The 57,671-nt window shown below is 70.3% G+C and carries 40 protein-coding genes, 1 pseudogene and 1 riboswitch (2 of these 42 cut by a window edge); of the genes and pseudogenes, 23 read left to right on the forward strand and 18 right to left on the reverse strand.

The window, feature by feature from the left end; genetic code table 11:
- The 6 genes from glgB to MMA15_RS20715 all read right to left on the reverse strand — a co-directional run.
- Positions 1–1,822 carry the 5' portion of a 1,4-alpha-glucan branching protein GlgB gene (gene glgB / locus MMA15_RS20690; RefSeq protein ID WP_372498363.1) on the reverse strand. It extends 947 nt beyond the left edge of the window, so the window shows 1,822 of its 2,769 coding nt (coding positions 1–1,822); its start codon is at positions 1,820–1,822; the stop codon falls past the left edge of the window.
- A 270-nt stretch (positions 1,823–2,092) separates the two neighbouring features.
- The gene (locus MMA15_RS20695; protein ID WP_241061632.1) at positions 2,093–3,739 is read right to left on the reverse strand and encodes a maltokinase N-terminal cap-like domain-containing protein; all 1,647 of its coding nucleotides are present in this window, start codon (positions 3,737–3,739) and stop codon (positions 2,093–2,095) included.
- A 182-nt stretch (positions 3,740–3,921) separates the two neighbouring features.
- Entirely contained in the window at positions 3,922–5,652 is a 1,731-nt protein-coding gene (gene treS / locus MMA15_RS20700) for a maltose alpha-D-glucosyltransferase (protein WP_241061633.1), read from the reverse strand.
- Positions 5,649–7,772 carry an alpha-1,4-glucan--maltose-1-phosphate maltosyltransferase gene (locus MMA15_RS20705; RefSeq protein ID WP_241061634.1) on the reverse strand — a complete coding sequence of 708 codons (2,124 nt, stop codon included), beginning with the start codon at positions 7,770–7,772 and terminating at the stop codon, positions 5,649–5,651. Before MMA15_RS20705 ends, treS begins: the two co-directional genes overlap by 4 nt.
- 635 nt (positions 7,773–8,407) lie before the next feature.
- Positions 8,408–9,667, reverse strand: a complete 1,260-nt coding sequence (locus MMA15_RS20710; RefSeq protein ID WP_241061635.1) for a cytochrome P450 family protein — start codon at positions 9,665–9,667, stop codon at positions 8,408–8,410.
- On the reverse strand, positions 9,664–10,974 hold the full coding sequence (locus tag MMA15_RS20715) for a cytochrome P450 (RefSeq protein WP_372498278.1): 1,311 nt from the start codon (positions 10,972–10,974) through the stop codon (positions 9,664–9,666). The genes MMA15_RS20710 and MMA15_RS20715 overlap by 4 nt, the downstream gene beginning before the upstream one ends.
- A gap of 601 nt (positions 10,975–11,575) precedes the next feature.
- Here MMA15_RS20715 and glgP point away from each other — a divergent pair.
- Positions 11,576–14,209 carry an alpha-glucan family phosphorylase gene (gene glgP, locus MMA15_RS20720; RefSeq protein WP_241061636.1) on the forward strand — a complete coding sequence of 878 codons (2,634 nt, stop codon included), beginning with the start codon at positions 11,576–11,578 and terminating at the stop codon, positions 14,207–14,209.
- A 203-nt stretch (positions 14,210–14,412) separates the two neighbouring features.
- On the opposite strand, the gene MMA15_RS20725 is transcribed toward glgP, so the two are convergent.
- The 3 genes from MMA15_RS20725 to MMA15_RS20735 all read right to left on the reverse strand — a co-directional run bounded on the left by MMA15_RS20725 (position 14,413) and on the right by MMA15_RS20735 (position 20,314).
- Entirely contained in the window at positions 14,413–16,026 is a 1,614-nt protein-coding gene (locus MMA15_RS20725; protein WP_241061637.1) for a M4 family metallopeptidase, read from the reverse strand.
- 281 nt (positions 16,027–16,307) lie between these two features.
- Positions 16,308–18,161: an ABC transporter ATP-binding protein gene (locus tag MMA15_RS20730; protein WP_241063330.1), complete on the reverse strand. Its 1,854-nt coding sequence runs from the start codon at positions 18,159–18,161 to the stop codon at positions 16,308–16,310.
- Between the two features lie 131 nt (positions 18,162–18,292).
- Positions 18,293–20,314: an ABC transporter ATP-binding protein gene (locus MMA15_RS20735; protein WP_241063331.1), complete on the reverse strand. Its 2,022-nt coding sequence runs from the start codon at positions 20,312–20,314 to the stop codon at positions 18,293–18,295.
- 359 nt (positions 20,315–20,673) lie between these two features.
- Here MMA15_RS20735 and MMA15_RS20740 point away from each other — a divergent pair, with 359 nt between their 5' ends.
- The 7 genes and pseudogenes from MMA15_RS20740 to manD all read left to right on the forward strand — a co-directional run bounded on the left by MMA15_RS20740 (position 20,674) and on the right by manD (position 29,660).
- On the forward strand, positions 20,674–21,915 hold the full coding sequence (locus tag MMA15_RS20740) for a L,D-transpeptidase (protein ID WP_241061638.1): 1,242 nt from the start codon (positions 20,674–20,676) through the stop codon (positions 21,913–21,915).
- A gap of 257 nt (positions 21,916–22,172) precedes the next feature.
- Entirely contained in the window at positions 22,173–23,447 is a 1,275-nt protein-coding gene (locus MMA15_RS20745; RefSeq protein WP_372498364.1) for a L,D-transpeptidase, read from the forward strand.
- 242 nt (positions 23,448–23,689) lie between these two features.
- On the forward strand, positions 23,690–24,457 hold the full coding sequence (locus MMA15_RS20750; RefSeq protein ID WP_241061639.1) for an enoyl-CoA hydratase/isomerase family protein: 768 nt from the start codon (positions 23,690–23,692) through the stop codon (positions 24,455–24,457).
- A 347-nt stretch (positions 24,458–24,804) separates the two neighbouring features.
- Positions 24,805–25,258: pseudogene (locus MMA15_RS20755) on the forward strand (ATP-binding protein).
- Positions 25,259–25,427: 169 nt separating this feature from the next.
- Entirely contained in the window at positions 25,428–26,117 is a 690-nt protein-coding gene (locus MMA15_RS20760) for a hypothetical protein (protein ID WP_241061640.1), read from the forward strand.
- A gap of 145 nt (positions 26,118–26,262) precedes the next feature.
- Positions 26,263–28,221, forward strand: coding sequence for a cellulase family glycosylhydrolase (locus MMA15_RS20765; protein WP_241061641.1), 1,959 nt, complete (start codon positions 26,263–26,265; stop codon positions 28,219–28,221).
- A 197-nt stretch (positions 28,222–28,418) separates the two neighbouring features.
- A complete protein-coding gene (gene manD, locus MMA15_RS20770) occupies positions 28,419–29,660 on the forward strand; it encodes a D-mannonate dehydratase ManD (protein WP_241061642.1) in 1,242 nt (413 codons plus the stop codon).
- A 112-nt stretch (positions 29,661–29,772) separates the two neighbouring features.
- Here manD and MMA15_RS20775 read toward each other — a convergent pair whose 3' ends face one another.
- From MMA15_RS20775 to gcvT, 6 genes are all read right to left on the reverse strand, one after another.
- Positions 29,773–31,146, reverse strand: a complete 1,374-nt coding sequence (locus tag MMA15_RS20775) for an ABC transporter substrate-binding protein (protein WP_372498279.1) — start codon at positions 31,144–31,146, stop codon at positions 29,773–29,775.
- A gap of 500 nt (positions 31,147–31,646) precedes the next feature.
- Positions 31,647–32,312: a class I SAM-dependent methyltransferase gene (locus MMA15_RS20780; RefSeq protein WP_241061643.1), complete on the reverse strand. Its 666-nt coding sequence runs from the start codon at positions 32,310–32,312 to the stop codon at positions 31,647–31,649.
- A 496-nt stretch (positions 32,313–32,808) separates the two neighbouring features.
- On the reverse strand, positions 32,809–34,206 hold the full coding sequence (locus MMA15_RS20785; RefSeq protein WP_241061644.1) for an L-serine ammonia-lyase: 1,398 nt from the start codon (positions 34,204–34,206) through the stop codon (positions 32,809–32,811).
- 76 nt (positions 34,207–34,282) lie between these two features.
- Complete coding sequence (glyA, locus tag MMA15_RS20790) at positions 34,283–35,557, reverse strand: serine hydroxymethyltransferase (protein ID WP_241061645.1); 1,275 nt, start codon at positions 35,555–35,557, stop codon at positions 34,283–34,285.
- 137 nt (positions 35,558–35,694) lie between these two features.
- The gene (gcvH, locus tag MMA15_RS20795) at positions 35,695–36,075 is read right to left on the reverse strand and encodes a glycine cleavage system protein GcvH (protein WP_241061646.1); all 381 of its coding nucleotides are present in this window, start codon (positions 36,073–36,075) and stop codon (positions 35,695–35,697) included.
- A gap of 199 nt (positions 36,076–36,274) precedes the next feature.
- Complete coding sequence (gcvT, locus tag MMA15_RS20800; protein ID WP_241061647.1) at positions 36,275–37,459, reverse strand: glycine cleavage system aminomethyltransferase GcvT; 1,185 nt, start codon at positions 37,457–37,459, stop codon at positions 36,275–36,277.
- Between the two features lie 144 nt (positions 37,460–37,603).
- Positions 37,604–37,714: riboswitch (glycine riboswitch) on the reverse strand.
- Between the two features lie 554 nt (positions 37,715–38,268).
- On the opposite strand from gcvT, the gene MMA15_RS20805 reads away from it, so the two are divergent.
- The 8 genes from MMA15_RS20805 (at position 38,269) to MMA15_RS20840 (ending at position 47,707) form a co-directional block, all read left to right on the forward strand.
- Positions 38,269–38,841, forward strand: coding sequence for an AAA family ATPase (locus tag MMA15_RS20805; RefSeq protein ID WP_241063334.1), 573 nt, complete (start codon positions 38,269–38,271; stop codon positions 38,839–38,841).
- A 252-nt stretch (positions 38,842–39,093) separates the two neighbouring features.
- Positions 39,094–39,864 (forward strand): enhanced serine sensitivity protein SseB, encoded by a 771-nt coding sequence (locus MMA15_RS20810; protein WP_241061648.1) that lies wholly within the window; start codon positions 39,094–39,096, stop codon positions 39,862–39,864.
- A gap of 349 nt (positions 39,865–40,213) precedes the next feature.
- Complete coding sequence (locus MMA15_RS20815; RefSeq protein WP_241061649.1) at positions 40,214–40,972, forward strand: enhanced serine sensitivity protein SseB C-terminal domain-containing protein; 759 nt, start codon at positions 40,214–40,216, stop codon at positions 40,970–40,972.
- A gap of 529 nt (positions 40,973–41,501) precedes the next feature.
- A complete protein-coding gene (locus MMA15_RS20820; protein WP_241061650.1) occupies positions 41,502–42,503 on the forward strand; it encodes an ABC transporter permease in 1,002 nt (333 codons plus the stop codon).
- A gap of 94 nt (positions 42,504–42,597) precedes the next feature.
- Entirely contained in the window at positions 42,598–44,367 is a 1,770-nt protein-coding gene (locus MMA15_RS20825; protein WP_241061651.1) for an ABC transporter substrate-binding protein, read from the forward strand.
- A 123-nt stretch (positions 44,368–44,490) separates the two neighbouring features.
- Entirely contained in the window at positions 44,491–45,489 is a 999-nt protein-coding gene (locus MMA15_RS20830; RefSeq protein WP_241061652.1) for an ABC transporter permease, read from the forward strand.
- On the forward strand, positions 45,486–46,586 hold the full coding sequence (locus tag MMA15_RS20835; RefSeq protein WP_241061653.1) for an ABC transporter ATP-binding protein: 1,101 nt from the start codon (positions 45,486–45,488) through the stop codon (positions 46,584–46,586). The genes MMA15_RS20830 and MMA15_RS20835 overlap by 4 nt, the downstream gene beginning before the upstream one ends.
- A 14-nt stretch (positions 46,587–46,600) precedes the next feature.
- Positions 46,601–47,707 (forward strand): ABC transporter ATP-binding protein, encoded by a 1,107-nt coding sequence (locus MMA15_RS20840; protein ID WP_241061654.1) that lies wholly within the window; start codon positions 46,601–46,603, stop codon positions 47,705–47,707.
- A 177-nt stretch (positions 47,708–47,884) separates the two neighbouring features.
- Here MMA15_RS20840 and MMA15_RS20845 read toward each other — a convergent pair whose 3' ends face one another.
- Positions 47,885–48,643: a transglycosylase SLT domain-containing protein gene (locus tag MMA15_RS20845; protein ID WP_241061655.1), complete on the reverse strand. Its 759-nt coding sequence runs from the start codon at positions 48,641–48,643 to the stop codon at positions 47,885–47,887.
- Between the two features lie 423 nt (positions 48,644–49,066).
- On the opposite strand from MMA15_RS20845, the gene MMA15_RS20850 reads away from it, so the two are divergent.
- On the forward strand, positions 49,067–49,741 hold the full coding sequence (locus MMA15_RS20850) for a trimeric intracellular cation channel family protein (RefSeq protein ID WP_241061656.1): 675 nt from the start codon (positions 49,067–49,069) through the stop codon (positions 49,739–49,741).
- 194 nt (positions 49,742–49,935) lie between these two features.
- Positions 49,936–50,811: a thioesterase family protein gene (locus MMA15_RS20855; protein ID WP_241061657.1), complete on the forward strand. Its 876-nt coding sequence runs from the start codon at positions 49,936–49,938 to the stop codon at positions 50,809–50,811.
- A 46-nt stretch (positions 50,812–50,857) separates the two neighbouring features.
- Here the strand turns inward: MMA15_RS20855 and MMA15_RS20860 are convergent, their stop codons facing one another.
- On the reverse strand, positions 50,858–52,468 hold the full coding sequence (locus MMA15_RS20860) for an acyltransferase family protein (RefSeq protein ID WP_241061658.1): 1,611 nt from the start codon (positions 52,466–52,468) through the stop codon (positions 50,858–50,860).
- A gap of 489 nt (positions 52,469–52,957) precedes the next feature.
- On the opposite strand from MMA15_RS20860, the gene MMA15_RS20865 reads away from it, so the two are divergent.
- Positions 52,958–53,473, forward strand: coding sequence for a Dps family protein (locus MMA15_RS20865; protein WP_241061659.1), 516 nt, complete (start codon positions 52,958–52,960; stop codon positions 53,471–53,473).
- Between the two features lie 232 nt (positions 53,474–53,705).
- On the opposite strand, the gene MMA15_RS20870 is transcribed toward MMA15_RS20865, so the two are convergent.
- Positions 53,706–54,545 carry a prepilin peptidase gene (locus tag MMA15_RS20870; RefSeq protein ID WP_241061660.1) on the reverse strand — a complete coding sequence of 280 codons (840 nt, stop codon included), beginning with the start codon at positions 54,543–54,545 and terminating at the stop codon, positions 53,706–53,708.
- A 127-nt stretch (positions 54,546–54,672) separates the two neighbouring features.
- Here MMA15_RS20870 and MMA15_RS20875 point away from each other — a divergent pair, with 127 nt between their 5' ends.
- The 4 genes from MMA15_RS20875 to MMA15_RS20890 form a co-directional block, all read left to right on the forward strand.
- Positions 54,673–55,413: a Clp protease N-terminal domain-containing protein gene (locus MMA15_RS20875; RefSeq protein WP_241061661.1), complete on the forward strand. Its 741-nt coding sequence runs from the start codon at positions 54,673–54,675 to the stop codon at positions 55,411–55,413.
- A gap of 730 nt (positions 55,414–56,143) precedes the next feature.
- Entirely contained in the window at positions 56,144–56,305 is a 162-nt protein-coding gene (locus MMA15_RS20880; RefSeq protein WP_241061662.1) for a hypothetical protein, read from the forward strand.
- Between the two features lie 279 nt (positions 56,306–56,584).
- Positions 56,585–57,064 (forward strand): hypothetical protein, encoded by a 480-nt coding sequence (locus tag MMA15_RS20885; protein ID WP_241061663.1) that lies wholly within the window; start codon positions 56,585–56,587, stop codon positions 57,062–57,064.
- Positions 57,065–57,342: 278 nt separating this feature from the next.
- A protein-coding gene (locus MMA15_RS20890; RefSeq protein WP_241061664.1) for a cysteine desulfurase family protein crosses the window boundary here: on the forward strand, positions 57,343–57,671 show its 5' portion. Its footprint extends 850 nt past the window's final position; 329 of the gene's 1,179 nt are visible here — the first part of the coding sequence; it begins with the start codon at positions 57,343–57,345; its stop codon lies off the right edge, out of view.

Below are 57,671 nucleotides of genomic sequence, written 5' to 3' on the forward strand. Positions count from 1 at the left end.
CGTCCGGATTCTCGCGCCCGCCGGAGGAGTTGGGCGTCCACTCGCCGGGGCCGCGCGAGTAGTCGAGATAGAGCATCGAGGCGACGGCGTCGACGCGGAGGCCGTCGATATGGAACTCCTCGCACCAGTAGACGGCGTTGGCCACCAGGAAGTTACGCACCTGGGGCCGCCCGAAGTCGAACTCCAGCGTCCCCCAGTCGGGATGCTCGGCACGCGAAGGATCGGGATGCTCGTAGAGGGAGGAGCCGTCGAAGCGCGCCAGCGCCCACTCGTCCTTCGGGAAGTGCGCCGGCACCCAGTCCATCAGCACGCCGATGCCCGCCCGATGCAGCGAATCCACCAGGTACTTGAAGTCGTCCGGGCCGCCGAGCCGCGAAGTCGGCGCGTAGAAGCCGGTGATCTGGTAGCCCCACGAGCCGCCGAAGGGATGCTCGGCGCACGGCATCAGCTCGACGTGGGTGAAGCCCGTCTCCCTTACGTACTGCGGCAGTTGGTCGGCGAGTTCGCGATACGTCAGTCCCGGGCGCCACGAGGGCAGATGCACCTCGTAGACGGAGAGAGGCGAGGCGAGCGGGTCGCCCGAGGCGCGGCGGTCGAGCCAGTCGCCGTCGCCCCAGCGGTAGCCGGAGGTGTGCACGACGGAGGCGTTCCCCGGCGGGGCCTCGGCGGACCGCGCCATGGGGTCGGCGTGCAGCGCTCGCGTTCCGTCGTGCCGTACGACCTCGAAGTTGTAGAGCGCCCCGTCCGCGACCTGCGGCAGGAACAGCTCCCACACCCCCGAGGCGCCGAGTGAACGCATCGGGCAGCCGGTGCCGTCCCAGCGGTTGAAGTCACCGGCGACGCGCACACCACGCGCGTTCGGAGCCCACACGGTGAAGCGGGTGCCGGTGACGCCGCGGTGGGTCATCGTCCGTGCGCCGAGCGCCCGCCAGAGCACCTCGTGTCTGCCCTCGCCGAACAGCCGCAGGTCCAACTCGCCCAGCGCGGGCGGCAGTCCGTAGGCGTCGGCGACTCGGACGGCCTCGTCGTCCGGCTGCTCGCCGTAGCGGACCAGCAGCTCGTACCGGGGAACAAGGGCGTCGGCGCCTTCCAGCCCGGTGGTTTCCAGCGCGCTGTCCGGTGCGCTGTCCCGTCCGTTGTCCGGTGCGCTTTCCGCTTCGGAGGGCGGGCCCGGGGTTGAGGCGACCACTCCCGCGAAGAAGCCGTCGCCCTCGTCGAGCAGTTCGAGCACGCGCTCGCCCTCTCCGCCGTGGCCGGCGGCCCCTTGTACGTGCGTGGGTTCGGGGGCGTCGCCGTGCGGGAGGACTACGGCCACCGAGCGTGCCGAGGGCCGCAGCACGCGGACGGCGATGTCTCCGTCTTCCGTGACGTGCGGGCCGAGGTGGGCGTGCGGATCGTCGTGGGTGCCCGCGAGCAGCCGTTCGCGGTCCTCGCCGGGCAGCGCGGGCGCGGCTTCGGCACGTGGCATCTCCCGTACGGGGCGCGGTTCTTCGGGCGCGGAGCCGGCATCGGCCGACCGCGGCGGCGCCGGTGCCGGGTCTCGCACGGACACGGGCTGGGGCTCGGGCTCGGGCTCGGGCGCGGCCTTCGGCCGGGAGCGGGAGGTATCCGGGCGCTCGCTGCGCTCCGGCGACGGCGGGGGCACGGCCGCGCCGCCCGCCCTCGTCGGCGCCGTCGCGCGCAGGGGCGTCGTGGCACGCGCCGTCGCCGCCCGCACGGCGGCCCGCTGCTGAGCCGCCGCCGGGCCCGGCAACCGCGTGCGCTGCCTGTGCGATCTGCCCTGCCCGTTCGGCCCGTTGAGCCAATTCGGCACGTTCGGCATGTTCGGCCCGCTCTGCCCGGTCGCTCCGTTCGATCCGGCGGCGGCGGACCCGCCGGGCGGATGTGCGGCCGGACCGGTCAGCGCGGCGAGCGTACGGCCCCAACGCACGTCTCCGGCCGGGCCGTTGCCACGGGCGGGCAGAAAGGTGGCGGGAACGTGCGGCTGTGCGTCTCCGTCGGGCTCGGGCGACTGGGGAACGGTCACGATCAGAACCTCCTGATTGCGTCGGCGGCTTGCGGACAGGGCCCGTTCGGACGAGCGGTCCACCGCCTACGGGTGTGGCGGAGCAGCCGCGAGGCGGCGGATCGCGGACATCGGGACGTGCAGCCAGGTGGGCCGGTGCCGGGCTTCGTAGAGGACCTCGTAGACCGTCTTGTCGGTCTCGTACGCGCGCAGCAGAGTGGCCTCGTCACGGGGGTCGCTGCCGGAGGCTTCGGCGTAACCGGCGCAGAACGCGGCCCTGTTGGCGGCGGCCCACCGCCGTGCGAACTCTTCACCGGAGCCGGTTTCGGACCCTGCGCGAGAGCCGGAGCCGGTGCCGGATCGTGCATCCGGCTCGGCCCAGGGCCGCTGGCATGCCGCGTAGTCGAAGGAGCGCAGCATCCCGGCGATGTCGCGTACGACCGGCTGCGGCACGCGCCGCTCCGCGAGAGGCCGCGCGGGCTCCCCCTCGAAGTCGATGAGCGACCAGTGGCCTTCGGGGCCCGACAGCACCTGTCCCAGGTGCAGATCGCCGTGTACGCGCTGCGCGTGGCAGGTGTGCCCATAGCGCCCCAGGGCGGCGAGCGCGCGGAAGGCGTCACGCAGTCCCGGCCGGTACGGGCGCAGTTCGGGCACCGCACGGCCTGCCGCGTCCAGCCGTTCCGTCATCGCCGCCGCAGTGCTCTCCAGGGCGTCGCGCGCCAGTACGCAGGTGGGCAGCGCCCGGGCGAGGCCGGTGTGCACCTCCGCGGTGGCACGGCCCAGGCCGCGGGCCTCGGCGGTGAAGTCACGCCGCTCGGCGAGGGCGTTGAGGGCGAGCTGCCAGCCGTCGCGGCAGCCCGGCAGATAGGGCTGTAGCACCCCGAGCGTCATCGCCCCGGCTGGAGGGCGAGCCGTGTCCGCCGTGCCCACCGCGACCGCCGCGCCCTTCACGTCTTGCGTGTCCGCCGTGCCCACCGGGACCGCCGCGCCCGTCGCGGACACCGACACCGCTTCGGGCCCCGCTGCCACTTCGGACCGGTCACCGGCCGGTGCCGGCACCTCGGCCTCGAACCATGCCGTCGGCGCCGGGACCCGCCGCGAGCCGTGCCGTGCCAGCGCCAGCGGCAGCTCCAGATCCGGATTCACGCCCGGCTCGACGCGGCGGAAGAGCTTGAGGATGTACCGATCGCCGTACACCACCGAGGAGTTGGACTGCTCCGCTGCCAGCGGGCGTGGCGCGAGACCTCTCGGCGCCGTGGCGTCGGGCCCGAGCCGGAAGCGCAGCGGCCCGAGGCTTCCCGGGGTCGTGATCCGCTCCAGCAGATGTGCGGCGAGAAGCGGATCGTGCAGCGCCTCATGGACCACGCGGCCGTGCAGCGGCCCGCCCGAGAGCCGACCGATGAGTGAGCCGTCGTCGACGGGAGGCAACGGCGATGCCGCGTCCCGCACGCCCAGCAGCAGTTGATAGCAGTCGGCGGACTCCGCGTCACTGCCGGACTGCCGTGCCCGCACCAGCAGATGGATCAGCCCGGGAGCATCTCCCGTACCGTCGCACGGCAGCAAACCGGTGGCGGCGACGAGGGCGAAACCGCTGATCGGGCGGCCCTTGCCCGCGAACCAGCGCTGCCGGGGCAGCCATTCGGCGAGCGGCCGGGAGAGCGGGCCGAGCAGTTCGCCGGCGGAGAGGACGGTGTCCGTCCGAAGGGCTGTGCGGGACAAGGAACTTTCCGACATGACGTCTGGCGTCCTTTCCCCGGGTACACGAAAAGCACGCAGATTGTGTCTAAATGTGGTGTTCTGTGTCCGCTTGTGAGTGCCGTGTCGGAGATCTTCACCCGGCGGCCTACGGCTGAGGCCCGGAGCCGGTCGGCGGCTCCGGGCCTCAGCGCTGTCTCCGGGCGGGTTCCCGGCGGGTGTTACAGATGCGCGTCCCGTTCGGCCGGCCCGCGCAGCCGGAACCAGTAGAAGCCGTGGCCGCCCAGCGTCAGCAGATACGGCAGTTCGCCGATCGGCGGGAAGGCGACGCCGCCGATCAGCTCGACCGGGACCCGCCCGTTGAAGAACTGGAGGTCCAGTTCGGTCGGCTGCGCGAAGCGCGAGAAGTTGTTCACGCACATCACCAGGTCGTCGCCCCCGTCGGGCAGCCGCACCTCGCGCAGGAAGGCGAGCACGGCCGGGTTGGACGAGGGGAGTTCGGTGTACGTGCCGAGCCCGAACGCCGGGTTCTGCTTGCGGATCTCCACCATCCGCCGCGTCCAGTGCAGCAGCGAACTCGGCGAACTCATCGCCGCCTCCACGTTGGTGACCTGGTAGCCGTAGACCGGGTCCATGATCGCGGGTAGGCAGAGGCGGCCCGGATCGCACGAGGAGAAGCCCGCGTTGCGGTCCGGGGTCCACTGCATCGGCGTGCGCACCGCGTCCCGGTCGCCGAGCCAGATGTTGTCGCCCATGCCGATCTCGTCGCCGTAGTAGAGGATCGGGGAGCCGGGCAGCGACAGCAGCAGGGCGGTGAACAGTTCGATCTGGTCGCGGTCGTTGTCGAGGAGCGTCGCGAGGCGGCGGCGGATGCCGATGTTGGCGCGCATGCGCGGGTCCTTGGCGTACTCCGCGTACATGTAGTCGCGTTCCTCGTCGGTGACCATCTCCAGGGTCAGCTCGTCGTGGTTGCGCAGGAAGATGCCCCACTGGCAGCCGGAGGGGATCTCAGGCGTCTTCGCGAGGATCTCCGAGACGGGATCGCGCGATTCGCGGCGCACGGCCATGAAGATGCGCGGCATGACCGGGAAGTGGAAGGCCATGTGGCACTCGTCGCCGCCCTTGTCGTAGTCGCCGAAGTAGTCGACCACGTCCTCCGGCCACTGGTTGGCCTCGGCGAGCAGCACGGTGTCGGGGTAGTGGGCGTCGATCTCGGCGCGTACGCGCTTGAGGAAGTCGTGCGAGCGGGGCAGGTTCTCGCAGTTGGTGCCCTCCTCGGCGTAGAGGTACGGGACGGCGTCGAGCCGGAAGCCGTCGACCCCGAGGTCCAGCCAGAAGCGCAGGGCGGAGATCATCTCCTCCTGCACCGCCGGGTTCTCGTAGTTGAGGTCCGGCTGGTGGGAGAAGAAGCGGTGGAAGAAGTACTGCTTGCGCACCGGGTCGAACGTCCAGTTGGACGTCTCGGTGTCGACGAAGATGATGCGGGCGTCGGGGTAGCGGGTGTCCTTGTCGTCCCAGACGTAGTAGTCGCCGTAGGGCCCGTCGGGATTGTGCCTCGACTCCTGGAACCACGGGTGCTGGTCGCTGGTGTGGTTCATGACCATGTCGATGATGACGCGCATGCCGCGCTGGTGCGCCGCGTCGGTGAACTCCACGAAGTCCGCCAGGTCCCCGAACTCCGGCAGTACGGAGGTGTAGTCGGAGACGTCGTAACCGCCGTCCCGCAGCGGCGACTTGAAGAACGGCGGCAGCCACAGGCAGTCGACGCCCAGCCACTGGAGATAGTCGAGCTTCGAGGTGAGCCCCTTCAGGTCGCCGATGCCGTCGCCGTTGCTGTCGTGGAAGGAGCGGACCAGCACCTCGTAGAAGACGGCCCGCTTGAACCACTCCGGGTCGCGGTCCTTCGCGGGCGTGTCCTCGAACGTGTCCTGTACGGGGGTGTTGACGGTCATGGGTGAGTGCCCTTCGGGTCGTCGGGGGCCGCGTTGTCGGCGTGGTCGGTGTAGCCGGCGTGGTGGGCGTCGTGGGGGCGCAGCGTGAGGACGTGCGCGGCGGCGGGGGAGTCGCCGCCCGCGGACAGGCGCACGTAGTTGCTCCTGCTCCAGTCGTAGGTCCGTCCGGTCAGCTCGTCGTGCACCGGGAAGGACTCCCGCCCCTCGGCCTGTGCCGGGCTGAGGCCGAAGCGGCGCAGGTCGTGCTCGGAGAGGTGCACCGTCGCCTCGTGCGTACGGTTCGGGTCGAGGCTGACGACGACGATCACGGTGTCCTGGTCAGGGCCGTGCGCTTCCGGGGTCTGGTCGCCGCCTTGCCCCGGATGGTGTTTGGAGAAGGCGATGACCTGGTCGTTGTCGCAGTGGTGGAAGGTGAGCGAGCGCAGCGAACGCAGCGCGGGATGTGCGCGGCGAAGCCTGTTGAGCTGCCCGATCAGGGGTGCGATGGTCCGCCCGGACTCCTCGGCTGCGGCCCAGTCGCGGGGGCGTAGCTGGTACTTCTCCGAGTCCAGGTACTCCTCGCTGCCGGGCCGCACCGCCTTGGCCTCGCACAGTTCGTAGCCCGCGTAGACGCCCCAGGAAGGGGAGAGCGTCGCGGCGAGCACGGCTCGCGTCTCGAAGACGGGGCGTCCGCCCTGCTGGAGGCTCGCGTGCAGGATGTCCGGGGTGTTGACGAAGAAGTTGGGCCGCATATAGGAGGCGGCCTCGCCGGAGAGTTCCGTCAGATACTCCGTCAGCTCCTGCTTGGAGTTGCGCCACGTGAAGTACGTATAGGACTGCTGGAAGCCGACCTTGGCGAGGGTGTGCATCATCGCGGGGCGGGTGAACGCCTCGGCGAGGAAGACGACATCGGGATCGGAGCGGTTGATGTCCCCGATGACCTTCTCCCAGAAGACCACCGGCTTGGTGTGCGGGTTGTCGACGCGGAAGATGCGTACGCCCCTCGCCATCCACAGCCGCAGCAGCCGCAGGGTCTCCCGTACGAGCGACGAGTAGGCCGACGGATCGGTGTCGAAGTCGAGGGGGACGATGTCCTGGTACTTCTTCGGCGGGTTCTCGGCGTGCGCGATAGTGCCGTCCGGACGGTGCCGGAACCACTCCGGGCGCTCCTTGATCCAGGGGTGGTCGGGCGAGCACTGGAGCGCGAAGTCGAGTGCGACCTCCATGCCCAGGCCGCGGGCGCGTTCGACGAAGTACTCGAAGTCCTCCACGGTCCCCAGGTCGGGGTGCACCGCCTCGTGGCCGCCGGCGGCCGATCCGACGGCCCACGGCGAGCCCACGTCGTGCGGGCCCGCGGAGAGCGCGTTGTTGGGGCCCTTGCGGAAGGCGTCCCCGATGGGATGCACCGGCGGCAGATAGACCACGTCGAAGCCCATGGCGGCGACGGCGTCCAGCCGGGCGGCGGCCGTGCGGAAGGTGCCGGAGACCGGGGGCTCGCCCTCCTTCTCCGGGAGCACCGCGCCCTCGGAACGCGGGAAGAGTTCGTACCAGGACCCGAACTGCGCGCGTTCACGCTCCACTTGGAGGGGCAGCGGGCGGGTCGCGGTGACCAGTTCACGCAGCGGATAGCGGTCCAGTACGGCGGTCACCTGCGGCGTCAGCGCGGCCGCGAGCCGTGCGGCGACGCCGCGGCTGCGGCTGCGCAGCGCGTCGGCCACCGCGAGCACGGCGTCCTTGCCCTCGCTTCTGGGCACGTCGGCGGCGGCGCGTTCGTGCAGCACCGCGCCTTCCTCCAGCACCGCTTCGGTGTCGATGCCGGCGGGGACCTTCAGCTTCGCCTGACGGCGCCAGGTGGCGATGGGGTCGCTCCACGCTTCGATCGCATAGGTCCATCTCCCTTCGCTGTCAGGGGTGATGTCGGCGGCCCAGCGGTCGGTGCCGGGGGCGACCTCGCGCATGGGGGTCCACGGGCCGCGGCGGCCGGTGGCGTCACGCAGTACGACGTTGGCGCCGAGGGCCTCGTGGCCCTCGCGGAAGACGGTGGCCGAGACCTCGAACGTCTCGCCCGGTACGGCCTTGGCGGGGTGGCGCCCGCAGTCGACGAGGGGACGTACGTCCAGGACGGGGATGCGACCGATCATTGCTTCACCTTGGTGCGGAGTGGAACAGGCGGACGGTTTGTGATCTTCCGCCTGTTCTATCTGCTTCGCCTGGAGTGCCGGTGCCGCGCGCATGGCCGCGACGCGCGTTCACTCGCCCGGCGGGGTAGGGGCCCTGGCGGGTGTATGCGCTGGATTTCCGGGGGTTGGGGGCCGTATCGGGGGGTCGGCGGGGGCTCGTACGGGGCCCGGACGGTCGGATGGGAGGCCGGGTGCGGAGGTCGCCCGCGAGTCCGGCTGTGAGTCCGTCTGCGAGTTCGTCCGTGAGTTCGCCCGCGAGTTCGTCTGTAAGGGGAGGCCTGCGGGTCCGGGGCGGGCGCCAAGAGCCGTAGCCCGGCGCCGAGTTGGGCTCCGCGGAGCCGCCTCCGTGACCGCTCCCAGCGGTCCCGCCGGTCCCGTGGGCGGCCGGGCATCCGTGAACGCCCGGCCGCGTACGGAGAGGCGGGCCGGGTCCCCCCGGTGGCCCGGGGCGAGCCGGGGCGCAACGAGCCGTGCCGAACGGGGCGGCGCCGAACCGGAGCCGGTCCATGACGGGATGACGGCTCGGGCCATGACGAGCGGGTCGGGGACGCCCCGTCGACTCCGCGGGCGTCCTCGTCCCCGTACCCGCTACCGCTTCAAGCGTCGTTCAGCAGCACCGGGAAGGACCGCAGGTCGTTCTGGGTCAGCACCGGCTGGTTGACGATCTCCTCGACCGGGACCGCGAAGCGGATGCCTGGGAAACGGCCGAAGAGTGCCGGAAGCGCGATGCCCGCCTCAAGTCTGGAAAGGGCCGCGCCCGGACAGATGTGCGGGCCGTGACCGAAGGTCATATGGCGACTGGCCGTGGGCCGTGTGATGTCGAACCGGTCGGCGTCCGGGCCGTGTTGCTCACGGTCCCAGCCGATCGCGCGATAGGAGATGACGACGCCCTCGCCCTCCTTCACGACCGTGCCGTCCACCTCGATGTCCTCCGTGGCGAAGCGCATCAGCAGATGTGTGGTGGGTGTGTCCCAGCGCAGGGTCTCCTCGACCACCGCGTCCCAGCCGACCTTGCCCTTGAGCACCATCTCCAGTTGGTCGGTGTGGGTGAGAAGCGCCCGTACGGCGTTGAGGATCAGGCCGATCGTCGTCTCGTGCCCGGCGGCGACCATCGCCTTGAGGTTGCCGACGACCTCCTCCTCGGTGAGCGGTTCGCCGCCCTGGTCCGCGAGGATCAGCGCGCTGGTCAGGTCGTCGCGCGGCTCGGCGGTACGTGCCCTGACCATGTCCGTGAAGATGACGTCGAGTTCGTCGATCACGGCGAGACGCTCGGCCTGCGGCGTCAGCATCGAGAAGAACGCCTTGTAGAGGGTGTGCAGCCGCGGATGGAGCGCCGGATCGACGCCCATCAGCTCGCTGATCACGGACATCGGAAGCGGCAGTGCGAAGACCGCCTTGAGGTCGACCTCGCCCCGCGCGCCCTGCTCCTCCAGATCGTCCAGCAGACGGTGGGTGATGGACTCGACGACCGGGCGCAGATTCTCCAGCCTGCGCGGCGTGATGGCCTGCGCGGTCTTGGTACGGAGCCTGCGGTGCTCGGCCCCGTCCACCGTGAACATCGAACGCCCGGCGTCGATCATGCCGATCAGCGGCCACTCCCGCGTGACCTGCCCCTCGCGCCACAGCGTCCACCGTTCGATGTCCTTCACCAGCCGCTGGTCCGTCAGCAGCCGCCTCGCCGCGGCGTGCCGGGTCACCGACCAGGCGGGCACGCCCATCAGTTCGACGCGGGCGAGGGTGCCCGTATCGCGTAGCCTGCGGGTCTCACCGTCGAGGTCGCGCACCATCGGGTCGATGACTATCGGGCACTCGGCCTGCCCGGCGTCGGAGGAAGAGGTGGAGGCGGGGAGGCTCATGACCTGCCTTCGGTCGGGGGAGTGGGGGCGAAGTGGACGGGCAGCGCGGTCATTCCGCGGAGGAAGGCCGAGGGGCGGCGTGCGAGGGCGCCTGCCGGCACGGCCAGATCGATCTCGGGCAGCCGGTCGAGGAGCACCTCGATGCCGACGCGGGCGATCGTCTCCGCTATCTCCTGCGCCTGGAACGGGCACTGGAACTCGCCGTGGCTGAAGGCGAAATGGGCGCTGTTCCCGCCGCGCAGGCCCGTGTCGGCGCCTTCGGCGGTGACGTGCACCTTGGGGTCGGCGTTGGCTCCGGCGAGACCGAGCAGCAGCATGTCGCCCTCGCGTATGCGCTGCCCGCCGAGCCAGGTGTCCGCGGCGGCCCAGCGGCCCGCGAGGATCTGCGTGGGGGTGTCCTCCCACAGCACCTCGTTCATCGCCTCGGGGATGCTGCGCCGGTTCCCGGTGAGGGAGGCCGCGAAGCGGTCGTCGGTGAGCATCAGGCGTACGGAGTTGCCGATCCAGTCGGCGGTGGGCAGATGGCCCGCGGCCGTGATGGCCATCAGGTCGAGCGCGTACTCCTCGTCCGTGAAGTGCTCGGGGTAGGCGAGCATCCAGGAGGTGAGATCGGCGCCGGGCGCGAGGTGCTTCTCCGCCACCAGCTCGTGGATCTTCTTCCCGAAGTGCTGGAATCCCTCCAGGGCTTCGGGCCCGCCGTCGGCGAGGTCCGTCATCGCCTTGATCAGGCCGGGCCCGTCGGAGTCGGGGAAGCCCAGCAGCCTCGCGAGCACGAGGATCGGCAGCGGCTTCGCGTACTCGGAGATGATGTCGGCCTCGCCCCGCGCGCAGAAGGAGTCGAGTAGCTGGTCGGCCAACTCCTCGCAGTGCGTACGCAGTTCGAGCGGGCTGATGCCCTCCATGGCCGTCTGCACCATCTGGAGGTGCCGCTGGTGCTCGGCGCCGACGGTGTAGTAGATGGACGGCTGACGCTCGCCGATCATGGGGCGCAGCGGCCAGTCCTCGGGCAGCGTCTCCCACTGGTTCCACAGCCCGGAGTCGCGGGGGAAGAGCCGTGAGTCGGTGGTGACCTGGTACATCTCCTGGTAGCCGATCACCAGCCACGCGGGCACGTCTCCGGGCAGCAGCACAGGCACGACCGGGCCGTGCTCCGCGCGCATCTCGCGGTAGTGCCCTGCGGGGTCGGTGTGGAAGCGGGGGCCGCCGAGCGGCACGGCGTTGTCCTTGCTGTGGGCGGGACACTGCGGAGGCGGAGCCGGGGTCCCGAGGTCGTACTCCCCCTTGTGGGCGTGTTGATACGCCGTCACGATGCAAAACCTTCCGTGTGATGGATCGCGACCGATTGCGTACGCGGGTCGGGACTGGAATGCGTGCGGAATGACCGGAACACCGTTCCAGCGGCGCAGGCGGTACCGGGAACTGGTCAGGAACCCGCCGCAGACCGCGCCGTCACACTTCACCCCGACGGGGAGCGAGCGTGCCCTGGGCCGCGCCTTCGCGGCCCGCACCGTTGCTCTCCGCTCACCTCCGTGCTCTCCGCACGCCCCGGGCGTCCGCGTCGCGTGTGCGTAAGACGCAGGTGGTACGTGCAGAAGTCGTGCCCCCTGTACTGAGGTCACGAAGCTTAGGAGGAGAGGCGGAGCGCGGTCGAGGGGGTGGAGCTGGGCATTCCGACCCGGGCCTGTGACGAGCGGAGTTGCCGAAGGAATGTGACGGATGTGACGGCGACTGGGCGGTTTCCGGGCCGAGTTCGGGACCGCGTCGGCGCCGTAGCCGGGTCGGGCCCAGCGCCCGGCTGACGGGGGGTCGGGCGATCCGGCGCGACGTCAGGCCGACGAACCGGGTGGACATAGAGGATGAGACCGGCCATTGCCGCAATGCGTACGTATGTCCCGTTACGGTCGTGGTGTGAAGGCCATTCGTCGTTTCTCCGTGCATCCCGTACTCCCCGAACCCCTACGTCCCCTGAGCGAACTGGCGCACAATCTGCGCTGGTCATGGCATCCGCCGACCCGCCGCTTCTTCCGCGATCTGGCGCCGGGCGCCTGGCGGGACGCGGGCGGCGATCCGCTGCGCATGCTCTGTGCGCTGCCGCCCTCGAAGCTCGCTCAGCTCGCTTCCGACAGGGCCTTTCTGCGGCGGCTCGCCGTCGCCGAAGGCGACCTGCACGACGCACTCAACGAACCCCGCTGGTACCAGCGGGAGGCGGCGGACACCTCCGCCGATCTCCCGCGGGCAGTCGCCTACTTCTCTCCGGAGTTCGGCATCACCGGCGCGCTGCCGCAGTACTCCGGCGGTCTCGGCATCCTCGCCGGCGACCACCTCAAGGCCGCCGGAGACCTGGGCGTTCCGCTGATCGGCGTCGGACTGCTCTACAGGCACGGCTACTTCCGGCAGAGCCTCTCCCGTGACGGCGCACAGCGCGAGGACTACCCCGAGATCGATCCGGCCGAGCTGCCGTTGCGGCTTCTGCGCGAAGCGGACGGAATGCCGGTGACGATCACCCTGCGGCTGCCCGTCGGCCGTTCGCTGCACGCGCACGTCTGGCAGGCGCGGGTCGGACGCGTGCCGCTGCTGCTGCTCGACTCCGCGGTGCGGGCCAACGCCGAGGCCGAACGCCACGTCACCGACCGGCTCTACGGCGGCGGGGGCGAGCACCGGCTGCTCCAGGAGATGCTGCTGGGCATCGGCGGTGTGCGTGCCGTACGCGCGTACTGCCGCCGCACCGGGCACCCCGAGCCGGAGGTATTCCACACCAACGAGGGCCACGCCGGGTTCCTCGGGCTGGAGCGCATCCGCGAACTGGGCGAGCGCGGGCTGGAGTTCGACGCCGCGCTGGAGTCCGTACGGGCGGGCAACCTCTTCACCACGCACACGCCCGTGCCCGCCGGGATCGACCGCTTCGAGACGTCCCTGATCGCCTCCCACTTCGGCGACGAAGGCGAACTGGAGGGCGTCGCCGTGGACGACGTGCTACGTCTCGGCGCCGAGAGCTACCCGGGCGGCGACCCCGGCCTGTTCAACATGGCGGTGATGGGCCTGCGGCTGGCGCAGCGCGCCAACGGCGTGAGCACCCTGCACGGCGACGTCAGCCGCACCATGTTCGCGGGGCTCTGGCCGGGCTTCGACCCTGCCGAGGTGCCCATCACCTCCGTGACCAACGGTGTGCACGCGCCCACCTGGCGCTCGCCCCGCATGCCCGCCGACGCGGACACGCTGCCCGACGGCGAACTGTGGGCACTGCGCCGCACGCTGCGCGAGCAGCTCGTACGAGACGTGAGGAAGCGGCTGCGTGCCTCCTGGCGGGAGCGCGGCGCCGCGGACGCCGAACTCGACTGGACGGACGGGGTGTTCGACCCGGACGTGCTGACCATCGGGTTCGCGCGGCGTGTGCCGTCGTACAAGCGGCTGACCCTCATGCTGCGCGACCCGGAACGGCTCACCCGGCTGCTGCTGCACCCGGAGCGCCCGGTGCAGATCGTGGTGGCCGGAAAGGCGCATCCCGCGGACGAGGGCGGCAAGCGGCTGATCCAGGAGCTGGTGGGCTTCGCCGACGATCCGCGCGTACGCCACCGCATCGTCTTCCTCCCCGACTACGGGATGGACATGGCGCAGACGCTCTACCCGGGCTGCGACGTGTGGCTGAACAATCCGCTGCGGCCGTTGGAGGCGTGCGGCACCAGCGGAATGAAGGCCGCGCTCAACGGCTGCCTCAACCTCTCGGTGCGGGACGGCTGGTGGGACGAGTGGTTCGACGCGGACTTCGGCTGGGCCGTGCCCAGCGCCGACGGTGACGCCGCCGGCGACGAGGACCGCAGGGACCACGTCGAGGCGTCAGCGCTCTACGCGCTGCTCGAGGACGAGGTGGCGCCCTGCTTCTACGAGCGCGGCGCCGGCGAAGTACCCGTCCGCTGGGTGGAGATGGTGCGCAGGACCCTCGCCCGGCTCGGCCCCAGGGTGCAGGCGGAGCGGATGGTGCGCGAGTACGTGGAGCGGCTGTACGCGCCGGCCGCGCGCTCGCACCGCGAGCTGAGCGACGAGGCGGCGGCACGCGAACTGGGCGCCTGGAAGGCGAGGGTGCGTGCCGCCTGGCCGTCGGTGTCCGTCGAGCCGGTGGAGCACGGGACGCAGGAAGGGCCTGCCGCGCATGGGAGTCCTGGCGGCGACGACACCGGGGCCGACGACGGGGGACGCGGCCCCGCCGGGCTGTGGCTCGGTGCGGATCTGACGCTGCGTGCACGGGTCGCCCTCGGCGGGCTGTCCCCGGAGGACGTGGAGGTGCAGGCGGTGGCGGGCCCCGTCGACGGTACGGACCGCATCGTCGGCGGCGACGTCACGAGGGTCCCGCTCAAACCCGTCACGACAGCGGGCGGCGGCCCCGACCTCGACGGGAGCTGGATGTACGAGGGGACCGTCACGCCGGGCAGCGCGGGCCCGTTCGGATACACGGTGCGGGTGCTGCCCGCGCACCGCTCCCTCGCGTCGGGTGCCGAACTCGGCCTGGCGGCCGTGCCGTCGGACCCCGGGGACGTCTCCGGGTGAACGACTGCCGGGCACACAGGCGGACATGACCTGCCGCGGCGGATGACATGCCGTAGGACATGACGCGGAACATGACGGCGGGGCGGGTGCCGTGCGCCGAATCGCGCACGGTGCCCGCCCCGCCGGTGTGCCAGGGGACCGCAGGCCCTTGCCGGACCTGCTGCTTCGGCTATGCCCTACGGCCCGCCGAAACGGTCATGAGGTCACTTGACCGCCACGGCCGTCCAGGCGGCCTCGACCGTCTTGGTCTCGGTGCTGTCCTTGCCGAAGAGGTCGTTGGACGCCTTGACCGTGGCCTCACGGGCTGCCTTGTAGTCCGTGTTGGAGGTCATGTTCTCGGTCAGCGCCTTGAACCAGATCTGCTGGGCCTTGGTGATGCCGATGCCCTTGACCGTGGAGCCGTCGGAGGTCGGCGAGTCGTACTTCACGCCGTTCTTCTCGGACTTGCCGCTGCCCATGGACATCAGGAAGAACCAGTGGTTGGCGATGCCGGACGAGTAGTGCACGTCCACGTCGCCGGCCTTGTCGCTCCACTCGTCGAGCGAGTTGCCGTCCTTGCTGGGCTTGTCCATGTAGCGCAGCGGGGTGCCGTCGCCGTTGATGTCGATCTCCTCGCCGACGAGGAAGTCGCCCACGTCCTCCTTGTTCTCCGGAGCGTGGAACTCGACGGCCGCGGCGAAGATGTCCGAGGTGGCCTCGTTGAGACCGCCGGACTCGCCCGCGTACTCGAGCTTCGCGGTCGTGGAGGTGACGCCGTGCGACATCTCGTGGGCCGCGACGTCCAGCGAGGTGAGCGGGGCCTTGTTGCCCTCGCCGTCGCCGTACGTCATGCAGAAGCAGGAGTCGTCCCAGAAGGCGTTGACGTAGTTGTCGCCGTAGTGGACGCGGCTGGGCGCACCCTTGCCGTCACCCGCGATGCCTTCGCGCTTGAAGACCTCCTTGTAGAAGTCCCAGGTCTGCATGCCGCCGTAGTGAGCGTCGACGGCCGCGGTCTGGGCGTCTTCGGGCTTGCCGGTGCCCCACTTGTTGTCCTTGTCGGTGAACTCCTTGCCGTCACCGCTCTCGCTGTTCTCCAGGTTCGTGGTCTTGCTGCTGCCACGGGACTTGTCGGTCAGCGTGAAGTTGCCGTCCGAACCGTCGGTGGTGAGCTTGACCTCGCCGGAGTACTGGCTGGCGCCGGTGCCGTCGGCCTCCTGGATGGCCTGGTACTGGTTGAGCTTCTTGCCGGTCTTGGCGTCGGTGATGACGTGGAGCTGGCTCGGGGCGCCGGACTTCTGGGTGCCACCCTTGACCGTCTCCCAGGCGAGCACGGGCTTGCCTGAGCTGGCGTAGACGACCTTGCGGGGGGCCTTGCTGCCCTTCGCCTTCGGGGTGGCCGGCTTCTCGGCGGCGCTGACACCCTCGGTGGAGACCTTGATGTCGGCCTTGGTGTTCTTGGTGACGCCGGTCTGCTTGCCGGACTTGGACTTGTGGACGACCAGGTCGCCGCCGAGGACCGGCATGCCGTCGTACGTGCGCTCGTAGCGGACGTGGGTCGAGCCGTCCTGGTTCTTGATGACGTCGCTGACCTGGAGCTTCTCCTTGGAGCCGAGGCCGAGAGCCTTGGCGTCCGCGGCCTTCGCCTCGGCGGAGTCGGCCTTCTTGATGAGCTGGGTCTTCTGGACCGCGCTCATGGCGGCGGGCTGAGCGCCGGCCTTCGCGGTCGACTCCTTCTCCGAGGGACCGGCGGTGGCCGTACCGGCGGTGACGCCGGCAACGACGAGCGCGGCTGTGGCTGCAAGGGCGGATATCCGCTGCTTCTTGCTGAGGGATCTCACTCGGTGGCTCCTTCTGCCGTGGGGGCCGGGCAGCCGCGAACTTGCCGCTGCCCGTGCAGAACTGTGGAACAGAATGCGAAGTGTTGTTCATCGTGCGAATGCACGACCGCCTCAGCCTACTGTCGGGTACTCGTGAATGTCACCGCTTCCGTCAGAGAGTGTTCACGGCTTGACCAAGATTTGTCCGTTGCGGAGAGCTTCTTCTCCGGATAACGGACAGTCATGAAAGGCGAGTTGGGAAATCTCCCAGGTCGCGGCGGTACGGTCCGTAAAGGTGCCGTCTAGGCCAGGCTCTCCCGCCACGCACTGTGAAGATCTGCGAATCTTCCCTCGCCGGCGGTCAGTTGGGCCGGAGTGCCGTCTTCCACCAGTCGGCCGTGGTCCATCACCAGTACGCGGTCGGCGATCTCCACCGTGGAGAGCCGGTGTGCGATGACGACGGCCGTACGGTCGCGCAGCACCGTCGACATCGCCTGCTGCACGGCCTGTTCGCCTGGAATGTCCAGCGACGAGGTGGCCTCGTCGAGGATCAGCACCGCGGGATCGGCCAGCAACGCGCGGGCGAACGCCACGAGTTGGCGCTGCCCCGCCGAGATGCGGCCGCCCCGCTTGCGTACGTCGGTGTCGTACCCCTCGGGGAGCGCGGCGATGAACTCGTGCGCGCCCAGGGCCTTGGCGGCACCCTCGATCTGCTCGCGGGTGGCGTCGGGACGGCCGATGGCGATGTTCTCGGCGACGGTGCCCGAGAAGAGGAACGCCTCCTGGGTCACCATCACCACATTGCGCCGCAGTTCGGGCCCGGCCAGATCGCGGAGGTCGACGCCGTCGAGCAGCACGCGTCCGCTCGTAGGGTCGTAGAAGCGGGCCAGCAGCTTCACGAGCGTGGACTTGCCCGCGCCGGTGGCGCCGACGAGCGCCACGGTCTGCCCCGCGTGCAGCGTCAGTTGGAAGGACGGCAGCACCTCGCCGCCCGTGCGGTAGCCGAACGAGACCGCGTCGAAGACGACTTCGCGGCCCGGCTGCCGTTCGCGGCGCGGCGGGAGGCCGCCGGGCGCGGACGGTTCCGGCACGGACGGCCGCTGGGCGAGCAGACCGGCGATCTTCTCCAGTGAAGCGGCCGCGGACTGATAGGAGTTGAGGAACATGCCGAGGTGGTCGATCGGCTCGTAGAGCCTGCGCAGATAGAGCGCGGCGGCGGCGAGCACGCCGAGGGCCAGGTCGCCGTCGGCCACCCGGTAGGCGCCCCACAGCACGATCGCGGCGACCGCGCTGTTCGCCGTCACCCGCGAGTTGACGACGTAGCGGGCCATCTCCAGCAGCGAGTCCCCGTTCATCTTCCAGTGGCGGCCGTTGAGCCGGGCGAACGCGCCGTCGTTGGCGCGCTCGCGGCGGAACGCCTGCACCGCGCGGATTCCGCCCACTGTCTCCGTGAACTTGACGATGACGGCCGCCATCGCGGTCGACTTGCCGCGGTAGACGCGCTTCGAACGGCGCTGGAAGCCGCGTACGAGCAGCGCCAGCGGTACGAAGCTCGCCAGTGCCGCGGCACCGAGACCGGGGTCCAGCCAGAGCAGAGTGATCACGATGTACACGACGGAGACGATGACGGCCAGCAGCTCCTGGAGCCCCTCGTCGAGGAGTTCGCGCAGCGAGGCCACGTCCGTGGTGGAACGGGAGATGAGCCGGCCCGAGGTGTAGCGGTCGTGGAAGTCGACGTCGAGTGCCTGCGCGTGACGGTAGATCCGCCCGCGCAGATCGAGCAGCACGCGCTGGTTGACGCGGGCGGCGGCGACGATGAACGCGTACTGGAGGCCGCCCGAAGCAGTCGCGCAGACCAGATAGGCGAGTCCGACCGCGATCAGCGGACCCTGGTCGGGTGCCTGGCCGCCCCCGCCGCGCAGCGCGGGCACTGCCTGGTCGATGGCGAACGCCACGAGCAGCGGGCCCGCCTGCACTGCGGCCTGCTGGAGGAGGAGCAGCAGCGCGGTCGCGGCGACGCGCGCACGGTGCGGGCGCAGCAGCGAGGCGAGCAGGGTGCGCGCGGCATGGGGCGGTGCGGGCAGCACGTCGCCGTCGAACGGGTCGGCCCCGTCCGGCAGTCGCGCGGGATCGGGGCGGCCGCTCTGACCGGGCAGGCCGGGCTGCGAGGTACGGCTCGGCTGCTGTGTTCCGCCCGGCTGCCGGGACTTGGCCGACAGCCGGTACTTGCCCGACTGCCGGGACGGTTCGGCGGGGGTGCTGCCCCCTGGGGCTTCGGCCGTGCTGGTCAACTCCCCTCCTTCGCGGGCTGGTCGCTGCCGGACATCAGGCGGCGGTACTGGGCGCTGGACTCCAGCAGTTCCTGGTGCGTGCCGACGGCGGCGATGCGTCCACCGGACAGCAGCGCCACACGGTCCGCCAGCAGCACGGTCGACGACCGGTGCGCCACCACGAGCGCCGTGGTCGACGCCAGCACCTCGCGGAGCGCCGCCTCGACCGCGGCCTCCGTGTGAACATCCAGTGCGGAGAGCGGATCGTCCAGTACGAGAAAGGGCGGCCGTGCCACGACCGCACGCGCCAGGGCGAGTCGCTGGCGCTGGCCGCCGGAGAGGCTGAGGCCCTGTTCCCCGACCTGGGTACGGGCGCCGTGCGGCAGGGCGGCTACGAATTCGTGGGCCTGCGAGACGCGCAGCGCGCGGTCGAGTGCGGCTTGCGTGGCTGTCGCGTCGCCGTTCGCCCGCGGTCCGGGCAACGGCACGGACCCGCCGTCCGCGTCCGATGCCTCGTCCGGCGCCGCGGCCCCGTCCGGTCCGCCCCTCGAATCCGGGCCCGGTCCGGGACCCGGCCCGGGGTTCGGCTCGGGACCCGCCTCGGGGTTCAACTCCGCGTCCGCGCCCATGAGTACGTTCTCCGCCACGCTCGCGGAGAACAGCGTCGGCTCCTCGAACGCCACCGCGACCCTGGCCCGTAGCTCGGCACGGCGCATGGCCCCGACGTCCTCGCCGTCCAGGGTGATCCGGCCCGCCGTCACCTCGTGCAGCCTCGGCACGAGCGCCGTCAGCGTCGTCTTGCCGCTGCCCGTGGCGCCGACGAGAGCCATCGTCTCCCCGGTACGTACGTGCAGATCGACGCCGTCGAGTACGGGCGGGTCCTCCACGGGGGAGTCGGGGTAGCGGAAGACGACGCCGCTGAAGCGCAGCCCGTCGCCGTGGCCGCTCCTACGGCCGCCCGAGGGCGCACCAGCGGACGGGCGCCCGGCAGGCCCCGGCACCCGCGCGGGGCCCGTACCCGTATCCGTGCCCGTGCCCGCCTCCCGCAGCACGTCCGGCGGCAGCGGCTCGTCGAGCACCTCGAAGAAGCGCTCGGTCGCCGTCGCCGCCTCGTTGCTCAACGCCAGCAGGAACCCGGTCGACTCCACGGGCCAGCGCAGCGCCAGCGCCGTGGAGAGGAAGGCCACGAGAGTGCCCGCGGAGAGCCCGCCCTCCGCCACCTGCAATGTGCCGAGCACCAGCGCGGCCCCGATGGCCAGTTCCGGCAGCAGCATGATCACCGCCCAGATGCGGGCGAGCAGCCGTGCCTTGGCCAGTTCCGTGCCGAGCAGCCTGCCCGACAGCGCGCGGAACGCCCGCGCCTGACTGCGGTGCCGTCCGAAGCCCTTGATGACGCGGATGCCGAGCACGGCCTCCTCGACGAGCGTCGTCAGGTCCCCGATCTGGTCCTGCGCCCGGCGCGCGGCACGTGCGTAGCGGTTCTCGAAGACGGTGCACAGCCACACCAGCGGAACGAAAGGCCCGAGGACCACGAGCGCCAGGGTCCAGCGCTGCGAGAGGAGAATGACGCAGCCCGCGAGCACCGTCACCGCGTTCACCAGCAGGAAGGTCACTCCGAACGACAGGAATCTGCGCAGCAGTTCGAGGTCCGTCGTCGCCCGGGAGAGGAGCTGCCCGCTCGGCCAGCGGTCGTGGAAGGAGACCGGAAGCCGCTGGAGATGTTGGTAGAAGTCGGCCCTCATGGCCGCCTCCACGCCCGCGAGCGGACGCGCGCTCAGCCACCGCCGCAGCGCGAACAGCCCCGCCTCCAGGACCCCGACGCCCAGCAGCAGCGCACCGCCCGCCCAGACTCCCGCGGTGTCGCGGTCGGCGACCGGCCCGTCGACGAGCCACTTCAGTACGAGCGGGATGACGAGCCCGGTGCACGAGGCGAGCACGGCGACCAGCGCCGCGCCGAACATCCGCACCCGCACCGGTCTTACGTAGGGCCACAGCCGCAGCAGCGAACGCACCGCGGAACGGCCCTCGTCACCGGGCAACGCCTCGCGGCTCGTCCCGTCGTTCGTCCCGCAGCCGGTACCGGCGCTCGCCCTGCGGTCGGCGCCTGCGTTCCCCCCGCCGTCGGTACTGCCGCCCGTTTCGCCGTCCGTGCCGCCGCCTGCGTCCCCGTCCGCTTCGCTGTACGTCCCCGCCCCGGTCGTCACCGGGCCGAGACTACGGTCGGGTGGTTGCGTCCTTCATCTGCTTTTTTCGTCCCGAGTCGGTGCTCGCACGTCGCTCGTCGGCCCGCGATGCTTCCAGTACGGCATATCTCCAGCACCGTGCGTGACCGATTCGTTTCCCCACCGGCGGCGGGTCGTTGGTCTCCGTACGGACGAGCTTCACGGGGAGTACGGACATGGATCGGGTGGGGCGGACGGGACAGGCGGGCCGGAAAGGCCTGCCGGTGAGACGCACGATGCTGAAGTGCTCGTGGGCGGTGCTGTGCGCGGTCGGCGCTCTTCTCGCCGGCTGCGGCACGATGGTCGAACCCCAGACGCCGGCACAGCTCATCGAGGTGCTGCCGAGGGACGGCAGCAGGGACGTGACGAAGGACGACACTCTGCGCATCACCGCGACCGAGGGCCGCCTGGACAAGGTGCGGGTCACCCGCAGAAGCCGGGGCGCGGGCCACACGGTCCCCGGCAGCATCACCCCCGACGGGCGCACCTGGCGCCCCTCGGCGCCTGCCCGCAGGCTCGAACTCGGCAGCGAGTACCGGGTCGACGTCGTCGCGCTCGACGACGAGGGCCGTCGTGCCGCGCGGCACACCAGCTTCACCACCAAAGCGCAGCCGCGCCGCTTCATCGGCTTCTTCACGCCCGAGCACCGGCAGACCGTGGGCACCGGCATGATCCTCTCGATCCGCTTCAACCGCCGGATCACCGAGCGCGCCGCGGTCGAGCGCGGCATCCACGTCTCGGCGTCCCCGCCCGTGAAGGTGGCGCCGCACTGGTTCGGCGCCACCCGGCTGGACTTCCGCCCCGAGGAGTTCTGGGAGCCGGGCACCCGCGTCACGCTGGACCTCCGGCTGCGCGGCGTGCGCGGCGCCCCCGGCGTCTACGGGGTGCAGCGCAAGCGCGTCCACTTCACCGTCGGACGGGACCAGCGCAGCGTGGTCGACGCGCGACGGCACACGATGACGGTGACGCGCGACGGCCAGATCGTAGGCAGCGTTCCCGTCACCACGGGCTCGGCGAAGAACCCGACGTACTCGGGGGACATGGTCATCAGCCAGAAGTTCGAAGTGACGCGCATGAACGCACGGACCGTCGGATTCGGCGGCGAATACGACATCGACGACGTGCCGCACGCGATGCGCCTCACCGACAGCGGCACCTTCCTGCACGGCAACTACTGGGCCCCGAAGCGGACGTTCGGCAAGGAGAACGTCAGCCATGGATGCATCGGGCTGCGCGACAGGAAGGGGGGCGACCCGGGCAGCCCGGCCGGTGCGTTCTTCCGCGACTCCCTCACGGGCGACGTGGTCACCGTGAAAAACTCCGGGGAGCGTACGGTCGCACCCGGCAACGGCCTGAGCGGCTGGAACATGTCGTGGCAGGCGTGGAGGGCGGGCTCCGCGCTGCGCCCGGCGAGCTGACCCGGCGCGCGGAGAGCCGTGCGCGGTCTCGCGGCCCGGTGATTGACGCCCCTCACGCGGGGAAAGAAATCGCGACGGAACGGTGACACTCTCGGGGATTCCATCTCCATCTCGGTGTGATTACCTAGCGCCTGCACAGTCGTATTTTCGGTTTCGGGGGCCGCCCGATGGTGCTTGCAGCCGTGCGAGGGGAGTAGCCCGCTGTGGATCTGAAGACCGTCGCCAGGGAAGCCAAGGGAAAGCTCAACCCTGAGGCGATACGGGGGGCCGTGCAGGGGGCCGTACAAGGTGTGCGGGGTGCGGTCCAGGGGGACGGCAGAGCTCAGGTCATAGGCGGGTCCGCCGTCGGCCTCGTCGTCATCGGGCTGGTGCTGCTGCTGACGCTCACGACGTGCGGCGGCGCGGGCGGAGCCGGCGGCGCGGGCGCCCAGGAGAAGCCCGAGAAGTCCCGTGCCGTGGTGGAGATATCACCCAAGGACGGCGCCGACGGCGTCGGCACAGAGGACGCCCTGAAGGTCACCGCGGAAAAGGGCAAGCTGGTCAAGGTCGACGTCAAGGACGAGGACGGCAAGGCCGTCGAGGGTGAACTCGCCGACGGCGGCAGGACCTGGAAGCCCGCGAAGCACCTGACGACGAAGACGAAGTACACCGTCGAGGCACACGCCAAGGACACCCACGGCCTCAAGGCCACCAAGCGGGCACGGTTCACCACCCTCACCCCCGACAGCACCTTCATAGGCCGCTTCACCCCCGAGGACGGCGACAAGGTGGGCGTGGGAATGCCCGTCTCGATCAACTTCAACCACGCCATCGAGGACCGCGAGGCAGTGGAGAAGGCCATCTCCGTCACCGCCGATCCGGAGGTCGACGTCGAGGGCCACTGGTTCGGCAACAACCGCCTCGACTTCCGGCCCGAGGAGTACTGGGAGTCCGGTACGAAGGTGAAGCTCGACCTCGACCTCGACGGCGTGGAGGGCTACGACGGCGTCTACGGTGAGCAGGACAAGTCGGTGGGCTTCACCATCGGCCGCAGCCAGGTCAGCGTCGTCGACGCGAAGACGAAGAAGATGACCGTGAAGCGCGACGGCAAGACGCTGAAGAAGGTCGACATCAGCTCCGGAAGCCCCGAACACCCCACGTACAACGGCCGCATGGTGATCAGTGAGCGTCACAAGGAGACGCGCATGGACGGCAACACCGTGGGCTTCGGACGTGACGAGGAAGCAGGCGGCTACGACATCAAGGACGTGCCGCACGCCATGCGGCTGTCGACCTCCGGGACCTTCATACACGGCAACTACTGGCTGACGCAGGGACAGTTCGGGACGGTCAACGCCAGCCACGGCTGCGTCGGGCTCTTCGACAAGAGGGGCGGCGGCGACAAGAGCACGCCGGGCGCCTGGTTCTTCAGGGAGTCGATCATCGGCGACGTCGTCGAGATCAAGAACTCCAAGGACAAGACGATCCAGCCGGACAACGGCCTCAACGGCTGGAACATGGACTGGGACGAGTGGAAGGCGCCGCAGAAGTAGCGCTCGTGGGGGCGGGGCCCGCTGCCGGGCCTGCCTGAACTCGCTCGTTCTGCACGGAGTTCGGCGGGGTCCGCTGCGGCGGGCCCCGCGCAGTGCGGTACGTACTGCCGGTCCCGAACTGCCGGTCCGTACTGCCGATACGGTGCGTCGGCCCCGTACTTCAGCCCCCTGCGTCCCATGTGCCGAGGACGTCGTAAGCCGGCACCATCGGCCGCGGGCATAACGCCCGTTAACCTTCCCCCATGACTGTGAATCTCGAAGTCGCCGAGGGCGTCGGCACGATCCGCCTGGACCGTCCCCCGATGAACGCGCTGGACGTCGCCACCCAGGACCGGCTGCGTGGACTCGCCGAGGAGGCCACGGAACGCGACGACGTGCGGGCCGTCGTGATCTACGGAGGCGAGAAGGTGTTCGCCGCCGGAGCGGACATCAAGGAGATGCAGGCCATGGACCACGCGGCCATGGTGAAGCGCTCCAAGGCGCTCCAGGACTCCTTCACCGCCGTGGCACGCATCCCCAAGCCCGTGGTCGCCGCCGTCACCGGCTACGCGCTGGGCGGGGGCTGCGAGTTGGCGCTCTGCGCGGACATCCGGGTCGCGGGGGAGGGCGCCAAGCTGGGCCAGCCGGAGATCCTGCTGGGGCTGATCCCCGGAGCGGGCGGCACCCAGCGGCTCGCACGGCTCGTCGGGCCGTCGAAGGCCAAGGACATGATCTTCACCGGGCGTCAGGTCAAGGCCCCGGAGGCGCTGGAGATGGGCCTGGTCGACCGGGTCGTGCCCGACGAACAGGTCTACGAGGAGTCGCGGGCGTGGGCGGAGCGGCTGGCCAAGGGCCCGGCGATCGCGCTGCGTGCGGCCAAGGAGTCCGTCGACGCCGGCCTGGAGACGGACATCGACACCGGCCTCGCGGTCGAACGCAACTGGTTCGCGGGCCTGTTCGCTACGGAGGACCGCGCCACGGGCATGCGCAGCTTCGTCGAGGAGGGGCCGGGCAAGGCGAAGTTCGCCTGAGCGGTGGGCAGTCGGGCCCCGGCGCTCCGCGGCTCAGGCAGGCGTGGCGGGAGGGCGGCGCGATGCGCACCGTCCTCCCGCGTCCCATCTTGTAGGGGATGATCCCGTCAGAAGTCCGGATGTGCCTCATACTGCCCGGCATGGCCTTACGGACGTGCACCCGGGATGCTGTAGCAGGTCAGGGCCGGTGTGCGCACGCGGAAGCGCCGACGGCGCCCAACGGCGCGGCGCGCCGCGCGAGTTGCCCCGTGCACCGGGATCTGGTTGAACGGCCACACGATTCCCCTGCTCGCGCCATGATGGTGGCCATGGCGGGACAGGGAGAAGTGGCGAGCGTGAGCGAGCGGATGCCAGAAGTCCCGGGCGAACCGGCGAGCGACGACGTCTCCGGCGGTGTTCTCGATCTCGTCGGCGACCCGACGATCGGTGAAGTACGTCTGCCCAACCGTCCCGAGTCGGCGAGATGCGCCCCGCCGGCTCGCCCGTACCGTACTCGAGTCGCACTGGTCCCTGCCGGGCCCGGTCACGGACGAGGCGGTCCTGCTCGTGTCCGAACTCGTCGGCAACGCCGTACGGCACACCGGCGCGCTGGTCTTCGGGCTGCGCATGATGCGCCGCCGCGGCTGGATCAGAGTCGAGGTGCGAGACCCTTCGCGCGGTCTGCCGTGCCTGCTGCCCGTGCACGGTCTGGACACCAGCGGGCGCGGGCTGTTCCTCGTCGACACTCTCTCCGACCGCTGGGGGGTCGATCTGCTGCCGCGCGGCAAGACGACGTGGTTCGAGATGCGCATCAGCGCCTGACGGGCGGTCCGACGACCGCGAGGCGCCGGGCAGGCCCGCTGACGGTACCGAGCCGCCGGGGGCAGGCCGCTGACGGTACGCGGTCCGGCAGCATGCGGCCGACCGAACGCCGCCGGCGGCAGGCTTCGCAGGGCCGCGATGTCAGTCATGTCCGGCATACTGTTCCGCGTTGGCACGAAGGCTGTTGGAAGGCGCGGGCGGACCAGTGCCCGTCGCCGGATTCACGGGGGAGCAGAGCATGACCGGTGTGTGCGGGGGACGTTCCACGAGGGCGCTGTTCCGTGCGCCGCTGCTGACTCTCGTCCTGCTCGCGGGCGCGACCGGCTGCGCGGACGACGACGGGGACAGCGACGCGCGCAAGGCCTCGCCGCGGACCTCGAAGGAGGCGCAGTCGTCCGAGTCGCCCGGGGGCAAGAACGGTTCGTCGGCGCCTGACGGCGAGAAGGACGGCGAGCGGGGCCCGGACGAGGGTCCCGGCGAGGACGAGGGCGGCAAGGCAGCGGAGAAGGGCACCGGCGGGGCAGCCGACGGCAAGGACCTCGGCGCCTGCGACGACGCGAAGTGCGAGGTGGAGCTGTCGGCGGGCGACGAGCTGCACCCGCGCGGCTCGTACGGCATCGACGAGTTCACCGTCGAGAGCGTCAAGGGCCACGTGATCACATGGACGGCGCTCTTCAGCGGCGGACGAGTCTCGATGGCGGCGAACGGCGCGGAGGTCTCCTCCACTTCCTGTACCAACGGCTCGTGCAGCGGACGCCTCGGCAAGACCAAGGGCAAGCTCCGAATGAACGGCGTCACCGTCGAGTTCACCTCCATAGACGAGGACAGCGCCGTGGCGAAGCTGTCGCCGGGGAAGTGACGCGGTGACGCGGCAGGCCCTGCGTCCTCGGACCTTACGGGGCCTGCCCCACGCACTCGCCCCTTGCCCTTGATCGCCTCCGCGGCGGAGGGTGGATCTCCGTAGCGGCGGCGCTCGGGCCGCCTCGTACGAGGAAGGGCAGGGCATGCAGCGCCACTCCGCGAAACTCCTCAGCCCCGACGGTTCCCCGCTGCTGTGGATCGGCGTCAACTACTGGTCCCGTACGGGCGGTCCGCTGATGTGGCGTCACTACGACGCCGCGGTCGTCGACGAGGAGTTGCGCACGATGCGCGACCACGGCATCACCCTCACCCGCAGCTTCCTCTACTGGCCGGACTTCATGCCGGAGGAGAACTCTCTGGACCAGGCGATGCTGGAGCGCTACGACGACTTCCTGGAGCGGCACGCCGCCCTCGGCATGCACACCGTCCCCACCTTCCTGGTCGGCCATATGTCCGGGCAGAACTGGGACCCGGCCTGGCGCGACGGCCGCGACGTCTTCGCGGACGCCTCGTTCGTCGCCCAGCAGGAGTGGTACGTGAGGGAGACGACCGCACGCTGGAAGGACCACCCTGCCGTCGCGGGCTGGCTGCTGACGAACGAGATGCCCATCTACGCCGACTGGCCCTCGCGCGGTATCGGCACGCTTGACGCGGCCACCGTCACGGCGTGGGCGAAAACCCTTGTGGGCGCTGTCCGTTCGGCAGGGGCGACCCAGCCGGTGTCCATCGGCGACGGAGCCTGGGGCGTGGAGACCTCGGGAGCGGACAACGGCTTCCGCGTCCGTGATCTGGCGCCCCTCGTCGACTTCCACGGGCCGCACGTCTACAACATGGAGACCGACGCCGTACGCCAGCACCTGGGCGCGGCCTTCGTCTGCGAGCTGCTCGACATCGGCGGAAAGCCCGTGATCCTGGAGGAGTTCGGGCTGACCTCCGACTACGTCTCGGAGGAGAACGCCGCCCACTACTACCGGCAGATCCTCCACAACTCCCTGCTCGCCGGAGCCACCGGCTGGATCGCCTGGAACAACACCGACTACGACGCGCTGGAGGATCAGGAGCCCTACAGCCACCACCCGTTCGAGATGCACTTCGGCATCACCGACAGCGAGGGCCGCCCCAAGGAGCAGCTTCGCGAGGTCAAGCGCTTCACGGAGGTGCTGCGCCGCACCGACGCGGCCCGGCTGCACCGGCCGCCGGCACGCACGGCGATCGTCGTCTCGTCGTTCCTGGAGAGGATGTATCCCTTCACACAGGCCGACGACCGCACCAGCGTCGCCGTCAACACCCGCCAGGCTTATGTCGCGGCACGCGAGGCCGATCTGGGAGTGGGACTGGCGAGGGAGGCCGACGGGCTGCCCGACGACTGCGCCCTGTATCTGCTGCCCTCGGCGAAGCAGCTCACCGCGCCCGGCTGGACGCGGCTGCGGGCGCTGGCGGAATCGGGCGCCACGGTCTACGCCTCGTACTTCGCGGGTGAGCACGCCCATCAGCGCGGTGCGTGGTGGCCGAAGCTCGACGAGACCTTCGGGGTGCGCAAGCAGCTTCGCTACGGGCTGGCCGACCCGATCGAGGGCGACGAGCTGCGCATGGTCTTCCGGCGGGACTTCGGCGGCATCGCCGAGGGCGAGGAGCTGGTCTTCCCCGTCGAAGGCACGGAGAACTCGCGTTCCTACCTGCCCGTCGAGGCGGACGGCGCCGAGGTCGTCGCCACCGACGAACACGGCCGCCCTGCGCTGCTGGTGCGCCGTACCGGCGAGGGCGCGTTCGTGCTGTGCACATATCCCGTGGAGCACATGGCTGCCCGTACGCCGCGCGTCAACCCGGAGCCCACGTGGCGGCTGTATGCCGCGCTCGCGGCCGAGGCAGGCGCCGCACCGGAGGTGTCCACGGCAGACCCCAGGGTGATGACGGCGCGGATGGAGCACGAGGACGGCCGTGGCTATGTGTGGTTCGTGAGCCAGCACGACGCGCCGCTGACGGCCCGGCCGGTGCTCACCGGCGGTGCCGCCTCAGCGAGGCTCATCGGGCTCGACGGCGCGGACCTGCGTGAATTCGAGCTGCCCCCCTTCGGAGTCGTCGTCGCGGAGATGGCACCGTGAGCACAGGGCCGTACTGAGCACAGGGCCGTACTGAGCACAGGCCGTACCGAGCACATTGGCCGTGATGAGCGACGGGCCGTACGCATCGGACCCACGGGCCCCGCCCAGCGGGGTGCACCGTGCCGCGGCGGCCGTGGCCGGGAAGCCGCGGGAAGGGCGGCCCCGACGGGACCGTGACGAGAGAGGAACAGCGCCAGATGAGGATCGAGTCCGCGGAGACGGTCGTCACCAGTCCGGGCCGCAATTTCGTCACCCTGCGTGTGGTGACCGCCGACGGCGTCACCGGCCTCGGCGACGCCACCTTGAACGGCCGGGAGCTGGCGGTCGCGTCGTATCTGCGCGACCACGTGGCGCCGCTGCTGGAGGGCCGGGACGCCCGCAACATCGAGGACACATGGCAGTACCTCTACCGGGGGGCCTACTGGCGCCGCGGCCCGGTCACCATGGCCGCGATCGCCGCCGTCGACATGGCCCTGTGGGACATCAAGGCGAAGGCGGCAGGCATGCCGCTGTACCAGCTTCTCGGCGGCGCCAGCCGTCGTGGCGCCCTCGCCTACGGACACGCCTCGGGACGCGACATCCCCGAACTCCTCGACTCCGTAAGGGCGCACCTCGAAGACGGCTACCGGGCGATCCGGGTGCAGACCGGCGTCCCCGGCCTCGACTCGGTCTACGGAGTGGCCGCCTCCAGCGCCGGTTCCGGCGAGCGCTACGACTACGAACCGGCCCGCCGCACCACCGGCGGCCCCGCCCTCCCCGTGGAGGAGACCTGGGACACGCGCGCCTATCTGCGCCATGTGCCGAGGGTGTTCGAGGCCGTACGGGAGGAGTTCGGGCCCGAACTGCCGCTGCTGCACGACGGGCACCACAGGATGACGCCGATCCAGGCGGCGAAGCTCGGCAAGTCCCTGGAGCCCTACGACCTGTTCTGGCTGGAGGACGTCACGCCCGGCGAGGACCAGGCCGCACTGCGTCTGATCCGTCAGCACACCACGACGCCGCTCGCCATCGGCGAGGTCTTCAACTCCGTGCACGACTACACCACGTTGCTGAGCGAGCGGCTCATCGACTACGTGCGCTCGGCGGTCACCCACACCGGCGGCGTCACCGCGATGAAGAAGCTGCTGGACCTCGCCGCCGTCTACGGCATCCGCTCCGGCATGCACGGGCCGACCGACATCTCACCCGTGGGGATGGCCGCCGCGCTCCATCTCGACCTGGCCGTGCACAACTTCGGCATCCAGGAGTACATGCGCCACTCCGCCACGACCCTGGAGGTCTTCCGTACGTCCTACACGTTCGAGGAGGGGCTTCTGCATCCGTCGGAGAACCCGGGGCTCGGTGTGGAACTGGACTTGGACGCGGCGGCCCGCTTCCCCTACGAGCCTGCCTATCTGCCCGTCAACCGCCTCGCCGACGGGACCGTCCACGACTGGTGAGCCGTGGGCGGCCCCGCCGAACGGGCCCGTACTCCGGGGCCGTTGCAGATCGGAGCTCGTGCTTCGGCGCTCCCCGTACGCCGGCGCATCCCTGCGCCGGCGGTTCGCCGCGTCAGCGCCTCTTGTACTTCGCCCCGATCCGCTGTGCCTCCAGCTGCGACTTGCGCAGCGCCGAGCCCACGGACTGCTCCCCCTTGATGGCTGCGCTCAGCTCCTGCGAGACGCTGTCACCGAGGCCCGTGAACTCCGGTATCCCGACGAACTGGATGCCGAGGGTCGGCCGCTTCTGCACTCCGGGCTTACGCGGGTCGGCCTCGAGTATCGCCTTCTCCGTCGCGTCGTCGAAGGCGCCCGCCGCCTCCTTGTACGCGGGCTGTTTGAACGTCGACTGCCGTTTCCCGGCGGGGACGTTGGCCCAGCCGATCTCACGGCCCACCAGCTCCTCGTACTCCTTGCTCGACGCCCACGACATGAACTCCCATGCGGAACGCGGCTGTTTCGACGCCTTCTGGATGCCCCACGCCCAGGTGTAGAGCCATCCCGAGGAACTGGTCTCCTCTATCGGCGCCGGTACGTATCCGATCTTGCCCTTGACGGGTGACCCGTCGGCCTCCAGAGGGCCGGCGCCCGCCGTCGCGTCGTACCACATCGCCGATTTGCCGCGTTTCATGTTGCGCAGGCAGCCCGCGTATCCGGCCTTCTCGGGGGCGTCCTCCCCGTGGTCGCGCACGAGATCGACGTAGAACTGCGCGGCGTCGGCGAAGGCCGGGTCGGTGAGCTTCGCGTTCCAGTTCTTGTCGAACCAGGTGCCGCCGAAGGTGTTCACGACCGTGGTCAGCGGTGCCGTCATCTCTCCCCAGCCCGGCTGGCCCCGCAGGCAGATGCCGCTCATGCCCTTCTCGGGGCGGTCCGCGCGCTCGGCCAGTTCCGCTACCTGTCCCCACGTGGGCTTCTTCGGCATCTTCAGGCCGAGGTCTTCGAAGACGTCCTTGCGGTACATCAGGAACGAGGACTCGCCGTAGAAGGGCTCCGCGTAGACCTTGCCGTCCGCGCCGCTGAGGGAGAGCTGCATCGGCAGCAGGATGTCGCTCTGGTCGAAGGAACGGTCGCGGGTGATGAAGGAGTCCAGCGGCCTCAGCCAGCCGTGGGCGGCGAAGTCGCGCGTCTCGAAGTTGCTGATGGTCGCGACGTCGTAGCGCCCGGACTGGGTGGCGAAGTCCGAGTGGACCTCCTTGCGGACCTCGTTCTCGGGAAGCGTGGTGAAGCTGACCTTGATGCCCGTCCGCTTGGTGAAGTGCTCGGCGGTGAGCTTCTTCAGCTCCAGCATCTGCGGATTGTCGACCATCAGGACTCTGATGGACTTCTTCTCCGGCGGAGCGTCGTCCTGCGAGCTGCACCCCGTAAGCAGACCCGCCGTGACGGCCGCCGCCGTCACCACCCTTACCGTCCTTCCTCTGCATCCGGACTCGAACCGGGACTTGAACACAGAGCTCTCCTAGCCTTGAAACTTGCGCGGCCCTGCGTGGGGGTGTGGTCGGTCGGCCCCGTACGCAGTGTGACGCCGATCGTGCGGAGAGTTCTACATGCCCGCGAAGGCCGAGAAAAAGCCCGAATGGCCTTCAATCATGTTTGCTTTTGCCTGAGTTGAGGCCGAATTCGACTTCGCTGACCAGCGAGAGGATCGATACGCGCCCGTAGCGGATGCCCGTTTCCCGCTCTGGGGGTGCCCGTTCCGCTTCCGTCGGACCAGACCAAGTCCCGTCGCTACGCGGGTAGTTGGGACTGAAGTGTGATCGAGGCGCGGCGGGGAGCCCTTCACGCTCCCCCCGCCACACCGCTGCGATTCCCTCACAGAAGCGGGAAGCGTCGAAAACGGCGGCAAAGCGGCCGAAAGGGCGGGCAGGGGCGGGCAGTTCAGCGCCCAGTCGCCCGGTCGTGCAACGGGCGCCGTGGGCCGACCACGGCGCTCCCGGTGCGAACGCCGTATCAGTGCACGGACGTTGGATCGGACACGCCCGCAGGCTGACGCCGGGAGGGCACCATGGCGACGCTACGGGACGCCTGCGTCCGCGGGCGGCGTGCGTGGTAGACCAGCGCCGGCGGCAGATTGCGCCACACCGTACGGCCGAGGACGACCTCCTCGAACGTCGTGCACAGCAGTTCCCGGAAGCGCAGCGCCGAGGCGAGCCGCATGGCGTGCACATAGCCGAAGGTCGTGAACGCGCCCCCCGGTGCGAGCACCCGGCTCACGGCACTGAGGATCTCGTTCTGCACCTGCGGTGAGAAGGACGCCCAGGGCAGACCGCTGACGACCACGTCAGCCTTCTCCAGACCGCGCTCGGCGAGCAGGCGCGGCAGTGTCGAGGCGTCGGCGTTCAGCACCTCCACGCGACGGCAGCGGCTACGCAACTGCTCCGCCAGCCGCGGGTTCATCTCGACGGCGAGCTGATGGCCGCGTCCGGCGAGCTGTTCCTCGATGGCGCTGGTGAACGCCCCGGTACCGGGCCCTAGTTCGACCACCACCGGATCACCGAGTTCCGGTACGGGCGCCGTCACCGCTTCGGCGAGTCTGGAGGAACTGGGGGCCACAGCACCGATGTCGGCGGGTGATCGAAGGAACTCACGCAGCATCACGCCGGTCTCGCTCGTCAACGCTCTTTGCCTCTCGGGGACGTCAAGGGCTCGAGACCGGCCAGGAACGCAGCGCCTTCAGCGGCATGAGGGAGGGGCTGCGACGGGGACGGCGCGACCTCGCGGGGACCACCGTACCCATGGATCGGGCCGCTGCGGGCACGCCCCGGGATCTTGCCGATCATGACCCCTGTGACCTGGCCTTACGTGCCTCGGACGAGGGATCGCCGTATCCGGCGCATCGGCGCGAAACGGTAGCGGCGAGGCCGATGCCGCAGCAGGGGGCGGAGCGGTCGGAACGGCGCGCAAGGGACTTTACGGGGGCGTGCGGCGGGTGGCCGGAAGCTTTCGCCGGATGCGCCACGGGCGAGGCGTCAGGGGCAGGGCCGGGGCGTCGTGTGTGAGATCTCACGCAGGGGGCGCGGGACTCGGCGGCGGTCCGCGGCATCGGCGACACCGCCACCGGCACCCTCTACGGCACCGCCACCGGCACCCCTTACGGCACCGGCCCCCGCGCTCAGCACTCGATGACGTTGACCGCGAGTCCGCCCCGCGCCGTCTCCTTGTACTTGACCTTCATGTCCGCGCCGGTGTCCTTCATCGTCTTGATGGCCTTGTCGAGCGACACGTGGTGCCGCCCGTCGCCCCGCAGCGCCATGCGGGCGGCCGTGACGGCCTTCACCGCGGCCATGCCGTTGCGCTCGATGCACGGGATCTGGACGAGCCCGCCGATCGGATCGCAGGTGAGCCCCAGATTGTGCTCGATGCCGATCTCCGCCGCGTTCTCCACCTTCTCCGGGCCGCCGCCCAGCACCTCGGCCAGGCCGCCCGCCGCCATGGAGCACGCCGAGCCGACTTCTCCCTGGCAGCCGACCTCCGCGCCGGAGATCGAGGCGTTCTCCTTGAACAGCAGCCCGATCGCCCCCGCCGCCAGCAGGAAACGTACGACCCCGTCCTCGTCGGCACCCGGCACGAACTCGGTGTAGTAGTGCAGCACCGCCGGGATGATGCCCGCCGCCCCGTTGGTGGGCGCGGTGACGACGCGGCCGCCCGCCGCGTTCTCCTCGTTCACCGCCATCGCCCACAGCGTCAGCCACTCCGTGGCGTGCGCCGCGCGGTCGCCCTCGGACCTGAGCTGGCGTGCGGCCGTCGCCGCCCTGCGGCGCACCTTCAGACCACCCGGCAGGATGCCCTCACGGCTCAATCCGCGTGCCACGCACGCCCGCATCACCTCCCAGATCTCCAGCAGGCCGTCGCGGATCTCCGCCTCCGAGCGCCAGGCCCGCTCGTTCTGGAGCATCAGCTCGGAGACGGAAAGCCCGGTCTCCCGGGTGAGCCTCAGCAGTTCGTCGCCCGTACGGAACGAGTGCTTCAGCACGGTGTCGTCGGGCTTGATACGGGCCTCGCCCGCCTCCCCCTCACCGAGCACCGTCTCGTCGACGACGAAGCCTCCGCCCACGGAGTAGTACGTCTTCTCCAGCAGCGGGGCGCCGGAGGCGTCGTAGGCGTGGAGCGTCATCCCGTTCGCGTGGTGCGGCAGCGAGCGGCGGCGGTGGAGTACCAGCTCGGACGCCTCGTCGAAGTCGATCTCGTGGGCGTCCCCTATGTCGGCGGCGAGCAGCCGCAGCCGCTTCGACGAGCGGATACGGGCCGCTCTGTCGTCGGCGTTCTCGACGTCCACGGTGCGCGGCGACTCGCCCTCCAGACCCAGCAGTACTGCCTTGGCGGTGCCGTGCCCATGGCCGGTCGCGCCCAGCGAGCCGTACAGCTCGGCCTTTACGGACGCGGTGTGGGCCAGCACGCCCTCGTTCTTCAGACGGCGGGCGAACATGCGGGCTGCGCGCATCGGGCCGACCGTATGGGAGCTGGACGGGCCGATGCCGATCGAGAAGAGGTCGAAGACGGAGACCGCCATGACAGGCGCCTCCTTTCCGTGCGGTGGCCGTGCCGCCGCGGCGCGGAGGTCCCGCGCCGCGGCACAGGGGCCTGGTCTACGAACCCAGGCCCGGGTAGAGGGGGTGCTTCTCGGTGAGCGCGGTGACGCGGGCGCTCAGTGACTTCGCCTTGTCCTCGTCGAAGCCGGGCAGCAGCGCCTCGGCGATGACGTCGGCGACCTCGCGGAAATCCTCCTCCTGGAAGCCGCGGGTGGCGAGCGCGGGCGTGCCGATGCGCAGTCCGGAGGTGACCATGGGCGGGCGCGGGTCGTTCGGCACCGCGTTGCGGTTGACGGTGATGCCGATCTCGTGCAGCCGGTCCTCGGCCTGCTGCCCGTCCAGTTCGCTGTTGCGCAGGTCCACGAGGATCAGATGGACGTCCGTGCCGCCCGAGAGGACGGACACGCCCGCCTCCACCGCGTCGGGCTGAAGCAGACGCTCGGCGAGCAGCCGGGCACCGGTCAGGGTGCGCTGCTGGCGCTCCTTGAACTCCTCGGACGCCGCGATCTTGAACGAGACCGCCTTCGCGGCGATGACGTGTTCCAGCGGGCCGCCCTGCTGACCGGGGAAGACCGCAGAGTTGATCTTCTTGGCGTGCTCCTTCTTGGAGAGGATCACGCCGCCGCGCGGGCCGCCGAGGGTCTTGTGCGTGGTGGTGGTGACCACGTCCGCGTACGGGACGGGCGAGGGGTGCAGCCCCGCCGCGACCAGCCCCGCGAAGTGCGCCATGTCGACCATGAGCAGCGCGCCGACCTCGTCCGCGACGCGGCGGAAGGCGGCGAAGTCGAGCTGCCGGGGATACGCGGACCAGCCCGCGATGATCATCTGCGGGCGGTGCTCACGGGCCAGCCGTGCCACCTCTTCCATGTCGACCTGGCTGGTCTCCTCGTCGACGCGGTAGGCGACGACGTTGTAGAGCTTGCCCGAGAAGTTGATCTTCATCCCGTGTGTGAGATGGCCGCCGTGTGCCAGGTCCAGGCCCATGATCGTGTCGCCTGGCTTGAGCAGGGCGAACATCGCGGCGGCGTTCGCGGAGGCGCCGGAGTGCGGCTGTACGTTCGCCGCGTCCGCGCCGAAGAGGTCCTTGATGCGCTGGCGGGCGATGTTCTCGATGACGTCGACGTGTTCGCAGCCGCCGTAGTAGCGGCGCCCCGGGTAGCCCTCGGCGTACTTGTTGGTGAGGACGGAGCCCTGGGCCTCCAGGGACGCCACGGGGGCGAAGTTCTCCGACGCGATCATCTCGAGGGTGGACTGCTGGCGGTGGAGTTCGGCGTCGACGGCGGCGGCGACGTCCGGGTCCACCTCGTGGAGAGAGCTGTTGAGAAGCGACATGGAACCATCCCTGGTGGCAGGCCGGTCGGGCACATTGGCGGACATACGGGCTTCGGCGTTGCTGTACGTGGCGCGGGCGCCGGGTCCCGGCGAGCGGGCCCGGTGCGGACCCGGCGAGGGTGCTGCTGAGCCGGGAGTCAGCTTCCGGAGGTGAACGAGGTGTACTCCTCGGCGGACAGCAGGCCCTGCGGCTCGTCCGAGACACGGACCTTGAACAGCCAGCCGCCCTCGAACGGCGCGGAGTTGACCAGCGCCGGGTCGTCCACGACGTCCTGGTTGACCTCCGTGATCTCGCCGGAGACCGGTGAGTACAGGTCGCTGACCGACTTCGTCGACTCCAGCTCGCCGCAGGGCTCGCCCGCGGTGACCGCATCCCCGGTCTCGGGGAGCTGCACGAAGACGACATCGCCGAGCGCTTCGGCTGCGTGCGCGGTGATCCCGACCGTCGAGACGCCGTCCTCGGCGTCCGACAGCCACTCGTGCTCCTTGCTGTAACGAAGCTGCTGCGGGTTGCTCATGTTGCGATTCTCCTGGATGAGAGGGGTACGGGGGGAATCAGTCTTGGTCAGTGGGACGGACGGCACGGCGGCAGGCACGGGCCCCGGAGCGCCGAGGGCACTTCCGGCTGCCCGCCCCGCCCTCCGAACGGACGGATCGACGGACGGTCGACGGACTGATGGACGAACGGACTGACGGACACGGGCATCAACGGGCGGGTCAGCGCTGCCGCTTGTAGAACGGGAGCGCCACGACTTCGTAAGGCTCGTGCCTGCCGCGGATGTCGACCGCGACGCCCTCGGTGCCGGGCTCGGCGTACGCGGGGTCGACGTAGGCGATGGCGATCGGCTTGCCCAGCGTCGGCGAGGGCGCTCCAGAGGTGACCTCGCCGATCACCGAACCGTCCGCCGAGACCACCTCGTACCCGGCACGCGGCACCCGGCGGCCCTCGGCGATCAGCCCCACGAGCTTGCGCGGCGGCGCCTCCTCGGCCTGCGCGGCGGCGGCCTCCAGCGGCTCACGCCCGACGAAGGCACCGTCGTTCGTGCTCTTCCCGAACTTCACGATCCGGCCCATGCCCGCGTCGAACGGCGTTGTACGCGTGGTGAGTTCGTGCCCGTACAGCGGCATGCCCGCCTCGAGGCGCAGGGTGTCGCGGCAGCTCAGCCCGCACGGCACGAGACCCGCGGGCTTGCCCGCCTCGGTGAGCGCCTCCCATACGGTCACGGCGTCGGCGGGGGAGACGAACAGCTCGAAGCCGTCCTCGCCGGTGTATCCGGTACGGGCGATGAGCGCTTCACACCCGGCGACCTCGCCAGGCAGCCCGGCGTAGTACTTCAGCCCGTCCAGGTCGGCGTCCGTGAGGCCCTTGAGGCTGTGCTTCCCCGAGAGAATGGCCGCCGCCTCCGGGCCCTGCACGGCGATCAGCGCGTAGGAGTCGCGGTCGTCACGCACCTGAGCGTCGGCGAAGCCGCTGCCGCGCTCGCGCAGGGCGTCCAGCACGGTCTGCGCGTTGGCGGCGTTGGCGACGACCATATACGTCTCCTCGCCGGTGCGGTACACGATCAGGTCGTCGAGGATGCCGCCCGAGGCGTCGCAGATCATGGTGTAGCGGGCGCGGCCCACGGCCAGCCGCGAGAGGCTGCCGACCAGCGCGTAGTCCAGCAGCTCGCCCGCCTGCGGCCCGGCGACGGTGATCTCGCCCATGTGGGACAGGTCGAAGAGGCCCGCACGCGTGCGTACGGCTACGTGCTCGTCGCGCTCGCTGCCGTAGCGCAGCGGCATGTCCCAGCCGGCGAAGTCGGTCATCGTCGCGCCGAGGGCGCGGTGCACGGCGTCCAGTGCGGTGGTGCGGGGGCCGCCGCCGGAACCCTCGCCGGTGGCATCGCTGTGAATGTCGCTCATGTCAGGCTCCCGAGACTCGGTGACGCGGATGTCCTCCCCATCTGTCATCGGAACCTGAGAGGTTCGCCACGAGCCCTCGTGCACGGGCGGCGGCTTGCACCGTGGGTGGGACCGCACCCGGGCGGCCCGCTTTTCAGATCTGCCTCGTCCTGCGCGGTATCGGTGCCTGAGAGATTCAAGGGAGGACTTGCTCCTTCGGCGCCCCGTGCGTGCCCGCGCGCTGCGCGCGGCCGGGGACTCTCCCGCGTGGATTCAAACGGCCGTTATGCAGTTGACTGGCTGGCCCGCTCATCATGGCACGGAGGAACGGGGGCGTCGACGGTGCGTTCGACCGGCGGGGAGGATGCCGCCTTGCTGCGCATTACCATTTCTTGACACTCTCAGGGGCGAGCCGCCGGACGGCGGCCTTATCCGGGGAGGGCGATCAGGTGGGCAGCCTGCGCAGTGCGTACGCGACCGTGACGGGCCGGGGGTATCCGGCCTCCGGTCAGCGCAGAGACGCCGGCGCGTCGGCCCGTGCGCCCGCGACTGCGCGTGCCCCGGCGGAATCAGCCGCCCAAGGAGCCGCCGATCCGAGGACTCAGGGGCCCGCCGCCGCGGAGCCGGTCGTTCCGAGGCCCGCCGCGGAACCTGGTGCTCCCGGCGCCGGCGCGGCTCACGGCCCGGCCTCCGGTGCCGGCTCAACTCCCGTAGCCGACGCGGCTCCTGGCACGCCTGACGGCACGTCTACCGGCCCCGCTGTCGCCCCCGCCCCCGTCCCGGTCTCCGCCACGGCCGCCCGGCTCCCGGCCGCCGACGGCGGTTCCGTACTGCGGGAGGACCTTCGCGGCACCGTCACGCGCCGCACGCTGCGCTTCCCCACCGGCGACCGCGTCGTCGTCTCCGGCCTGCCCGGCAGCGGCAAGTCGACCCTGATCCGCCGCGTGCTCGCCCTTGAGGACGCCGTGTGCCGCATCGACTCCCAGGACGTACGCGAGCGGTGGGCCGCCGCGCTGCCGCGCCTGCTGCCGTACGCCGTCTACCGTCCGCTCGTCCGCATAGCGCACTACACGGGTCTGCGGCGCGCGCTGGCCTCCGGCGCGAGCGTCGTCGTACACGACTGCGGCAGCCAGGCATGGGTGCGCAACTGGCTCGCCCGCGACGCCCGCCGACGCGGACGCGCGCTCCATCTCGTCCTCCTCGACGTGCCGCCCGAGACCGCGCTGCGCAGCCAGGCCGAACGCGGACGCACGGTGTCCGACTACGCGTTCATGCGCCACCGCCGGGCCGTACGGCGGCTGATCGCGGACGCAGAGTCCGGGCGACTGCCCCGGGGCATCGAGTCGGTTGTGCTCCTCGACCGGGGCGCCGCGGGAGCGCTCGCGGGAATGGCCTTCGACTAGCGGACCGCGCGGCGACCGACGGACCTCGCGGCGACCGACGGACCGCGCGGCGACCGACGGACCTCGCGGAGACCGGCGGACCTCGCGGAGACCGGTGACCGGCGACCGGCGGGGCCGCCGGACCCGGTCGGGCGGTGTCCCGGCGTGCGCACGCCCGCGCTTCCTGGGAGCGGGGCCGTCCGCCCAGCGGACCGACGATCTACGGCGGGACCGGCCGCGACCCGCTGTGACCACCGCACTAGGGTTGCCGTCATGACCATTCCTCAGCAGTACGGACCGGGCCACGGCGGAGGCTGGCCCGGCAACGAGCTGGAGGAGGCCCTCGCCGCCTCCCTCGAAGTGCCCGGCGCGGGCGCCCGGCTGCTGGAGGTGCTGGGCCGCAGCAGCGTCTGGGTGCCGCTGCCCGAGGGCGGAGGGCCCAACAGCCCCGATCTCGACCTGCCCACCGTGGAGTTGGACGGCCAGGTGTACGTGCCCGTCTTCAGCTCCGAGCAGCAGTTCCTGCATGTGGTGGGCACCCATATGTCCTTCACGGTCGCGCCTGCCCGGGAGTTCGCCCGGGGCCTGCCGCCGCAGGTCGGCATCGCCGTCAACCCGGAGGGCACGGTCGGCATGCCGCTGCCGCCCGAGGCGGTCGCCGAGCTGTGCGCCAACACCCCTGCTGAGCAAGCGGCTTGGGGCGTGGCGCGGGGCGCTCGGGTGCGGCTCTTCGAACCCGACTGGCAGGACGAGCCGGTCGACTTCCTCGCCGCCGCGGCCGGGGAGTTCTCCGCGCTGCCGTGGCTGCGTACGGCACGGCGCGCGCTCGCCAGCTCCGAGGGCGACCCGCCCGCGCTCTTCGTAGGCATCGAGCTGGACCAGCTCGACCCGCAGATCCGCCAGGCCGCACACGACGCGCTCGCACGCGCCCTGGGCCAGGTCCCGGTCGACTGGCTCGTACAACTCGTGCTGATGGACGCGGCGCAGGACCCCGTCGTGGACTGGATGCGCCACTGCGTGCGGCCCTTCTACACCCGCGACTAGGCCCGGGACGCGTCCTGTACCGCCTCGGCCGGTCCGGCGTCACACCGCGACCGGCCCGGCCCCGCCCGCACCCCGGTCGGAGCGTCCCGGGCAGAATCCGCCCCAGGATGTAGCGCTTCAGCACGACGTACCGTGTCGGTGCCTGCTCTTAAGCTGGTTTGATGACGGGGACAACGGGGAGGGCCGCGTTCGCGGGCCCGGTTCGGATCATGGTGGAATACCGCTCCCTCACCGGCCGTGCCGCTTGGGGGCATTCCCCCTCGCTGCGCTGGGGGGACCCCCACCCAGGCCGCAGGCTCTGGGGGAGGCCGGTGAGGCGCGGGAGCGGCTACGCAGGAAGGGCGGCCAGGTGAGCGCGGGTGCAGGCGTCGAGCAGCGGCTGGGGCAGGTGTCGCCGGGGAGGTACGACACCTATGAGGCGCTGCTCGATGCGCTCACCGACGGCGAAGTGTGGATGCTGCTGTGGAACGGCCGCCCGGGCGCGCCCGACGCCCAGTACGGAAACATGGAGGTCGGCGGGTACGGCTACGCGCCTTGTGTGACCTCCGCCCAGGAGCTGGCCGCCTCCGGCTGGGACCGGTCGCACGAGATCGTCACCGGCCGCGAGATCGCGGCGGCGCTCTTCCCCGAGCGCTGGGGCATCTGGCTCAACCCGCACGCTCCCGGCGGCGGCGTCGGCATCCCATGGCTCGATCTGCGGCGCATCGCCCTGGGCCTGGACCAGTTGCCCGCCGGGCCGCTGCGCATCAGTGAACCGAGCCTGGACGTCGCGCAGTTCTACGCCCTGCTCAGCCAGAACGCACACAGCACCCCGGCCGTGCGCTCGCTGCGCCGCGCCTGGGTGCAGCCCGCGCTGGGCGCCGGATATCTCGCGATCGGCCTGGATCTCTACGACACGGGGCAGCAGGCGGTCGAGTCGGCGCAGCAGATGATGCGTCAGTCCGTGGCGGCCGTTCCGGAGGGGCTGCCGGTCTCCAGCGTCTCGATGTCCGACGACTACGACCCGGTGGCGATGTGGCTCCGGCGCAATTCGCGGCCGTTCTTCGACCGTGACGTGTCGACGGCGCACGCCGGGCCGCAGCACGGCTACGGCTATCCGCGCACCTGACCACGCGGACCACGGCCCGCGGAGCACGGACTGCGACCTCGGCTGCGGACTGGGGAACGCGGACCGCGGACCACGACCGGAACCCGGCCCGACTCGCAGCGGACGCACGCGACTTCGGCGCGTCCGGGCCGAGTCCTGCCTCGGCCCGGCCCCGCACGCCGTACAACCGGCGGGCGGGGCGCTCCCGTTCGGCACGCGCCCGTACTGCTGTTTCCTGGCCGTCCGGCCGGTCGGCTGCCAACCCGCCCCGCGCCGGGGGAGCTTGGCGCAAGGAACCGCAGGTGGGCGGTTGTCCACGCGCATTGACAGAATTCCGATAGTCGTCGGCTCCCGTTCGTATAACGGAATCTGACGCGCCACATCACAGTTAGGCATCCTTTCCACATGGGGACTGGCGGGTGATCGCGGGCCCGATGAAGACTCCCGACCGTCGAGGCCACTCGGCCTTGTGAACGCGTTACCTGCGAACTGGCCGCTACAGCGGCGGACGTGGCTGGTCACCCCCCGGCCGAGAGAGGGTTCCCCCACGATGACGGCACCACTGCACGACACGACCGCGGAGACCGCGCCTGTCGATCCTGCTCTCGGTGACGGCACGAACAGCAAGTCCATCGAGGGGCGTTCTCTCGGACGGATCGCCTGGAACCGCCTCAAGCGCGACAAGGTGGCGCTCTCCGGCGGCGCGGTGGTCCTTCTGCTGATCGTGGTCGCGGTGTGCGCGCCGATCATCGTCAGCCTGCTGGGGCACCCGCCGGACCAGCACAACGAGAGCGCCATCGACCCGCTCTTCCAGACGCCGAAGGGCGCCCTCGGCGGCATCAGCGCCGACCATCTCCTCGGCGTGGAGCCCGGCAACGGACGCGACATCTTCAGCCGCATCGTCTACGGAGCGCGCGTCTCGCTGCTCGTCGGCTTCCTCTCCGCGGTGGTCGCCGTGGTCGTCGGCACCGTACTGGGCGCTCTCGCGGGCTACTTCGGCGGCTGGCTGGACGCGGCCATCAGCCGCGTGATGGACATGCTGCTGGCCTTCCCGCAGCTTCTGTTCATCATCTCCCTGATCTCCGTGGTGCCGAACGAGATGTTCGGGCTGACGGGGACGGGAGTACGGCTGACCGTGATGATCCTCGTGATCGGCTTCTTCGGCTGGCCGTACATCGGCCGCATCGTCCGCGGCCAGACCCTCTCGCTCCGCGAGCGTGAGTACGTGGAGGCGGCGCGCAGTCTCGGCGCCGGGCGGCGCTACATCCTCTTCAAGGAGCTGCTGCCCAACCTGATCGCGCCGATCACCGTCTACACGACGCTGATGATTCCCACCAACATCCTCACCGAGGCGGCACTCAGCTTCCTGGGCGTGGGAGTCAAGCCGCCGACCGCCTCGTGGGGGCAGATGCTCTCGCAGGCGGTCCGGTACTACGAGGCGGACCCGATGTTCATGGTGGTGCCGGGTGTGGCCATCTTCATCACCGTCCTCTCCTTCAACCTCTTCGGAGACGGCGTGCGTGACGCGCTCGATCCCAAGGGTTCCCGATGACCCCCCACACCAGCCATCGCCAGGCCCGCCCTGGTTCTGGACCCCGGCCCGGCGCAGCAGTGCGGGCCGTGACTCACACCGGAGGATGCAGATCGTGACAACCCAACGCTCATCGAGGCGCAGGATCGCCGCGTCGGCCGTCGCGGTCGCTGCCCTCCTGTCCACCGCGGCCTGTGGTGGCGGCGGCAGTGACGACAGCGGAGACGGCAAGGCGCCCGGATTCAACGCGGCCAGGGCCAAGTTGGCCAACCCGTCCGACAAGAAGGGCGGCACGCTGAAGTTCATAGGCACCCAGGACGCCGACTCGTGGGACACCACGCGCGGCTACTACGGGTTCGCCTGGGACTTCATGCGCTACTACAGCCGCACGCTCATGACGAGCAAGCCCGTCGCCGGCAAGGAGAGCTCCGAACTCGTCCCGGACCTCGCCAAGTCCAAGGCGAAGATCACGGACGGCGGCAAGACCTACAGCTACGAGCTGCGCGACGGCATCACCTGGGAGGACGGCAAGCCCGTCACCTCCAAGGACATCAAGTACGGCATCGAGCGGCAGTGGGCACAGGACGTGCTGTCCGGCGGTCCCATCTACCTCAAGGACGTGCTCGACCCGGACGGCAAGTACAAGGGCCCGTACAAGGACAAGTCCAAGGACAAGCTGGGCCTCGACGCCATCGAGACGCCCACGGACAAGAAGATCGTCTTCCATCTGCCCAAGCGCAACGGCGACTTCGAGCAGATGATCGCGATGCCGGCTGCGGCGCCGGTGCGCCAGGACAAGGACACCAAGTCCAAGTACGGCCTCAAGCCCTTCTCCAACGGCCCGTACAAGTTCCAGTCGTACACGCCGAACAAGAAGCTGACGCTGGTCCGCAACCCCGAGTGGAAGAAGTCCTCGGACAACATCCGCAAGGCGCTCCCTGACAAGATCACGCTGACGCTGCTGACCAACGCCGACGAGATGGACAAGCGTCTGATCAACGGCGACTACGACCTGGACATCAACGCCACCGGCATGGAGGCGGCAGGCCGTCAGAAGGCGCTCAAGGAGCACAAGGACAACATCGACAACCCGAGCACGGGCTACATCCGCTACGCGGTCTTCCCGCAGACGGTGAAGCCCTTCGACAACATCCACTGCCGCAAGGCGATGATCTACGGCTCGGACCACAAGTCGATCCAGAACGCCCGCGGCGGCCCGCTCGCCGGCGGCGACATCGGCACCAACATGCTGCCGGCCCTCGTCCCGGGCTCCGACCTGAAGTTCGACCCGTACGGCATCGCCAAGAACGACGGCGCCGCCGACGTGAAGAAGGCCAAGGCCGAGCTGAAGAAGTGCGGCAAGCCGAACGGCTTCAAGACCACCATCGCCGTCCGCAACAACAAGCAGGTCGAGGTCGCCTCGGCCGAGGCGATGCAGGCGTCGCTGAAGAAGATCGGCATCGAGGCCGAGGTCGACGAGTACGACGGCGCGCAGACCACGGGCATCATCGGCAACCCCGACGTGGTCAAGAAGAAGAACTACGGGATCATCATCATGGGCTGGGGCCCGGACTTCCCGTCCGGCCAGGGGTACGGCATGCCGCTGTGGCACAGCAAGTACATCCTGGACAACGGCAACAACAACTACGCCATGATCGACGACCCGAAGATCGACAAGATGTTCGCCGACGCGATCGCCGAACTCGACAAGAACAAGGCGGCCCAGAAGTACGCGGCCATCAACGCCGAGGTCATGAAGGGCGCTTACTACCTGCCCTTCACGTTCGAGAAGAACATCATCTGGCGGTCCAGCAGGCTGACCAACGTCGGCACGGCAGACGCCTGGAGCGGCCGTTACGACTACGCCCTGCTGGGCGTCAAGTGATCCGTCCGACCCTGTCGGCGCACCCGCCGCCAGTCACGAAGGGCAGGTGAGGGCCGCAGCGGTGGCCCGGTGAACTCCCTGTGAAAGCAGGCGAGTTCACCGGGCCCTGCCGGGCCGGAAGCAGTGCTCACTTATCTCATCAGGCGGCTGTTCGCCGTCGTCGTGATGCTGGTCGTCGTCATGCTGGCGGTGTTCGGCATCTTCTTCCTGATCCCCAAGTGGACGGGTGTCGACCCCGCCACGATGTTCGTCGGCAAGCAGGCCGACGCGGAGGCGCTGGAGGGCATCCGCCAGAAGCTGGGACTGGACGACCCGATCCTCGTCCAGCTCTTCGACTTCTTCAAAGGCGTCCTCGTCGGCCGCGACTACGTCAGCGCCGGCGACACCCTCCACTGCTCGGCGCCCTGCTTCGGCTACTCGTTCAAGACCGAGCAGGCCGTCTGGCCGGTCCTCGCAGACCGGCTGCCCGTCACCCTGGGCCTCGCCGTCGGTGCCGCGATCATCTGGCTCGTCATCGGGCTGTCCGCCGGTGTCGTCTCGGCGCTGCGCCGCGGCTCCATCTGGGACCGCGCCGCGATGGGCCTCGCCCTCAGCGGCGTCTCGCTGCCGATCTACTTCACGGGCCTGCTGTCGCTGGCGGTCTTCTCCTACGGGCTGGGCCTCGTCAGCAACGAGTACACGCCCATGGAGGAGAGCTTCCCCGACTGGTTCAGCGGGATGATCCTGCCCTGGCTGACTCTGGCGTTCCTCTTCGGCGCGATGTACGCCCGGCTCACCCGGGCCACCATGCTCGAAGTGATGGGCGAGGACTACATCCGCACCGCCCGCGCCAAGGGCGTGCCGGAGCCGGTCGTCATCCGCAAGCACGCCATGCGCTCCACGATGACCCCCGTCATCACCCTCCTCGGCGTCGACCTCGGCGCCCTGATGGGCGGCGCGATCCTCACCGAGACCACCTTCAGCCTTCCGGGCCTCGGCCAGGCCGTGCTGAAGGCCATCGGCGAGAAGGACCTGCCGCTGATCCTCGGCGTCACGCTGATCACCGCCTCGGCGGTCGTCGTGGCGAACCTGGTCGTGGACCTGCTGTACGGCGTGATCGACCCCCGAGTGAGGCTCGCATGACGGAATCGCACAAGACGGGTGCCTCGGCGGTCGGCGAGCCCGTGGCCGACCGCAGCCCCTCCCGTTCGTTCCTCGAAGTACGCGATCTGCACGTGCACTTCCCCACCGAGGACGGCCTGGTGAAGTCCGTCGACGGGCTCTCCTTCAAGCTGGAGAAGGGCAAGACCCTCGGCATCGTCGGCGAGTCCGGGTCCGGCAAGTCCGTGACGTCCCTCGGCGTCATGGGCCTGCACACCGTAGGGCAGTACGGGCGGGAGAAGGCACGTCTGTCCGGTGAGATCTGGCTCGACGGGCAGGAACTGCTCTCCGCCGACCCGGACTCGGTGCGCAGGCTGCGCGGCCGTGAGATGGCGATGATCTTCCAGGACCCGCTGTCCGCGCTGCATCCGTACTTCACCATCGGCCACCAGATCGTCGAGGCGTACCGCGTCCACCACGACGTGGACAAGAAGTCCGCCAAGAAGCGGGCCGTCGAACTCCTCGACCGCGTCGGCATTCCCCAGCCCGACCAGCGCGTCAACAGCTATCCGCACGAGTTCTCCGGCGGCATGCGCCAGCGCGCCATGATCGCCATGTCCCTGGTGAACAACCCCGAGCTGCTGATCGCCGACGAGCCGACGACGGCGCTCGACGTCACCGTGCAGGCGCAGATCCTCGACCTGATCCGCGATCTCCAGAAGGAGTTCGGCTCGGCGGTCATCATCATCACCCACGACCTGGGCGTCGTCGCCGAACTCGCGGACGACATCCTCGTGATGTACGGGGGCCGCTGCGTCGAGTACGGCACCGCCGAGCAGGTCTTCTACGAGCCGCAGCACCCCTACACCTGGGGCCTGCTGGGTTCCATGCCGCGCATCGACCGTGCCCAGAGCGAACGGCTCATCCCCGTCAAGGGCTCGCCGCCCAGCCTGATCAACATCCCCGCCGGCTGCGCCTTCAACCCGCGCTGCCCGTACGCGGATGTGCCCAAGGGCGATGTCACCCGCACCGAACGTCCCGAGCTGAGGGACCTGGGCAGCGGGCACCTCTCGGCCTGCCACATGGACAAGGCCGACCGGGACCGCGTCTGGAACGAAGAGATTGCCCCGAAGCTGTGAGTGAGGACGAGCAGATGACGATCCCGTCCCAGCGCGCGACCGGCGACGGCGCCGAGGCGGCAGCCGGCACCGTGCAGACCAAGGCCGACCCGGCGCCCGGGGAGTCGCTGCTGAAGGTCACCGGCCTGAAGAAGCACTTCCCCATCACCAAGGGAATCCTCAAGCGCCAGGTCGGCGCGGTCAAAGCGGTCGACGGCATCGACTTCGACGTACGCGCGGGGGAGACCCTGGGCGTCGTGGGGGAGTCCGGCTGCGGCAAGTCCACGATGGGCCGGCTCATCACGCGGCTGCTCGAACCGAGCGCCGGGACCGTCGAGTTCGAGGGCCGCGACATCACGCACCTCGGCGTGAGCGGCATGCGTCCGCTGCGGCGCGACGTCCAGATGATCTTCCAGGACCCGTACTCGTCGCTGAACCCCCGGCACACCGTCGGTGCGATCGTCAGCGCCCCCTTCAAGCTCCAGGGCGTCACGCCCGAGGGCGGCGTGAAGAAGGAGGTGCAGCGGCTGCTGGACCTCGTCGGCCTCAACCCGGAGCACTACAACCGCTATCCGCACGAGTTCTCCGGCGGTCAGCGGCAGCGCATCGGCATCGCCCGCGCGCTGGCCCTCAATCCGAAGCTCGTCGTGGCGGACGAGCCGGTCTCGGCGCTGGACGTGTCGATCCAGGCGCAGGTCATCAATCTGCTCGACGACCTACAGGACGAACTCGGCCTCACCTACGTGATCATCGCTCACGACCTGTCGGTGATCCGCCACGTCTCGGACCGGATCGCGGTCATGTACCTCGGCAAGATCGTGGAGTTGACCGACCGGCGGTCGCTCTACGAGTCGCCGATGCACCCCTACACACGGGCGTTGCTGTCGGCCGTACCGGTCCCCGACCCGCGCCGCAGGGCGGAGGGCGGACGCGAGCGAATCCTGCTCCAGGGAGATGTGCCCTCGCCGATCAAGCCGCCGAGTGGCTGCCGGTTCCACACCAGGTGCTGGAAGGCGACGGAGGTCTGCAAGACGGCCGAGCCGCCGCTGGTCTCCCTGGCGCCCGGACACGAGGCGGCCTGCCACCACCCGGAGAACGCCCCGGACCAGCACCCCGAGGACAAGCTTCCCGCGGCGGGCTGAACGCTGCCGCGGGCTGAACGCGGCGGCGGGGCGCCCCGCCGCCGGGGATGAAGACGTGAGAGGGGCGGCCGCGTGCTTCGCGGCCGCCCCTCCCGTACGCCTCGTACTTGTGCGGTTTTCCCGGCAGTTGTCTCTTCTGCTGTGTCTCCAGTTGTACTGCTCATCTGCCGCGCCGGATCAGTAGGCGCTGTTGACGTTGTCCATCGAGCCGTACTTGTCCGCCGCGTAGTTGCACGCGGCCACGATGTTCGCCACCGGGTCGGTCACCTCATGCTTGGTGCCCTTGACGTGGTACTGGTCGAAGGTCGGCTGGATGGTCTGGAGCAGACCCTTGGAGGGCGTGCCCTTCTTGGCGTTGACGTCCCAGTCGTTCATGGCGTTGGGGTCGCCGCCGGACTCACGGATGATGTTCTTCTTGATGCCGTGGTACGAGCCGGGGATGCCCTCCTCCTTCATGATGGAGCGGGCCTGCTTGATCCAGCCGTCCAGGTTGTCGGCCTTCGTGGCGCGCTCGGCGCTGAGGGTGCTGCGACCACTGCGGTCGGCCTTCTCGCCACGGGCCTCCTCGGCCTTGGCGGTCTGCTTGGCCTTCTCGGCCTTCTCCGCACGGCCGGCCTCGTCGGCCGGCTTGGCGGCGGAGATCTGCTTGGTCTTCTCACCCTTCACCAGCGGCTTGGCCGGCGAGTGGCTGCGCGTGTTGTCGGTTGCGTGGTCGCCGGCGCCCGTCGCGGCCTTGGCGGCCTTGGCCGAGGGATGGCCGGATACGTCCACCGAGTGTCCGGCTACCGGCTTGGCCGGGCCCTGGCCCGTGTGGGCGTCCGAGTGGCCACCGGGCGCTGCGCCGGCGGTCAGGGCGGCGACACCTGCGGCAGCCGCGAGGCCGACGGCGGCGGACTTCTGGGTCCTGGTCAGGCGGTTGACAGCGGAAATGCGCATGGAAGAGCGAATACCTTTCGATTGCCGTTGTCGCGTAGGGCCGGATTCGGCGGAGCGCCGAGTTCGGTCTTCGGCGCGAAGCGACGCTGACATTGGTAAAGGCTCGTGATGCGGGGGCCAAATATGTGACGTACTAAGCAAGTACGGAGTGATATGCCCGTATTGAGATGGATGCCGGAGTAGGGGCCATCGATATGGCGCAGCCCGTGGGGGACCGCCGTGCCCCTCCCACTAAACGGATTCGTATGTGACGTGGGTCTTATGCGGCGCCTCACACGCGGCGCCTTCCGGATCGACGGAATGTGTTCGCCGGAACGCACAGCGACACCGGCCTGCCGGGCTTTGTCCGTATTCGCGGCGAACGTCGTCGTCCCAGGTCACGGCGGTACGAAAGCCACGGAACCGAGGGGAAGAATGGGCCGGGTGAATCAGTACCCGCTCGACCCGGACGTGCAGCACTGGCTGGACATCGCCGGGATCTTCGTCTTCGCGATATCCGGGGCGCTCCTCGCCGTACGCAAGAACTTCGACGTCTTCGGAATGGCCGTACTGGCCGAGGTGACCGGGCTCGGCGGCGGGCTTTTCCGTGACGTCGTCATCGGTGCGGTGCCGCCCGCCGCCTTCACCGACCTCGGCTATTTCCACGCCCCGCTGATCGCGACCGTCTTCGTCTTCTTCCTGCATCCGCAGGTGGAGCGGATCAACAAGGCGATCAACGTCTTCGACGCCGCCGGGCTGGGCCTGTTCTGTGTCGCAGGCACCATGAAGGCCCATGAGTACGGCCTCGGCCTGGTCGCCTCCGTCGTCCTCGGCCTCGCCACGGCGGCCGGGGGCGGTGTGCTGCGCGACGTACTCGCCAACGAGGTGCCCTCGCTGCTGCGCTGGGACCGTGACCTGTACGCCGTGCCCGCGATCGTCGGTGCCACCATGACGGCCCTGCTGCTCAACGAGGGCGCCCTGAACGCCGGGACGATGCTGCTGGCCGCGGCACTGGCCTTCGTCGTCCGGCTGCTGGCGCTGCGCTTCGGGTGGCGGGCGCCGCGTGCGTGGCACCGCCGCTCGACGGTGGAGGAGCCGGAACCGGGGTCGGGCGCCTGACGTGGCCGGTGCCTGACGTGGCCGGTGCCTGACGCAGTCGGTGTTTGACGTATCTGGGCACGGTTTTTTTCGGCAGCGGACGGGTGCCTGGCGGAAGGCGGCGGGTGGCGGGTGGCGGGTGGCGGCGTGACGTTTGCGGTCTGCGCGCCCCCACTGGGCTACCTGTCGGTAACTTCTCCGTGTACGGTGCTTCCATGTCCGGAACCATCTCCGAAGCAACGCTCAGCGAGTTCGACCGCGACACCGCCGTACGGCTGCGTGAGCCCGGTGTCCACGACACTCACCTCTCCCCGGGATGGGCCATCGGCCACGCCCTCAACGGCGGCTATCTCCTGGCGACCGTCGGCCGCGCCCTCGGCGAGACGCTGCCGCACTCCGACCCCTTCACCATCACCGCGCACTACCTCTCAGCGACCGTCCCCGGCCCGGCCGTGATCCGTAGCGAGACGGTCCGCACGGGCCGCACCCTCTCCACCGGGTCGGCGAGCCTCCTCCAGGCCGGCGCGGACGGACGCGAGATCGAGCGCATCCGCGTTCTCGCCTCCTACGGCGACCTCGACACCGTCGACGGCGACATCCGTACGAGCGCCGAGCCGCCCGCGATGCCGCCGCGCGAACAGTGCTTCAGCGCCAAGGACAACCCCGCAGGGCCTGACGCCGGCCCCGAGATGGGCAAGCGCCTCGACCTGCGGCTCGACCCCGCGACCTGCGGCTGGGCGGTCGGAGCGCCGAGCGGGCGCGGTGAGATGCGCGCCTGGTTCGGCCTGGCCGACGGCCGCGACGCGGACCCGCTCTCGCTGCTGATGGCGGTGGACGCTCTCCCGCCCACCGCGTTCGAACTGGGCCTCACCGGCTGGGTCCCGACCGTCGAACTCACCGTCCACGTGCGCGCACGCCCCGCTCCCGGGCCGTTGCGGGTCTCCGTCACCACCGCCAACCTCGCCGGGGGCTTCCTGGAGGAGGACGTGGAGATCTGGGACAGCGCGGGGCGGCTGGTCACCCAGTCACGGCAGCTCGCCAGGGCCAAGCTGGGCGAGCCTTCGGGCCAGGGGTTCGGCGCCGGGGACTGAGAGCGCGAGGGCGACGGCGCAGCGCGCGGCGAAGGCGTACGAGACGCTACGGCGGCGGACCCGAGGGCGGCCCGGCCGCCGCCGGTGGTGATCCGGTGTCGGTGGGCCGCGCCGGGTCGGCTGCCACCGGGTCGGCTGCCACCGGGTCGGCTGCCACCGGGTCGGCCGGCGTCGGGTGTGCCGCGGGCTCGGCGGGCGCCGGGCCGCTGATCACCGCGTCGATACGCGCCGGTGCTGCCTTGTTCGCAGCCTTGTCCGCTGCGTCGTTCGCCGGTCCGTTCGCCGCTTCGTCCGCCGGTCCGTTCGCCGGTCCGTTCGCCGGTTCGGGAGCCGGGACGGCACCGGACCCCGGTGGCAGCTCAAGGGGCCGCCCCCGTGCGGAGGCGGCCGAACGCCCGGGCGGAAGCTCCCGCGGACCCTCCGCCGGTGCCCCTGCCGGTGCCGCCTTCCGGTCCTCGGTGGCGCTCGCCTCGGCAGCGCCGTTCGCCTCCGGCGTGAAGAACCACGTGAGCCCCGGCTCCAGCACGAACCGCAGCGCCCGCCGCACCGGCCAGGTACAGAGCAGGGTCATCATCACCGCGGCCAGCACCGTGATCGCGAAGCGGTCGAGGGGATGCCTCGCGCCCTCCGCCTCGAACCAGCCCGCCTCCTTGGCGTACTGGATCGGATAGACGTGCAGCAGATAGGCGCAGAGCGTCCCGGCGCCCAGCGACGTGAACCACGTGCGCCCGCGCGGCACCCACGCCAGGAAGCACACCGTCATCACCAGTGCGCAGCCGAACGCCGACAGCGTCATCGCTCCGCCCAGCCACGCTGGAAGCCCCAGTCCCTGAGCGTCCCTGTCGTGCAGGAACGGCGCGGCGGAGATGTACGGCACCGAGGCGTACGACACCACAAGCGCGCCCGCGGTCACAGGCACGGCGAGTATCCGTACGGCCCGGTGGCGCACCATCTCGAAGTGCTCGGGCCGCAGCCGCAGACCCAGCACGAAGAACGGCAGGAACTGCGCCACCCGCATCAGCCCGAGATCGTCGCTCATCGTCGGCGTCACGCTCGCGGCGACCGCGACGGCCACGGCGACGGGCAGCGGCCACCGCAGCAGCCGCCACACGGGCGTCGTCAGCCGCCACAGACACAGCGCCGCCAGGAACCACAGCGCGAACCCCGGTTCCTGGTAGCTGAATTCACGCTCCGGGTCGTCGGCCGCCCACCGCATGAAGAGGGTGAAGACCGTCTGGAAGACGAGGTACGGCACGACGATGCCCGTCAGCAGACGCTTGATCTGGCGCGGACGGCACTCGAAGTTCCGTGAGAGATAGCCGGAGATGACGATGAACGCCGGCATGTGGAACGTGTACAGCAGGTAGTACAGCGCGCTGGTCGAGCGGCTGCCCTCGGCGAGCGGTGCCCAGGCGTGCCCGACGGCGACGAGCACGATGGTCAGATACTTCGCGTTGTCGAGATACGGGTCGCGTGTCGGGCCGCTGTCCCCTCCGCCCTGCCTCTTCTCCGCGGTGACGGCTCGTACTGCTTCGCTTGTGCGATCCGTCGCGCCCGTACCGTCCCGGTCCGGCACCGTCGCTGAACCAGGGGCACCGGGGGCGGGTTCGGCACGCAGTGGGGGGAGCGGCGCCCGTTCGATACCGGCCTGAAGCATTTGCAGCACGCTAGGAGCGGAACCGGAGGTGCGGAATTTTTCTGTACGATACAGCGATTTCGCGAAGACCGAGGGGGAGTTGCGGGTACCTTCTGCCTTGCACGGTCGGCCAGCCGGTGCTGCGGGAGGCGGTCGTTGCCGTTTGCGCTGCGTGAAGTGCTGTGAAGTGCCGTGATGAGACGGCCAGTTGGGCCGGTGCGTCTGTACGTACGGGCGCCGCCGAGTCCAACTCCTCTGCCACTGCTGCCGGTTGACGCTTCGCGCCCTGACTCGGGACCTCGCCCCGGGCTCAGGTTCCGGGCACGCCGCCCGGCTGTCCGCGCCGGGCGGCGGCGATCTCTTGTGACCTTTCGTATGCGACTGGTCACGCACGGATGGCGACGCTCGGATTCCGTAGGGCTGCCGGACCTGCCTGCGCCGGTGGTGGTGCCGGTCCCGCTGCCCTGTGGCGGGCCATGAATCGCGAGCGCTCATCCGGTTACCCGGCGGATGAGAACACAGGGCCGGGCGAGAGAAAGCGAGAAGGTTGTGACCTACGCAGTGAAGAGCACACTCCGGGACGACGACCTGAAGACCGTCGGCGAGGCATTGCAGGGCGCGCTCGTGGACCTCGTCGATCTCTCCCTCGTGGCGAAGCAGATCCACTGGAACGTGATCGGCCCCCGTTTCCGTTCCATCCACCTTCAGCTCGACGACGTGGTGTCCACCGCGCGCTCGTACTCCGACACCGTCGCGGAACGCGCCTCCGCCGTCGGCCTGCCCCCTGACGGCCGCTCTTCGACCGTCTCGGCCACGAGCGGAATCGACAGGGTCACGGAGGGCTGGCAGAAGGACACCGACGCCGTACGGACGATGGTGCACGCCCTGGAGTCGGTCATCGGCCGCTCCCGCGAACGCATGGCGTCGGTGAGCGAACCGGACCCCGTGACGGAGGACATCTTCATCCAGCTCACGGGCGACTTGGAGAAGCATCACTGGATGTTCCAGGCGGAGAACGGGAGTTGAGACCGCGGCTTCGGTTGCCGCGGCAGGCCCCGAGTACGTCGCGCCGGCAGTGAGCCGCGCCCGCGGCCTGACCTGTGCGTTGCGAACTCACCCCCAACTCACCCGCCCCAGGCGAGAGATCCGAGCGCCTGGGGCGGGTGACGTCCGCTGGGCAGAAGCGTCGGCGCATGCCGGCGTGACTCACGGGCCGCCTCCGCAGACGGGCCCACGGAAACCCGTCAGTCCAGCACCCTCACGCCGTGACCCCTCCCATCACCACCCCCGCCAGCGTGCCCGCGATCATGAAGGGGCCGAAGGGAAGCTCCGTCTTCCAGCCCGCGCGCTTGGACAGCATCAGCGTCACGCCGTAGCCGAAGTGGAGGAGGAAGGACAGGAGGGTGGCGGTGAAGAGGACGTCCCAGCCGTACCAGCCGAGGGCGAGGCCGACGGAGGCGGCGAGCTTCACGTCGCCGAAGCCCATGCCGCGGCGGTTGATCAGGTGGAGCAGCCAGTAGGCCCCGGTCAGTACGGCGCCGCCGAGCAGTGCGCCCTTCCAGCTTCCGCCGGTGCCGGGGACGAGGGCGGCCAGGCCGAGCAGCGCCGCAGTCGTGGCGGCGAGCGGCAACGTCAGTACGTCCGGGAGGCGTCGGGTGCGGGCGTCGACCGACGCGAGCAGCAGCGCGAGAGGCGTGGCGATCAGCCAGACGCCCAACTCCGGCCGTACGCCTACGGAAAGCGCCAGCACGGCACACACCGAGGCGCACACGGAGACGAAGAAGCGCGTGGAGGTCTCGAACGGCTCGGAGGTCTCGAACGCTTCGGAGGGTTCGAAGGGGCCGGAGGGTTCGAAGTCCCCGGGAGATTCGGGGGGTTCGGAGGCTTCGGGGGGACGTGAGGCCGCGCAGGGCGGGCAGTGGGCGCGGCCCAGCCAGCCGTGGGCGGGGCCTTCGAGCCGGTGGCCCGAAGGACAGCGCTCACGCGGGGGAGTCGACGGCGGCACCGCCAGCCGGTAGGCGGCGCGGGGGAGCAGGGCGCCGGCGGCCGCGCCGTAACCCGCCGCGCACAGCGCGAGTATCGCGACGATCACAGGCATCGGCCACTCCCCTGGGAACGAGGGCGGGCTTCTGCCGGGCAGCGCTCTGCGCGTCCGGGCAGGGTCCCCAACCCACAACTGTCAACCGGCGGTTGACGCCTCGAAGCTGTCAACCTAAGGTTGCCATATGACGGATCCTCTTCCCATAGCCGGTCGGGTACGCCTGGACGACCTGATCGATGCCATCAAGAACGCACACTCCGACGCGCTCGACCAGCTCTCCGACGCCGTGATCGCGGCGGATCACCTGGGAGACGTGGCCGACCACCTCATCGGCCACTTCGTGGACCAGGCCCGGCGGTCGGGCGCCTCATGGACGGACATCGGAAAGAGCATGGGGGTCACGAGGCAGGCCGCGCAGAAGCGGTTCGTGCCCAAGGCGCCCGGCGACGGCTCGGACCTCGACCCCGCACAGGGCTTCAACCGGTTCACCGTTCCGGCCAGGAAGGTCGTGGTGCAGTCCCAGGCAGAGGCCCGCAGGGCGGGCAACAAGGAGATCACCACAGGGCACTTGGTGCTCGGGCTGATCGGTGAGACGGAAGCGCTCGCGGCGAGGGCGATCGTCTCGCAGAAGGTGTCGCTGGACGATGTACGCCGGGCAGTGACCGGGAAGCTGCCGGAGGCGGCGGACGAGGTGCCCGAACTGATCCCGTTCGACGCGCAGACGAAGAAGGTCTTGGAACTCACCTTCCGCGAGGCCCTTCGCCTTGGGCACAACTACGTCGGTACGGAGCACATCCTGCTCGCGCTCCTGGAATTCGAGGACGGGGACGGGACGCTGACGGGCCTCGGCGTCGACAAGTCGGCGGCGGAGACCGCGATCACGGCCGCCATCGCGGCGAAGTCCGCGGCCACCGACGGCGAGTGACGCAAGCCGGACCGATGCGATCCCGGTGCGGTGAGCGGTGGTTCCAAGCGTTACGGGTTCCATGAGCCCACCGCACCGGGGCCGTACGCCGGTTGACCGCTTCGCTGCGTCGACTGGCCATGTGCGTAAGGCGATTGACGCGATCGTCCGCGTCCGTACGTCAGTAGACCGGCGGTGGCCCGAAGGCGCCGCCAGGGCCCTCAGGCTTGTCGCCGTCACCGCCGCGGCGGTCTGGTCGCCGTCGGTGCCGTCCCGGGGTGGCGGGTCAGCTGGCTGGGCCGGGGGGTGAGCGGGGGGCGGTGCGTATGCCGGGCCGGGCGGTCCCGGCGGAGCTGCCGGACCTGCGGGACCTGCCGGTCCCGTGCCCGGCTGGGGCGGGAAGTACGGCTGCGGCTGGGCCTGCTGCGGCTGCGGTCCGGGCGGTCCGGGCGGTGCACCGAACGGCGCCGGGCCACCAGGCATCGCGCCGCCAGCCATCACCGCACCGGGCATCGCCCCACCGGGCATCGCGCCACCCGGCATGGGCCCGCCCGCCATTCCGGCGGCGCCCGGCCGCGCCGGTACGCCCGGACGCAGCGTGAGCACGATCAACGTCACCGCACCGGCCAGAGTGATCAGCAACTGGAGCCTGCTGAACGCGCCCGAGACGGGAGCCACCTCGCCCAGTTCGAAGAATGTGCCGGCGTCGATGTAGGACCACAGCACGGTGACGGCCTGCGGCAGCAGCGCGATGGCCAGGCCGAGCGAGAAGCCGCGGGCGGAGACCGTGCGGGCGAGGGCGAGGACCGCGCCGGTGCCGCCGACGAGGATCAGCGTCAGCCAGGTCCAGCCGGAGGCGACGTCGAGCAGCGTGAAGACGGTGCCTTCGCCGGTGATGAGCCGCAGCCAGTAGCCGCCGCCCGCCGTCGAGACGGCCTGGATGTTCCAGCCGATGGAGAACAGCGCCAGCACTCCCAGGAAGGCCGCGGCGACCGCCCCGTGCGCACCGGTCGGGCGCTGCGGTGACTCGCCGGGCAGCGGAGGCTCGTACGGCTGGTGACCGTGCTGCGGCTGGGGTTGGGGCGGCCCCGGCACCGGCGCGCCGTACGGCTGCGGCTGACCGTAGGGCTGCGCCGCGGGACCCGGAGTTGCGCCGGTGGACGGATGGCCCGTCCACGGCCGGTTCCCTGCCATGAGCACGATGCCGAGCACGGCGCAGAGGATCACGGCGAAGACGCAGCCCACCAGGGCCGCGACCATGGACGGGTCGTCGGAGAAGCCCGGCAGCGCGTACTGCTGCGAGGACTCGGAGTGGAGCCCCGCGTGCCAGATCACGGGCAGCCGCCATGCGAGGGTGAGCACCGCGGTGACGGCCGTCAGGCCGCCTGCCGTCCAGGCGCCGGTGAACGCCGCGAAGACGGCGGCGAGTTGGAGAAGCCCGAGGCCGACGTCGTCCGGGGTGGTGGCGGGGATGTGCGCCAGATGGTCCGCGCTGCCGCCGAGGGCGAACGCTCCCGTCCACACCCTCCAGGTGGTTTCGGGGTCCAGTTCCAGGAAGTCGCGCAGCACCCAGATCCATGTGTGCAGTGCGAAGAGGAGACAGAAGATCCCCCCGGTGATCCGTGCGCCCTTGCCCAGCACCTGCACCTGTGGCATCGCCACACCCCCCTGACCTGTTCTCCTGTGGCCCCCGCCCCTGCGGGGTTCTCCGGTAGCCCCGCCCCCGAGGCTTCCGCGGCTGCCTCGGCTCCGCGTCCGTGAATCCCGTGGAGTCGCGGAATACGGCCGCAGGCCGGGGCGTTGACACGGGCTGTGTTCAGGCCCGTCCCCGCCGTAGCGGCGCCTGGAACATTAGCAGCGGGCCCGGCGCGGCCCACTGCCGCCCGGCCCCGTGCGCAGGCCCTTCCCGCCGTACGCGGGCGAAGACCACGTACGTAGAATCGAGAGATCATGGCTCGCTCCGCCTACCTCGATCACGCCGCCACGACGCCCATGTATCCCGAGGCGGTGCAGACGATGACCGCCCACCTCGCGGTCACCGGCAACGCATCGTCGCTGCACGGTTCCGGACGGCGTGCCCGGCGCACCGTAGAGGAGGCGAGAGAGGCGCTCGCGGCGTCGCTGGGCGCACGGCCGAGCGAGGTGGTCCTCACGGCGGGCGGCACCGAGGCCGACAATCTCGCGGTGAAGGGCCTCTACTGGTCGCGCAGGGACGCCGACCCGGCCCGCACCCGCGTTCTCGCCAGCCCCGTCGAGCACCACGCCGTACTGGACACGGT

It is taken from the genome of Streptomyces marispadix, assembly GCF_022524345.1.
Classification (GTDB): domain Bacteria; phylum Actinomycetota; class Actinomycetes; order Streptomycetales; family Streptomycetaceae; genus Streptomyces; species Streptomyces marispadix.

Bases quoted from the DNA above. Each gene is read 5' to 3' on its own strand.
- MMA15_RS20880 (WP_241061662.1), top strand. From the start codon at position 56,144: ATGGCCAGGCCGAGCGAGAAGCCGCGGGCGGAGACCGTGCGGGCGAGG.
- MMA15_RS20835 (WP_241061653.1), top strand. From the start codon at position 45,486: ATGACGGAATCGCACAAGACGGGTGCCTCGGCGGTCGGCGAGCCCGTG.
- MMA15_RS20785 (WP_241061644.1), bottom strand. From the start codon at position 34,206: ATGGCGGTCTCCGTCTTCGACCTCTTCTCGATCGGCATCGGCCCGTCC.
- MMA15_RS20710 (WP_241061635.1), bottom strand. From the start codon at position 9,667: ATGAGCCTCCCCGCCTCCACCTCTTCCTCCGACGCCGGGCAGGCCGAG.
- gcvT (WP_241061647.1), bottom strand. From the start codon at position 37,459: ATGAGCGACATTCACAGCGATGCCACCGGCGAGGGTTCCGGCGGCGGC.
- MMA15_RS20885 (WP_241061663.1), top strand. From the start codon at position 56,585: ATGAGCACGATGCCGAGCACGGCGCAGAGGATCACGGCGAAGACGCAG.
- MMA15_RS20740 (WP_241061638.1), top strand. From the start codon at position 20,674: ATGGATCGGGTGGGGCGGACGGGACAGGCGGGCCGGAAAGGCCTGCCG.
- glyA (WP_241061645.1), bottom strand. From the start codon at position 35,557: ATGTCGCTTCTCAACAGCTCTCTCCACGAGGTGGACCCGGACGTCGCC.
- MMA15_RS20750 (WP_241061639.1), top strand. From the start codon at position 23,690: ATGACTGTGAATCTCGAAGTCGCCGAGGGCGTCGGCACGATCCGCCTG.
- MMA15_RS20845 (WP_241061655.1), bottom strand. From the start codon at position 48,643: ATGCGCATTTCCGCTGTCAACCGCCTGACCAGGACCCAGAAGTCCGCC.
- treS (WP_241061633.1), bottom strand. From the start codon at position 5,652: ATGACCGTCAACACCCCCGTACAGGACACGTTCGAGGACACGCCCGCG.
- MMA15_RS20865 (WP_241061659.1), top strand. From the start codon at position 52,958: ATGAGAACACAGGGCCGGGCGAGAGAAAGCGAGAAGGTTGTGACCTAC.
- MMA15_RS20695 (WP_241061632.1), bottom strand. From the start codon at position 3,739: ATGTCGGAAAGTTCCTTGTCCCGCACAGCCCTTCGGACGGACACCGTC.
- manD (WP_241061642.1), top strand. From the start codon at position 28,419: ATGAGGATCGAGTCCGCGGAGACGGTCGTCACCAGTCCGGGCCGCAAT.
- MMA15_RS20875 (WP_241061661.1), top strand. From the start codon at position 54,673: ATGACGGATCCTCTTCCCATAGCCGGTCGGGTACGCCTGGACGACCTG.
- gcvH (WP_241061646.1), bottom strand. From the start codon at position 36,075: ATGAGCAACCCGCAGCAGCTTCGTTACAGCAAGGAGCACGAGTGGCTG.
- MMA15_RS20855 (WP_241061657.1), top strand. From the start codon at position 49,936: ATGTCCGGAACCATCTCCGAAGCAACGCTCAGCGAGTTCGACCGCGAC.
- MMA15_RS20810 (WP_241061648.1), top strand. From the start codon at position 39,094: ATGACCATTCCTCAGCAGTACGGACCGGGCCACGGCGGAGGCTGGCCC.
- MMA15_RS20705 (WP_241061634.1), bottom strand. From the start codon at position 7,772: ATGATCGGTCGCATCCCCGTCCTGGACGTACGTCCCCTCGTCGACTGC.
- MMA15_RS20840 (WP_241061654.1), top strand. From the start codon at position 46,601: ATGACGATCCCGTCCCAGCGCGCGACCGGCGACGGCGCCGAGGCGGCA.
- MMA15_RS20765 (WP_241061641.1), top strand. From the start codon at position 26,263: ATGCAGCGCCACTCCGCGAAACTCCTCAGCCCCGACGGTTCCCCGCTG.
- MMA15_RS20870 (WP_241061660.1), bottom strand. From the start codon at position 54,545: ATGCCTGTGATCGTCGCGATACTCGCGCTGTGCGCGGCGGGTTACGGC.
- MMA15_RS20820 (WP_241061650.1), top strand. From the start codon at position 41,502: ATGACGGCACCACTGCACGACACGACCGCGGAGACCGCGCCTGTCGAT.
- MMA15_RS20860 (WP_241061658.1), bottom strand. From the start codon at position 52,468: ATGCTTCAGGCCGGTATCGAACGGGCGCCGCTCCCCCCACTGCGTGCC.